The organism is Sunxiuqinia sp. sy24 (assembly GCF_052677165.1).
On sequence record NZ_JBQYLH010000003.1, the window covers coordinates 288,358 to 332,541 of the forward strand.

The 44,184-nt window shown below is 44.1% G+C and carries 43 protein-coding genes, 1 tRNA gene and 1 other RNA gene (1 of these 45 only partly in view); 4 read left to right on the forward strand and 41 right to left on the reverse strand.

The genetic code is table 11. The features are described from left to right. On the reverse strand, positions 1–760 hold the 5' portion of the coding sequence (locus ACUNWA_RS04770) for a site-specific integrase (RefSeq protein ID WP_445590742.1). 461 nt of this gene lie to the left of the window's left edge; only the first 760 of its 1,221 coding nucleotides appear in the window; its start codon is at positions 758–760; its stop codon lies off the left edge, out of view. 238 nt (positions 761–998) lie between these two features. Further along, positions 999–1,396: a transfer-messenger RNA gene (gene ssrA / locus ACUNWA_RS04775) on the reverse strand. A 160-nt stretch (positions 1,397–1,556) separates the two neighbouring features. On the opposite strand from ssrA, the gene ACUNWA_RS04780 reads away from it, so the two are divergent. The 3 genes from ACUNWA_RS04780 to ACUNWA_RS04790 all read left to right on the forward strand — a co-directional run bounded on the left by ACUNWA_RS04780 (position 1,557) and on the right by ACUNWA_RS04790 (position 4,333). Beyond that, positions 1,557–2,774, forward strand: a complete 1,218-nt coding sequence (locus ACUNWA_RS04780) for an NAD(P)-dependent oxidoreductase (RefSeq protein WP_445590743.1) — start codon at positions 1,557–1,559, stop codon at positions 2,772–2,774. A 150-nt stretch (positions 2,775–2,924) separates the two neighbouring features. Beyond that, positions 2,925–3,001 (forward strand) — tRNA-Pro (locus tag ACUNWA_RS04785). A 114-nt stretch (positions 3,002–3,115) separates the two neighbouring features. Further along, entirely contained in the window at positions 3,116–4,333 is a 1,218-nt protein-coding gene (locus ACUNWA_RS04790; protein WP_445590744.1) for a tyrosine-type recombinase/integrase, read from the forward strand. 19 nt (positions 4,334–4,352) lie between these two features. On the opposite strand, the gene ACUNWA_RS04795 is transcribed toward ACUNWA_RS04790, so the two are convergent. The 39 genes from ACUNWA_RS04795 to ACUNWA_RS04985 form a co-directional block, all read right to left on the reverse strand. Continuing rightward, a complete protein-coding gene (locus tag ACUNWA_RS04795) occupies positions 4,353–5,198 on the reverse strand; it encodes a DUF3800 domain-containing protein (protein WP_445590745.1) in 846 nt (281 codons plus the stop codon). A 190-nt stretch (positions 5,199–5,388) separates the two neighbouring features. Further along, complete coding sequence (locus ACUNWA_RS04800) at positions 5,389–5,943, reverse strand: hypothetical protein (RefSeq protein WP_445590746.1); 555 nt, start codon at positions 5,941–5,943, stop codon at positions 5,389–5,391. Continuing rightward, complete coding sequence (locus tag ACUNWA_RS04805) at positions 5,940–6,311, reverse strand: D-Ala-D-Ala carboxypeptidase family metallohydrolase (RefSeq protein WP_445590747.1); 372 nt, start codon at positions 6,309–6,311, stop codon at positions 5,940–5,942. Before ACUNWA_RS04805 ends, ACUNWA_RS04800 begins: the two co-directional genes overlap by 4 nt. Continuing rightward, positions 6,298–6,774 carry a phage holin family protein gene (locus ACUNWA_RS04810; RefSeq protein WP_445590748.1) on the reverse strand — a complete coding sequence of 159 codons (477 nt, stop codon included), beginning with the start codon at positions 6,772–6,774 and terminating at the stop codon, positions 6,298–6,300. Before ACUNWA_RS04810 ends, ACUNWA_RS04805 begins: the two co-directional genes overlap by 14 nt. 69 nt (positions 6,775–6,843) lie before the next feature. Further along, positions 6,844–9,648 (reverse strand): hypothetical protein, encoded by a 2,805-nt coding sequence (locus ACUNWA_RS04815; RefSeq protein WP_445590749.1) that lies wholly within the window; start codon positions 9,646–9,648, stop codon positions 6,844–6,846. Between the two features lie 61 nt (positions 9,649–9,709). Further along, complete coding sequence (locus tag ACUNWA_RS04820; protein ID WP_445590750.1) at positions 9,710–11,827, reverse strand: leucine-rich repeat protein; 2,118 nt, start codon at positions 11,825–11,827, stop codon at positions 9,710–9,712. A gap of 15 nt (positions 11,828–11,842) precedes the next feature. Continuing rightward, entirely contained in the window at positions 11,843–13,423 is a 1,581-nt protein-coding gene (locus ACUNWA_RS04825; protein ID WP_445590751.1) for a hypothetical protein, read from the reverse strand. Between the two features lies 1 nt (position 13,424). Beyond that, positions 13,425–14,576, reverse strand: a complete 1,152-nt coding sequence (locus ACUNWA_RS04830; RefSeq protein ID WP_445590752.1) for a hypothetical protein — start codon at positions 14,574–14,576, stop codon at positions 13,425–13,427. A gap of 58 nt (positions 14,577–14,634) precedes the next feature. Next, positions 14,635–17,913: a phage tail tape measure protein gene (locus ACUNWA_RS04835; RefSeq protein ID WP_445590753.1), complete on the reverse strand. Its 3,279-nt coding sequence runs from the start codon at positions 17,911–17,913 to the stop codon at positions 14,635–14,637. A 181-nt stretch (positions 17,914–18,094) separates the two neighbouring features. Further along, entirely contained in the window at positions 18,095–18,424 is a 330-nt protein-coding gene (locus ACUNWA_RS04840) for a hypothetical protein (RefSeq protein WP_445590754.1), read from the reverse strand. A gap of 733 nt (positions 18,425–19,157) precedes the next feature. After that, positions 19,158–19,700, reverse strand: coding sequence for a hypothetical protein (locus ACUNWA_RS04845; RefSeq protein ID WP_445590755.1), 543 nt, complete (start codon positions 19,698–19,700; stop codon positions 19,158–19,160). After that, entirely contained in the window at positions 19,700–20,215 is a 516-nt protein-coding gene (locus tag ACUNWA_RS04850) for a hypothetical protein (protein ID WP_445590756.1), read from the reverse strand. The genes ACUNWA_RS04845 and ACUNWA_RS04850 overlap by 1 nt, the downstream gene beginning before the upstream one ends. 68 nt (positions 20,216–20,283) lie before the next feature. Further along, a complete protein-coding gene (locus ACUNWA_RS04855; protein ID WP_445590757.1) occupies positions 20,284–21,087 on the reverse strand; it encodes a hypothetical protein in 804 nt (267 codons plus the stop codon). Further along, the gene (locus ACUNWA_RS04860; RefSeq protein WP_445590758.1) at positions 21,084–22,076 is read right to left on the reverse strand and encodes a DUF6712 family protein; all 993 of its coding nucleotides are present in this window, start codon (positions 22,074–22,076) and stop codon (positions 21,084–21,086) included. Before ACUNWA_RS04860 ends, ACUNWA_RS04855 begins: the two co-directional genes overlap by 4 nt. Next, positions 22,076–23,440, reverse strand: a complete 1,365-nt coding sequence (locus ACUNWA_RS04865) for a hypothetical protein (protein ID WP_445590759.1) — start codon at positions 23,438–23,440, stop codon at positions 22,076–22,078. The genes ACUNWA_RS04860 and ACUNWA_RS04865 overlap by 1 nt, the downstream gene beginning before the upstream one ends. Then, a complete protein-coding gene (locus ACUNWA_RS04870; RefSeq protein WP_445590760.1) occupies positions 23,440–23,739 on the reverse strand; it encodes a hypothetical protein in 300 nt (99 codons plus the stop codon). Before ACUNWA_RS04870 ends, ACUNWA_RS04865 begins: the two co-directional genes overlap by 1 nt. Before the next feature lie 172 nt (positions 23,740–23,911). Beyond that, entirely contained in the window at positions 23,912–24,703 is a 792-nt protein-coding gene (locus ACUNWA_RS04875; protein WP_445590761.1) for an SOS response-associated peptidase, read from the reverse strand. Positions 24,704–24,705: 2 nt separating this feature from the next. Then, positions 24,706–24,912, reverse strand: a complete 207-nt coding sequence (locus ACUNWA_RS04880) for a hypothetical protein (RefSeq protein ID WP_445590762.1) — start codon at positions 24,910–24,912, stop codon at positions 24,706–24,708. A 96-nt stretch (positions 24,913–25,008) separates the two neighbouring features. Then, the gene (locus ACUNWA_RS04885) at positions 25,009–25,467 is read right to left on the reverse strand and encodes a hypothetical protein (protein WP_445590763.1); all 459 of its coding nucleotides are present in this window, start codon (positions 25,465–25,467) and stop codon (positions 25,009–25,011) included. Continuing rightward, entirely contained in the window at positions 25,464–26,855 is a 1,392-nt protein-coding gene (locus ACUNWA_RS04890; RefSeq protein WP_445590764.1) for an exonuclease domain-containing protein, read from the reverse strand. Before ACUNWA_RS04890 ends, ACUNWA_RS04885 begins: the two co-directional genes overlap by 4 nt. 153 nt (positions 26,856–27,008) lie before the next feature. Beyond that, a complete protein-coding gene (locus ACUNWA_RS04895; RefSeq protein WP_445590765.1) occupies positions 27,009–27,719 on the reverse strand; it encodes an N-6 DNA methylase in 711 nt (236 codons plus the stop codon). A 55-nt stretch (positions 27,720–27,774) separates the two neighbouring features. Next, complete coding sequence (locus tag ACUNWA_RS04900) at positions 27,775–28,689, reverse strand: ArdC family protein (RefSeq protein ID WP_445590766.1); 915 nt, start codon at positions 28,687–28,689, stop codon at positions 27,775–27,777. A 366-nt stretch (positions 28,690–29,055) separates the two neighbouring features. Beyond that, positions 29,056–29,337, reverse strand: a complete 282-nt coding sequence (locus ACUNWA_RS04905) for a hypothetical protein (protein ID WP_445590767.1) — start codon at positions 29,335–29,337, stop codon at positions 29,056–29,058. Between the two features lie 951 nt (positions 29,338–30,288). Then, the gene (locus ACUNWA_RS04910) at positions 30,289–32,010 is read right to left on the reverse strand and encodes a hypothetical protein (protein WP_445590768.1); all 1,722 of its coding nucleotides are present in this window, start codon (positions 32,008–32,010) and stop codon (positions 30,289–30,291) included. Next, on the reverse strand, positions 32,007–32,603 hold the full coding sequence (locus ACUNWA_RS04915; protein ID WP_445590769.1) for a hypothetical protein: 597 nt from the start codon (positions 32,601–32,603) through the stop codon (positions 32,007–32,009). Before ACUNWA_RS04915 ends, ACUNWA_RS04910 begins: the two co-directional genes overlap by 4 nt. Beyond that, on the reverse strand, positions 32,600–32,884 hold the full coding sequence (locus ACUNWA_RS04920; RefSeq protein ID WP_445590770.1) for a hypothetical protein: 285 nt from the start codon (positions 32,882–32,884) through the stop codon (positions 32,600–32,602). The genes ACUNWA_RS04915 and ACUNWA_RS04920 overlap by 4 nt, the downstream gene beginning before the upstream one ends. Then, entirely contained in the window at positions 32,859–33,461 is a 603-nt protein-coding gene (locus tag ACUNWA_RS04925; RefSeq protein ID WP_445590771.1) for a hypothetical protein, read from the reverse strand. The genes ACUNWA_RS04920 and ACUNWA_RS04925 overlap by 26 nt, the downstream gene beginning before the upstream one ends. A 252-nt stretch (positions 33,462–33,713) precedes the next feature. Beyond that, positions 33,714–34,496, reverse strand: a complete 783-nt coding sequence (locus ACUNWA_RS04930) for a hypothetical protein (protein ID WP_445590772.1) — start codon at positions 34,494–34,496, stop codon at positions 33,714–33,716. Next, positions 34,489–35,424: a hypothetical protein gene (locus ACUNWA_RS04935; protein WP_445590773.1), complete on the reverse strand. Its 936-nt coding sequence runs from the start codon at positions 35,422–35,424 to the stop codon at positions 34,489–34,491. Before ACUNWA_RS04935 ends, ACUNWA_RS04930 begins: the two co-directional genes overlap by 8 nt. Next, positions 35,403–36,302 (reverse strand): glycosyltransferase, encoded by a 900-nt coding sequence (locus ACUNWA_RS04940; protein WP_445590774.1) that lies wholly within the window; start codon positions 36,300–36,302, stop codon positions 35,403–35,405. Before ACUNWA_RS04940 ends, ACUNWA_RS04935 begins: the two co-directional genes overlap by 22 nt. Then, on the reverse strand, positions 36,299–36,511 hold the full coding sequence (locus ACUNWA_RS04945; protein WP_445590775.1) for a hypothetical protein: 213 nt from the start codon (positions 36,509–36,511) through the stop codon (positions 36,299–36,301). The genes ACUNWA_RS04940 and ACUNWA_RS04945 overlap by 4 nt, the downstream gene beginning before the upstream one ends. Continuing rightward, positions 36,508–37,059 (reverse strand): hypothetical protein, encoded by a 552-nt coding sequence (locus ACUNWA_RS04950; protein ID WP_445590776.1) that lies wholly within the window; start codon positions 37,057–37,059, stop codon positions 36,508–36,510. The genes ACUNWA_RS04945 and ACUNWA_RS04950 overlap by 4 nt, the downstream gene beginning before the upstream one ends. Before the next feature lie 2 nt (positions 37,060–37,061). After that, positions 37,062–37,274, reverse strand: coding sequence for a hypothetical protein (locus ACUNWA_RS04955; protein ID WP_445590777.1), 213 nt, complete (start codon positions 37,272–37,274; stop codon positions 37,062–37,064). 82 nt (positions 37,275–37,356) lie between these two features. Next, positions 37,357–37,656, reverse strand: coding sequence for a hypothetical protein (locus tag ACUNWA_RS04960; RefSeq protein WP_445590778.1), 300 nt, complete (start codon positions 37,654–37,656; stop codon positions 37,357–37,359). Positions 37,657–37,658: 2 nt separating this feature from the next. Then, the gene (locus tag ACUNWA_RS04965) at positions 37,659–38,207 is read right to left on the reverse strand and encodes a hypothetical protein (protein WP_445590779.1); all 549 of its coding nucleotides are present in this window, start codon (positions 38,205–38,207) and stop codon (positions 37,659–37,661) included. Between the two features lie 72 nt (positions 38,208–38,279). Next, complete coding sequence (locus ACUNWA_RS04970) at positions 38,280–39,248, reverse strand: hypothetical protein (RefSeq protein WP_445590780.1); 969 nt, start codon at positions 39,246–39,248, stop codon at positions 38,280–38,282. A 10-nt stretch (positions 39,249–39,258) separates the two neighbouring features. Beyond that, positions 39,259–40,386: a Clp protease ClpP gene (locus ACUNWA_RS04975; RefSeq protein ID WP_445590781.1), complete on the reverse strand. Its 1,128-nt coding sequence runs from the start codon at positions 40,384–40,386 to the stop codon at positions 39,259–39,261. A gap of 88 nt (positions 40,387–40,474) precedes the next feature. Then, a complete protein-coding gene (locus tag ACUNWA_RS04980) occupies positions 40,475–40,930 on the reverse strand; it encodes a hypothetical protein (RefSeq protein ID WP_445590782.1) in 456 nt (151 codons plus the stop codon). Next, positions 40,917–41,504: a hypothetical protein gene (locus tag ACUNWA_RS04985; RefSeq protein WP_445590783.1), complete on the reverse strand. Its 588-nt coding sequence runs from the start codon at positions 41,502–41,504 to the stop codon at positions 40,917–40,919. The genes ACUNWA_RS04980 and ACUNWA_RS04985 overlap by 14 nt, the downstream gene beginning before the upstream one ends. A 349-nt stretch (positions 41,505–41,853) precedes the next feature. Between ACUNWA_RS04985 and ACUNWA_RS04990 the strand changes: the two genes are divergently transcribed. Beyond that, positions 41,854–44,097, forward strand: a complete 2,244-nt coding sequence (locus ACUNWA_RS04990) for a hypothetical protein (RefSeq protein ID WP_445590784.1) — start codon at positions 41,854–41,856, stop codon at positions 44,095–44,097. Positions 44,098–44,184 lie beyond the last annotated feature (87 nt).

Here is a 44,184-nt window from a genome sequence, read left to right on the forward strand (position 1 = left end):
CCCTTACCTTATCTAATCGATTCAATTTGATATCAAGGGCAATCATTTGATCAACCTCTTTTTGTGTTAAAATTTCACGATCAACTGTTTCGTAGCTCAGTTTGAATTTTTCGAATGGGTTTCGAATTAGGTAACCTTCTCCTAATGCCGTTCGAATGACTTTGCCAAAGTTTTTAATGTATTTCATGGTGGAGTTGTGGTTGCATTTTCGAACCGCCTTAAAATAATGCTCAAAATCGCTGAGGAAGCTAAAGTCAACTTTTTCCCAAGTCAAATCATTCTTGCCGTATTGATGTTGAATAAATGCTGCGACATGCCCTCTTGAAGTTAGGTGCCGTTGATAGGTGGAAGGGGAATGGTTTTTAGTTCCAATCAACTCTTTAAACTTACGGTTGTGTTCATCGTATAGTTCTAAAACCGTCGGGTCTGGGATATCATCTGGATCGGGTAAGCCCTTGTAACGAGCTTTGATTAATTCAGCCGTGATTTCTTTCCCTTCAAGCATGAGTTTTTTTCGAATCTCGTTTAGGTCACTGTTGACTATCGATAGGAAATCATTGATCTGCCTACTCTCTGAGTTGGTTCCTAAACACCTCTGAGCTTTCGTATTAAATAAGCCAGTCGATAAGTCTCTTGCTAGACTCATTTCTACTCTTAGACCGTCAACTGTAATACGCGCATACAGTTTTTCTCTCTTTTGTTCTGTGTTTTTCTTTGCCCTTGGCACGAAAATAACACTAAATGTTGCATGTTTTGCCATCTTTTAAACGTTTTAAATTAGACTTTAAAATTATCGCAAACGTCAAAAATCATGAAATGCAAAACAGTGTAATTCAGTGCATTAAATCCTAATTCGGGAGTCTTTTCTTGTTCGCCATGAACTCCCGAATTTACACCTTTGAATATGCGTTTTTATGCACTTTGTTGCAGGAGCCAAAAATAAAAAACTCCTGTAAATGTGACACTTACAGGAGTTTGCTTTTGAATGCTTTTTGAAAAAGTGGAGCTGCCGGGAATCGAACCCGGGTCCAAACGAGGAAGCAATACGCTTTCTACATGTGTAGCCTCGACTTAATTTTCGAGTAGCAGCTGGATCAAGGCCACCGACCACTACCTTAGCTTCTTAAGTTTTGCAAAATGCACGAAGCAAACATTCCACTAGCCTCGATTTTTTGCACCGTCATATCGAATAGCCTCAAGGCAATAGCATCCGGACGATGTCTTGTCCCAGCACCTAGTACCGGGATTAAGCCTAACCTACTAAAATTCGGTTACGCAGCAAGAGCGTAGTTGTTTTCGCCAATTAAAAGTTTGATCATTAGGATTTACGAGCCAACAACCCAAGCTCGACATGCTTACATACCTCTTCTACCCGCTGTCAAAACCAGTCAGCCCCGGTATTTGAGGAAGGGCAAAATTACAATAATTTTTGGCATATTCATAGTAACATAAAGGTTTCTCTGTCTTAAAAAGCGTTTTCAAACGAATGCGGACGAAAACGAGCAATTATGCCTGACCGCGTATGATTAAGGAGATAATTCTTATCTTTAAAATTCATGAAAAGCAAGATAAACATGAAGATTGGTATTTTAAGAGAAACACGCCGATGGAAAGACCGCAGAGTGGCGATAACTCCAGAAACAGCCGCACGAATACTACAAAACTATCCGGAAGTCGAACTTTTTGTACAAAGCAGTGAGCTGCGGGTTCATAAAGATGAAGAATATAAGCGACTAGGTCTCCCGGTGGTCGAGGATGTTTCGCATTGCGATGTATTAATTGGTGTTAAGGAAGTGGCAAATGAAGCCTTATTAGATGGCAAAACCTATATCATGTTTAGTCATGTGGCCAAAGAGCAGGCCTATAATCAGGACTTCCTGAAGTTGATGGCGCAAAAGAAAATCACACTGATCGATTATGAATATTTCGTGGATAAACACCGGAGCAGGCTGGTTGCCTTTGGTTTTTGGGCTGGCGTTGTTGGCGCCTACTATGCTTTTGTAGGTATTGGCCGGCGCTTTTGCAAGTACCAGCTTCCGGGACCTGAAACGTGTACGGATTTGCAAGACTTACACCACCAATTAAAGGCCTTGACGATTCCGTCTTTAAAAATAGTGGTAACCGGCGGCGGACGCGTTGCTTCTGGCGCGTTGGATATCATTAATCATCTAAGGATCCCCGAAGTTCTTCCTAAAGATTTTTTAGAGCGAAGCTATGACCACCCGGTTTATACGCGGCTCGATCCAGTGGACTATATAAAGCGCAAGGAAGGAGCGCCGGAGGATAAACATTTCTATGACCATCCCGCGGCTTTTGAGTCAGCCTTCCTCCCCTACACCAAAGTAGCCGATGCCTTTGTCGCCTGTCACTTCTGGAATCATGAATCGCCCCATTTCTTTAGTGCTGAAGACCTGAAGGCACCGGACTTTTCGATTTCCTTGATTTCGGATATCAGCTGCGATGTTCCCGGGCCTATTCCAACAACACTGCGAACGACCGAGATTGGATCACCGTTTTATGATGTTGATCCGGCAACAGGTGCAGAAGTCGCACCGTTCAGCTCTTCCTCTCATGTTACGGTTGTTGCGGTTGACAATCTGCCGGCGGCCTTGCCCATAGATGCCTCCAGAACCTTTGCCCGTGATTTATACTACGAAGTTTTTCCGTCTTTATTTGGCACAGATGAGGACGAAATAATTGAGCGAGCCACCATTTTGAAAGATGGCAAACTGACGCCAAAATTCAGCTATCTAAAAGATTTTCTGGAAAAATAGTTACTGCCACCCAACTCGAATGGTAAGAGTAAAGGGGTCAACTACCTGCAATTTATCAGCCTAGGGGAATTTTATTCCACAAACGAATAAAATTCAAAAAATAAGTCCATCATTTATTCGAAAATTGTACATTTGTTCCGCTTCTAAAAACGGGATGTAGCGCAGTCTGGTAGCGTACCACGTTCGGGACGTGGGGGTCGCTGGTTCGAATCCAGTCATCCCGACCAGAAACACAAACCCACTCATTATCAGCTACTTTTGTGGCGAAAGTAGACAAAAACTGAAAGTGGTAGACAAATGGTAGACAGTTTGATTTTGGTTAATCGTCAAAGTCAAACGAAATGAGAAGAAATAAAATAGCGATCCTGCCGGAAGTGAATAATTGCGGCGGCGATCTTTCAAAGAAGTGGTTCGTTTACTACTCTTACCGGGATCCTCGAAACGGGAAAATGAAGCGTTTCAAGGCGTATCAGGGATTGCACAAAATCAAAGACTTTGAGGGAAGAACAGAAGCAGCTATTCAATTAAAAAATGAATATGCCGCCAAGTTGAAAAATGGCTGGAATCCATTTATGGATGATGAATCTGCCATTTACGAAGATCAACTGCAATACAAGAACATCTCGCGAATCTACGGCAAAATGAAAATGGCTAACAAGACGGTTAGCTATTACTCCAGTAAGTTTATCGCGCAGAAAAAGACAGAATCAGAACTGGAGCCTGAAACCATCAGCACCTACACCAGTAAACTTCGAATTTTTAGTTTGTGGTTGGATAAAAATAGCATGGGCAATTACGACATTACGGTAGTTGACAATCTCATCGTGCTTCAGTTTTTCGATTACCTGATTAACGACCGTCAGCTGGCGGGCAACTCAATAAAAAAATACCGGCAGTTACTTCAGGATATGTTTGAGTTTGCGCGTAAATCCGGAAGCATAATTACTAATCCTGTATATGACATCCCCAATTGCAAGCGAATAAACGACCAATCCCCCCGCCCTATCGCTGAGTTTGACATTCAGGATCTGAAAAATGCAATCAAGAAAGAAGATCCTCAGCTGTGGCTGGCCATTTCATTTGAGTACTACTGTTTCCTGAGGCCGGGCAAAGAGTTGCGATTGCTCCGGATCGGTGAAATTGACTTCACACGTGGTGTGATCGATGTGGAGCAACTCAGGGCAAAAACAAACCTGGAGCGCTTCCCCACTATTCCTTTGGTTTTTTTGAAGGAACTGAGAGAGGTTTATCAGTTGCAAGATTATCCCCGCGACTACTATGTGTTTGGCAAGAATGGAAAGCCGGGACCGCAGGAACTGGGAAAAAACAACATGCGAACAAGGTTCCGAAATATCCGAAAGAAATTGAGGATGCCGGATGGCTATAAATATTACTCCTGGAAACATACCGGAAACGGCCGTGCTGCTGATGCCGGTATTTCGATGAAAGCATTGCAAGATCAGAACGGACATACTTCGATACAAACAACTGAAATTTACATGCGCCACAAAATTGGAAGAGTGAGTACTGAGATCCGTGACAAGTTCCCAGAATTGTAGTTACAACCTACAACTGAAACTAAATATCAAGGATTAAGTCATCAGGACCTTCAAGAATTGGATAAACTGCATTTCTTAGAGAATGCGATTTTTGGGGGATGTAGGGGCCCTGCTCTCCTGTCTCTTCATTGATTACGAACTTTCCTTTTACTAAGTCATAGAGTTTATTCGCGAAGTCTGCCTGTTTATTTGGTTTTATCTTGGATAAAACAACGTCTTTGGTCATCCCCACTAATATATCTGCGAATTGAAGGAGCGTCGAATGTAACGAGTTTGCAAAAAAAGGAGAATCCATAAAACACTGCTCACTTAGAGGCCCGTATGGATATTTGTACAATTCCGAAATAGATGTTCCTCTTGTATAAGCGTATGCATATTCACTAGTGAATGGTTTATTTTCATTCCCCCCTGGCCAATCCAAAACAACCTGTTTTCGACCAATCTTACCTTTTACATGTCGCGCAAGTTGTCCTAAGCAATAAGAAAAGGCAAATCTTTCCAATTCCTCAATTCTTTTCTTTTCCAATTCCTGAAATTCACTAGTATCCTGAACCAACGAGACTATGATTTTATAGTCGATATCAGATGTAAAATCTATTATTCTTCTTCTTATTAAATGTGAATTTTCGAGCAATTTGTCATATTGTTTTTCATAGCCAGCGTCTTTTAAACTTTTTTTTAGGGCACGAACATTCCACTTGATAGGTATTCGAGGATCCACATAGTGTTTCTTCACCGCCTCAATTTTTGATTGAAGCCGAGCTATATCTTTATCTTCAATAATAAAACCGCCAAACATAAAGACATTGCTAGTGCTTGATCCATTTATATTGAACTGGGAGTCATCCCCAAAGAAGTAAATCATAATAGTTTTTCCTTACAATTTAGTCAATTTATAGAAACTAAAAAATCCCGGCACCTCTGTACCGGGATTTGTTGTGAATTAAGTGCTCGTATGATTGTGAATTGGGACTAGAGCCATTTTTGAAAACCCCCGCCAACTCGTGGCGGGGGATAACTAATCTAAACCAATAAAACTAAACCTAAGAAACACTTCAAACATCCCCTTTTTTAGAGAAAAGGGAAAGGACAGGTTGAAGTATGCTTTTAATGCCGATGCGACGCAACGAACTTATAAGAAAGAACAGAGCAGCAAGTGCCTGGGCAACGAATAACCAAAAAGTGAATTTGTAAAATCCTGGGATGTGTTTTACCGGGACTACGGTGCTTTTTTCTTCTTCCCGGATACCATCTTTTATCAACACCGGCTTTGGCTTCGCCAGGATTGTCGAATCATTCAGGTAAGCATGCACCACCAGCTCATTGTCAACAATCGAAACATCGGTGGTTATCAAACCGTGAATGGTACTCTGCATAGGAAGATTAACCTTCCCGTCAATTACCCGGAGCGACAGCGAAACATGAATATCGCTCACAGGTAGTCGCACCGGAATTGGATCCAGATAAACCAATGTATCCCGGAACCTGATTTCAGTCTTTGTCTCTGTCCCGCACACCTGCACAAATTTGTCACAGTTGCGCTGGATCCGTCCAGCAGTCATGCAACTCGACAGAGCTGCTAATAGCAAAAGATAAATTAACGTTTTCATGAGTACAACCAGATTACAGATTGAGTATGATTGGGAGAATCATCCGCGTGGATGTATGTTTTAGCAATGCCAATTCGCGTGAAACCGGCTTCCAGCAACGCGCTCATAATTTTAAACCGGTTCCTTTCAGAGTTGCATTTAATATCAACCGCATGACATTTTTCAAGCGTGTGCGCTCCGGTACCGCTTCGCCCTTTGGCCTTATCCCAGGAGCTCGGGCGGTAAGCACAAGTTAAAACAAGCGGAATATTAGCTATATCGCGTGTCCTATCAAGCCGGTTCATGGTGCCTTGGTTCATGTCCTGCAACGAGCATGACGGCGTCAAGCGGGTGAATTCCTTCTCTTCGAAATGCTTACTCGTGATCATCGTCCGCCTCCTTTTGAATGTTGATTCCTGTCTTATCATCCAACTTTTGAGAAATAAACCTGCCAATCAACGGTAGCATTTCCCAGTTGGTAACCTTGTAAGCATTCTGTATAATTGAAAAAAACAGAACTCCTGAAATGAACCAGCCAATAATCTTGTAGGTGGAAACAAACTCTTGCTGGTACACTTCATCCCAGACGTAAGATCCTAATATCAAGACTAGGGCAATGAGCATGCGCGGAATGGTCGTATTCCAAATAATCCGGGCCGAAAAACGCTCTCCACGCAGTTTTTTTGCGGCCAGGTAGCCAAATACAACATCCAGTACAAAAAAGAGAATGAGCTGATGGACAATATCCTGAATCGGAAGGAAGTAACCGAAAATGGCCGACACTATTCCGGCTACGAAGCTCCAGATATTATGAGCCAAGTCGCGGAAACTCTCAGAGATTAATTCAATCATAGCATTTTTATTTCAAAGATGCACCCTGCGGCGCATCTCTGAAAGGACAAAAACGAAGCAATGGATCCCCTAGTACATAAACAGCTTCGTATAAAACTGAGGAACATTGTGATAGACCCATTTATTTTGCAACTGCGACCATCCTGCAATCTTGGTCGCTCCCGACCCTTCCTTGATCGCTATAAATGGCATAGCTCCGGTTGCACAGGCTCCCCCGCAATGCTTGGCCAGTGGTGGAGTAAACTCCGTAGTGGCGTTGTTGCTGCTCAACAGTTTGGCCGATCCCAGGTATTCCTTATTCGTGATCATAATAGCCTGATCGGTCCCCATCGGAACAGCATCCTCTACATAGTACCCCTTTGTCAATCCGCCCACCGAAAATTCATCCCAGTTTGTCGGGTTGCTCTTGGGTGCCCAAAACTGACGCCGGTACGAATCCCCATCTTCCTTACCAAACACAAGCAGCCTGTTGGTTGTCGCCAGCATCGTCCACCAGTGAGCCCGCCGGTCGGTAATCTCACTCCAGCTCGACAGGTTGTTGCTTCGCCAAATCTCTCCTTCGTAGGTACACGCATAATAGTAGCCCCCATAATACGTGAACCCCAAGGTGCGGGGCCACTGTAAGTTGCCGGCACTGGTCGCTTCAAAATCCCGGTAGTCAGCAAGGCTCGCATGGTGAGGCTGCTGGTGAACCTCCCGGCTATCATCACGCCCAATCAAAATCTTTCCGTTCACATAGCGCACCGATGAAATATGGCCACCACTATACGTCCGGATCCCCTTCATGCTCATATTGTCGACATCCGACAAGTCCGTAACGTATAACATACCGTTCCAACCTCCAACATACAGCTGTCGGCTCACCGGATCCCAGTCAATGCAGTTCCGCGAAGCATAGGCCGCCGGTGATAAGGTACCCCAGCTTGGCGGAATCTTCACCTCTCCAGCTACATTCACCAGGTAAGGCCTGCCCGTATCGGTCACCCCTACCCACAACGGTTCAAAGACGGGCGGTGTCGGTGGTTCTGGCTCTCCCGGAACTACACCTTCTTCGTACTCCATCACACTCTCGCGCTTAAACACGCTCAGCTTACACTCAATCATATCCTCCCGGTTGGCAACCGCATCAATTTCATCAATAATGAAGGATCCGTGCCTGGTTTTAAGCGGCAGCAATGCTTTATTGTTCTTGATGTAGTAAAATACCGATGCCGGAAACTTAAAGTAGCCGGTAGCTGGCAGGCGGTTTGCCCAAAATGGAAGCCAGAAATTCCAGCGCTGGTTGGCCAACCCGTCGTCCCCATCCCAATCCAGTGCCAGGTTATTCGTCCGGTAGCTGGCCGCTTCGTCACCGCCGTAAAAAAGCAGACGAGGCGTAAACGACTCATGTTGCGTCCTGAACATTTCCGCATTCCCCTTCTGCATAGTCAGCGGATACCCATTTCTACTCTGCCGTAAGGTCGAAAACTTAGTCTTAATCTCTTCCACCTCCTTATCCTCGTCATTGTAAAAGTAAGGCTGGAAACCAATCGTAATCATTTCCCAACCCAAAATATCCTCCTGAGCCTGCGACTCCAGCGAATCTCCGGTGGTCAACACATGCCAGTGCCACTGGTAATAATTGTTTTCGCTGGTCACCTTCCTGATTTCATCCATCTCCGGACTTAGCAAATCCAAGTCTGCCCGTTGCTGTACCGACTCCTTAATGTTATGCCGCATATCCGATAAATCCTGCCAGTTATCGGAAAAAGCATAATCGTTCTCTTCATGCTCCATTTCCAGCTTCACCGTCACACTCTTACGCTCATGCAACTCCCATTCGCCAAACATATACTCGTCAACATCATAAGCCGGACCAGTCAATAAACGTTGCCGGTCAACAATCCGGCATTCGTCCAAATCATTAAACGAAAACACAACATTCAGCAAGTTTTGAGTGGACAATATCAGCTCCCCCAGGCTGAGCTTCGGAATCAAATCGGCCAGCTGAAATTTGTCGGCAATATAGGTCACCTTCGTAACCGTCTTTTCCTCCGCAGTCAAGCGCATGTATTCCTCGTAACGCATGTAGTAGAAGATCTTGGGCTCTGTTACCAATACCTGTTTCAGAATATTAAAGTTGTTGTACAAAATCAATTTCTGAAGAGACACATTTTCCTTTAGGAAATTCTCCTTCACAAAAATCTTATTGTCGGATAAAATCAACTCCACCAGCTTCCAGAGAAATAACATTGGCGATACTACCGGAGCCGTATTCACCCCATCGGCTTTCACGCCCGTAGCGGTCGGATAGTTGACCAGGAATTGCTCATTCTCTAAAAATTGCCAGCTCAACTCATTATCATCTTCCTTGTCCTGGCTCTCATTCCCCTCCAAATCAGTCGTTGTTACCTGGCGGTCCGAACGCTTTCCCCGGTCGCGCCAAAAGTGCCGGTTAAACAACTTCGGACACGCATAATCATCCGTCAGTGGGTTATAGTTTGTCTTGTTCGCAAACGTCCGCTCACCCCCCAGCGTACTTTGGTTAATCAGCTTTCCGGTTACCCGCTCAGCCAAATTACCCACCACATCACGCAACCATCCGCTGTAACCATTCTTGGTATCGTCAATAACCAGCGTCCCTTTTTGAATAACCTGTCCATGATGGCGCAAGGCTGCCCCCGTAAATCGCCGGTCGTCAGTCGTTCCCATCTTCTCATACCGGTCCGGATTCCTTAAAATCGTCCGGTTCGCCGCATTAATCGGTAGCTGAATCCCTACCCCCTTACTCCCCGGAATCTCTTCAAAATCAGTCGCCGGGTTCCGATCCTCAATCGTCACCGAAAAATCTTCCGAGGTCGAAAGCTGCTTGTCTTTTACTTCTAACGTAAGCATACCCTGTGTTTTATAATTGAATTGAACCTAAATAAACCTTCTGAATTAATTTTTAAATCAGCTATTGAATCATCCAGCCCTTTTTGTTTGCTTCGAAAAAATCTATGGAAGGCGAAAACAGCCACGTTGAATGCGATCCACTTTGAAGGTTACAATCAAAATAGGCAGTAGTGCCAACCATTGAAACCACAGTTAATTCCATAGCTATAGACCCTACTGCGCTTGCTGAGAAAGAAACAGCAGACCCTCCTGGCGTTTCCGATAGCTGAAAGGTGTTGTCGGTTGGGTTAATGACATAGTAATCTACACCATATGACACTCCTATGTCGGCAGTGGCATAAGTTATGGCTATTTTTTTTCCAGCCGAAAACCCATGGTTTGCCACTAAAACAACGGTGTTTGTAACTGCGTCAAACGTTGCATCAACTCCATAAGTAATCCCGATACGCTGAGCGCTGTAACCTGTTATATTGCCAAAATCAGCGGGTACAGTAAGATAGTTCCCCCCTAGACTACCACTAGCAGAGTGAAACTTAACGTTCAGATCTTCTGCACCTGGATTTTTGCAGATAGCTAATAATTTATGATTCTGATTGTTGCCAAAATTGGGGAGTACCGATGCAATGCGGAGTATTTCAGCGGACGGCAGGCTGTTGTATTGCAAGTCAATTTTGTTGTCAACGTATGACCAGTCAATGTCAAAATACGCTAACTTGCCTCGAATGTCGTTGTCGTCGCCAGCTCCGGCAGGTGTCAGCGTTACATATCCACTAGCACTTCGAAATTGCGGTTGATCAAACCGAACAAGGGAAAGAAGCGAAGTATAATTTATCGTTCCCATTATCGAATTATTGGTATGCTCCACCGTGGTTATTTCAGCCAGCTTGGTGCAATTCTTCAGAGCATTAAAAATAATATAGGTCCCTCCATTAAATGGGCTTCCAACATTCCAGCTTACCGGCAACTTCAAATATACGAGCTCACGGCAATTATCAAATGCGCTGGCTGTAGATGATGTGCTTATCAGCTTCTCCAGGCTGGTTGGCAAATAGATGTGAGTAACCTTGCGACAGGCAAAGGCCAACCTTCGAATATCGGTGCAATTATCCATTGCCCCCGTAAATTCAATTCGAGTAACCTCGTAACATTCATTAAAACAATAAGCAATATTGGTACATGCGACCAATTCAGGAAACACAAATTCTCCGCGCAGTTTATAGCAATTAGAAAACGAGTAGCTCAAACTATTGATCAAAACGGCGTCCGCAGGTAATTCTACAGATTGAAGGTTATTGCAATCGCGACAAAATGAAGCTAAAGAGGCAAGTTTCGGAGCTGAAGTAGGCAGAATGATGTTTTTAACATTAACCGCGCTATAAAAGGCTGAACTAAGATTGTTCAGCTCAGCTAGAGAGCCTGGAAATCTTATGGTACCTCCAACATTTGATTTATAAAAACAGTATGAAGCATTATTGAGTAGTGGCATGTGCACAGGCAAGGATGCCTCACGTAGAGAAAAAGTGTTATAACACAGATTGGAAATATTTGTAACATTCGCCGCGGACGATGGCATAACTAGCTTTTCTAAACGCTCGGCTCCGTAAAATGCTCTGTAAAAAGTAGTGACTGAATCACAATCGCACAAGAATTCGCAATAACGAAGCTTTCCCATATTGTAGAACATCTGATCACAGGTAGTCAGTGTAGGCACATTGATTAAACATGCAATAATACTCGCCCCTTCCGCGTCCATGCTGGATTTAGTGTAAGCTCTGAAAAATTCAATATTTCCACTAACCGCAGATATAACATAGGTAAAACGGCTGTCTGTTGTAGGTATGAAGTCAGAATAATAATACCCACTACTAAAATCTTTTGAGCCAATAAAAGTTCCGGTTGAGTCGTAAATTGAAACTCTATAATCCCCGGAGCTAGTCAAAACGCGAAAGTATAAGTGCCTGTCGCCATCGCTAAGTACGGCAAGCTTAATCGTTCCTGGAATTGGCGGATTAGAAATAGCATCGGCGACTTCTTCATCCGGAATGAAAACATCGGGGTCTTTAATATAACCATTGGCCGGGCAAAGCAATTCAGGGGTGTATCCAGCCGCCGGACAAATCTTGTCCATCAAATCCTGATCGATCTTCAGACTTCCTACTTTAAAGTAATGTGATCCCATTTTAAAATATTTAGTTTATAGATATTCTCCGTACAAACTCACCAAGCCCCCTGACGTAGCAGTAATCGTAAGCTTGGTATATCGCGCTAATTCGCTATTCAAAGCAATAGACAGGGCTGCGTCTGTCCCTTCACTCTCTTGCAGGGTGAATTTCATCGCATACGGCACATTGAAAACGAATTCATCACCAGCTTCCTCGAAATCAAGGTGCAATTCAGGCGCTTCATTGCCTCCTGTTCCACTATCTGTAATTTCTACCCATGTTTTATTTTTGCGCCCGTATGTTTTTCCGTCAGCTGGGGCCTCTGGTATCCCGCCGCCACTATCCGGCACTTGGAAAAGCTGCGTCCAGTCTACCTCGTCCGTGTACTTCCACTCCATCCATCCGGCATTTTCACGGAACATTGGCGTTCTGCCATCCGTCCCTTCAGCCTTTATGCCGGTGTCTGTTTCTACAAGGTACCAATTACCGTTCGCGCCAATGGTTGGCGTCACCCCATCGCTTCCTCTCAGGCTGAGTAGCCACTCCGCTTCAGTCCCCGGAAATCCGCCCAACACAGCAAGCTCATAGGCCGACTTCCCATCGGGCCCCACTAAGTCAGCCAACGCAACCAGGTTAACCCAGTTCGTTTCGCCCACATAGCGCCATACCAGGTGTGTGCCGGTCTTTTCCAGCTCTACTTCCCGTCCATCAACCACCGGAACAGGCTGAGGAACCACATGCCCTTGTAGCTTCAGATTATCCAGGAAAAAGCCCGTGAACGGTAAATCTTTCCCTTTTTTACGCCAACGAACACGTACCGCGTCAAACGTGATGTTGGTAAAGGTAAAAGCACTCATTTCCAAGGAAACGTTTGTCCAGTAATCCGGAAGCATCCGCCCCAGGTTAATGATTTTTTTATCCGATACTTCAATGCCATTCAACAAAAATTCGAATTCAAGCGCATAAAGCGTCGATGCTTCTTTTCTCAAATACACAAACCCCGACAACAGCTTGTAGTCTGCCACATTCCTGGCAGCCGGTGCCGTAAAGGTCATGTAATCATCGTTCATCGGCATATCCACCTTAGCTGATTTTAATCCGCTAAAGGCATTTGTGGTCGAGTAGAAATCCACATTCATCGTTCCTTCGTTCGCAGTCCATTCCGTGCCTTCATCGTAAACAACATCGTCAATGAGCTCTTCCCCCGGAGGCTCCGGCTCTGTGCCTCCTGCCGGAATTAAAACTTGGGTTAACTCAATCTGACTGGTCGGATCCGGCGTGGGCTTCTGTGGGTTCTCCGCCGGAATCCCTTTAAGAACCACAACTTCCCAATCCGAAGTTACAGCAAGCAAGTCGATACGCGGAAGTAATGGATCAGCTGCATCCAAAACAACAATGGTCGATTTTGTCTCACACAACCGATTGATCAGGTAATAGTAAGCCTGGCTAACCGAAAAAGTAAGCCCGTTAAGCCACACCACCTTTCCGCCATCAACCAATCCGTTAGGCATGAGTATCGAAATCTTGTTCTGCACAATAAAATCAATCACCTCTTGCATCGGATGATTGCCTCTGAACTTGCGCTTCAGGTATGATGATGTTAATTGCGCCATATCAATGTGCCTCAGTAAATTTTAACTCCATTTCATTCGCGTCACTCAAACTGTCCAGGTAAGCATTATCCCCATCTTCCATCATCACCGGAATAATATCATTCCCATCCAGCAACCATACGTTGCGGCTCTCAAACAGCCCCGTTAAGGCTGTCATTTCATCGGCCATCTTATACCCGGAGTTAATCTCCCAGCTACGCTTTCCTACCTTCCAATCCACTTCCAGCGTAGGTCGCTGCTGGGTGTCGGTAATCCGGGCGTCGCGCTGGCTACGTTCACTTTCCGTCGGAAAACTTCGCTTAACATGACCATGAAGCCACACGCAGTCAATCCCACCAATCCGGTTGGCATAAAGCAAAAAAGTGTTGTGTTCATAATTCCCATGATCAATCGTATAGCTCTTCGTCGCACTAATGGTCACCCCTAGCTTCTCGAAATACACCGAATAGCTGGCCACTTCCGACGCATCAAGCCCAAGCGAACCAGGATCAACACATAGCTCATACATCTTATCCGGATCAATCGTCACCGCATGACTGAGCGTTCCTTCACTGCCACTCAACAAGCTGTAATCAACCTTTAGCGTAAGCGCCTGGTTAGTGACCTCCTTCGTGATAAACCACAACTTCACCGGCTGCCCCGGACTAATCCGCATATTATTGGGCAATTCCGTTAAGAACTGACCAGCAGCTATAAATTCATCATAGAAATTGGTGTTCTGCTCGTTGTACTTCGCTTGCTGGTGCTTCGATAAACCTCCCCGGAGAATCAGAATCTCGTTGTCCGCAGTAAGCTCAGCCCAGTTCACCGTGTCCTCGTTCTTGTTGCTGACAACCTGGACAAAACGTTCACCAACATCCAAGGCCACTTTCTTCGCCATTTGAGGCTGGGCTATCGAAACAGCACCAGTCAACGGCCAGGTAAACGAATACACAATCGGTAAAGTCACCCGGTTACGAAGATCAAACAAGGCCTTCAGCTCTGCATTGGGCTCAATCGCGTCAATACCCTCCGGAAATGAAGCATCCAACGAAGTCGTCTTAATCAGCAAATTGTATAATTCACCGGTCGTCGCCGTAGTCTCAACTTCTGCCTGAACCCGGTTCCCGCTCAACTGAACAGGACCACCGGGAATACTAAGAGATAATGCCATTTGTCTAAAATTTTATTAGTCCGAAGTTCATCAGTCCACAAGGAGTTTCAAAGGACAACTAAAGCTTGCTCTGACGATCACGAAGCTCGCGCTTAGACAACTTATCAGCCACATCCTTCACCGATAGAACCAGCTCAATCTTCTCAAGTCGCTCGATCGCACGGTCAAAACGATTGATGGCGTCGGAAGAGACAGATGAACCCGAGTAAGCCTGTGGTGGGCTGATGGAAGATCCCGCCCCACCTCGAAATGCCGATGAGTATGGCTGAGTTGTGGTGGCTGAGTTTGTTGCGGCAATGGCTTGCTGGCTGACCGTGTTGGGTCTGTTTCTGAACGTTTCCAACCACTGAATAACCGGACCGGTCATTGGGTTGTTTAACATCCAATTAGGACTAATCCACTCTCTTTTCCCTTTTTCGCCTGCCCGGTACATGCCTTCACCTTGCGTAAAGCCACCGGATTCGTAGCCAGACGACTTCGAGGAAAATGCACCACTCACCAGACCTTCAAGCCCGGCAAACGCAGCTTCGATTAATCCAATGATAATGGCGGCACGTGCTAATCCGGCTCCACCTAGAGTAACCACAGAGTCGGGCATTGCCAGCGATTGAATAGTTACCCCAACGGCTGCCATCTGAGCTTGAAGCTTCAACTGTTCCAGGGCCATGATCAGCATGTTTTTGGCGAATGTTTTAAAGGCATCCTCACCTCCCTGAGCTAATTGGAAAATATTATCGGAGACTGTGTTTATTACGTTCTGATAATTTTGTGCCTGTGCAACTAACTTCGCAGTAAGTTCATCCATCTCAGCCTTTGCTTCGGCTTGCTTCAATGAGATAAGACCTAAAAGCTTAGCTTCTTCAAATAACTTGACATTCAGATTATCTGTCGCTTCATTTGTTTTGATTATTTCCGGAACAGCTTGTTTCAACGCTTCAGTGTATTCGCGCTGCTTCTGCAGGATTTTTGTTTGCAGGCTGAGCCGTTTCTCTTCACTTTCCTCCAGAGCAAGTTGCGCCTGGTAGTATGCCAAATCAGCAGCCAGCAAGCGGGCTTTCGATTCCTTGTCCAGATTTTCCTTGTCGGCATAAAATTGGGTAATGGAAAGGATCTGCTGCTTGTGGGCCAACTCAAGGGCATCGGCGGCATCGACCTGTGTTTTCGATTTTGCTTTGTTGAGTTCCGCTTCGGTGGCGGCTATTTTCTTTTGTATCCGCAAGAAATCTTCACTACCTACTTTAACATTCTTCAACGCCAGATTGTAAAGGTTTAGCTTTTCCTCCATGCCTGAGATCGTTTCATTCAGGATTTTGTCGGCATTGCTTTCAGCCACAAAAATTTCATCCAGGTCAAACCCCTGCCGTTTGAAACTAGCAATACGCTCCATCAACTTCAACAGGCCATCATCCATCACCTCGCCGGCCTTACTACCATTTATTGCTGCATCAGTCATTTGTCGGCCAGCAAACATCGAAGCATTTCCGGCAGACAACACACCGTTTATGAATGTTTGCCATAAATTTGATTGTGTGTTCGATTCGACAATTTGCCGTTTTTTGGCTTCCTGAAGAATAAGTTCGGCTTCAGCTTGCCGGATCGTTAAATCAATTTTGTCGCGCAAGTCTTTTTTCTCAGCCACCGAATACCGGGACAGGGTACTCATCTGCCCTTCCAAATCGTTGTAGGTCTTTTTTAATTTGTCGTTGGTTTCTGCCAGTTTCTTTGTTGCTTCCCGTTTTTCCTTTTCGCGTGCCACAGCTCCGGCATTGTATTTATCGTAGGCTTTCATGGCTGCAATCAAAGCAGTAAGCCCTATAACGATTGCCGTAATTGGATTGACAGCCATTGCTCCACCGAAAGCGATTTGTGAATCGATAAACCGCCGCTGGGCGACCGTTGCTTTTCCAGTAACAGCGATATAGGCCTGCATGGCCAGCACCCTGGCCGTAGCGATAGCAGCAATACCAAAGCTCACCGCTTTTTCGCGTATGTCGAGAGCTATTTTGGTTGTTTGGGTGGCAATGGCTCTCAGCATGGCTGTATTGTAGGCCAGCACGGCACCCCCAAGCATAATCAACAACACCTGGTTGTCTTTAATCCATTTAGGAGCAGCCATCAGGGCTTTGATAAAGTAGGTGACCAGGTTGGTACTTTTAATTAAAGCCGGATTGAGCTTTTCCCCAAATTCAATCAACTGCAGGTTCAGACGGTTCATGGCCTGTGCCTTTGTGGCAGCAGCATTGTTGGTGTTTTTTATTGCTTGCTCAATGGCCACTTCGGTTCCGGTTACAGCATCAGAATAGCGCATAAACTCGCTACGATTCTGCACCAGCAATTCACCCATTTTGGCATGCTCCACACCAAACAGATCGGCGGCACTCTCTCCGCTATTGTAACGCCGTTCCAGCTCATCCAAAGCCGCATTTACATTAAATACACCATCAACATAACCAATATTGTTGGCTTTCATCTTCAGAAAAACCTTATCCAGGCTGTTACCGGCCATTCGGGCTTCGGCATAATTGGGAGCAATGGCTTCGATTAATCCAATGTGGTCTTCCAGTTTCACATTCATCATGGCCATGGTGGTTCCTGATTTTTCCATAGCTTCAGTGAGGTAAGGAATATCGGCAGCACCTTCTTTCGATCCGGCAGCCATGGCATTGATTACCCTGCCCGACTCACTGGCTGCTAACCGGTGTTGGTTCAAGGTGGTTGTTAATCCTTTTACCGCCGGTTCCAAATCCATTTTGGCGGCTTCGGAAAGGATGATCGCATCTTCGGTAACGGCAGCCAGCGCTTCTTTGTTCTTCAGCAGTTCAGGCCGCTGTGAGCCAACCTTGGTATAAGCATCGAGAATATCGGCTGCCGACTGTTTTATTTTAATGCCACTCTCGGTCGTCTTTATCGATGTCTCCTTGGCTTGATTACCCAGCCATTCCAGTTCTTTACCACTGAGCCCGGTCAGAGCCGACAGGTTATCGAGGCGTTCTTCAAATAAGCTGGCGGCATCGGCCGCTTTTCGAAAACCAAGTGCAATACCGGTTAACGAAGCAATACCTGCTGTTATAAGCCCGAAATAGCGATTAAAGCCATCGGACAGTTTCTTGAGACTCCAGCTTTTCTGAATCCCATTAATATCTTGCTGGTGTTGTTTCATGATACCGCGCAAACTCCTGATTTTAGCAGCGTGGGCATGGTACTCCTTACTGCCAATGGTCATGCGCTTTTGCTCATTAATGAGCTTGCGCATTTCGGCCTGAATGGAGCCAATATTGTTTTTGACTTCTTTGCCGTTGATGTAAAGGTTAATCCGGCGTGTGTATGAATTAGCCATTTTATTTGAGTTGCGGGTTAAGCTTGGGCTAAACCCTGATTTTCACTCAAATATCAGGCAGGATGGCAGCGGATGAAAGGACAGCAAAAAAGGCGCTGGAAACCCAACGCCTTTCGAGGAAGTCATCCCGGACTTGATCCGGGATCTATAGCTAACAGTTCCTGAATTAATGCCAGGATAACTATGATTTTTCTTTGAGTAGCCAAACAAACGATTCGCCGGTATAGTGCAGTTGAAAGCCGGCATCGGTCATGGCAACATAGAGCTTGTTCTTTTCGGGTTCGATCACCGATTCCATTTCATCAATCAATTCGGTACTCGATTTCTGCTCGGTAGCTTCTGCAACGGTGCCTGCCGGATCGTACTGTTTTAATACGATGCCAACCAATTGTTCTTCAAATGAAAAAGTTTCTGGCGACTCATCCGGTGTTTGCGGAGTCGATTCAGTCTGATCGTTTGCTTGAAAGTTGGCCCCAAAGCCGATTACCCTTGGTGTGGTCTTTTTGCTCATCGTGGTCTGGCTTAAAAATGGAAAACCCGGCAGCGGGTCGCCAAACCACTTCATATGATACCACTAAGATATAAGCTGAAGGTGCTGCCGGGAAATATTTTCCCAATCAGCAATCTTTAATAGTAATAATGAAATGGTTTGGCACTTCAAAGGTAGATAATAAAATTATGAAAACAGAAAAAGCCCGACGTTTTAGTCAGGCTTCAAAGTGAAACAAGTATTTTCCGGCTTCGGTATTGCTTATTTCAAATCAGATAGATATTGAATTCATAATAAGGTATAAAGCGACCAGCACAGAACAAGCAAAATAGATGAGCAAGATGGACTTTATTGTCGATATAGACTTATCGATACGATCAAGTTTTCTTCTAACAAAGGCCTGATGTAAGATCTTGAATTCGGGATAATCATTAATAATGCTTCCTGCCAATTGAGTCGAGTCCTCAAACTTATGGTCTTTATCGTACTGAATCAATTCGGCTCTAAGCTGATTGGATTCTTCGCTATCTGGCCGAGCATAGTAACCCCATGTCAGATTGCTAAGGATCATAGATTTCTTCATTGGTTTTTTCCTTTTTGGGTTTAACAGTACGCTAATTTAAGAAAAACAAGCAGAAACGGAAAACAGCCACGGTAACGAACGCGGCTGCTTCATTAAAGGCCTGGCTTTAACAGGCTGCGGTTTCGCCATACACCATCAACCAACTAAGGCAAGGCGATCAGGCTTCCGGCATTAATTTATTTTCATGCGGGTGGCATTTACGGCGGCATCGGTATTTACCCGGGCAATATTGTCGGCCAGCGCAGGCACATTTTTATCCAGAATGGGGTTAAACCACTCAACAGCCACCCGTGGTCGGGTTACCGGCCCTTTGGCTGTTCTTACTACAAAGCCATTTCCTTTGGCATTGTAGCCCCGCCCCACTCCTTTATGCACAAACACGCCGTGCCGCTCCATGCTAAAGGCAACCAGGTTAATGGCTCCCTGGTCTTTTTTGGTATAGCTTCCGATACTTTTGGCCAGCTTTTTCTCCGGGCGGTTGCCGCGCATCACAAAACCTTCTTTGCCATCGGAAAACCATCGGGCACTGCTGCGTAGAGCCCGGCGCACTTTAGGCACCCATTTATTAATCACTTCGTTGGTTTCAACCATAACCAGCAATTCTGTTTCGCTGTTTCCGGTTGCCGATGAAGAAACAAAGATCTCCGGCTTGGAATTGCCCGGACTGCTATTCCGGCTATAACCTAGTTCTATAATTTTTTTCCAGACACCCATTATTCGCTACTTACAGTTAGCCATTTACTTTCGTCAACATCGGTTGGCTGAGCAGCAGACAAGGTATAGGTAAAGCGGATGCCCACGTTGTTTCCGAATTCGGTCATCAACAGGTTGGCATCGACGCTGGCAAAATCAAAATTCCGCACAGCCGGAGTCTGTGGGTTACGTTTGTCTGCTTTGATCTTCGCTAAAATGTCATCCCCTATCTGCTCCATTTCTTCCCAAATTTGGTGCATGCGGTTGTAGTCTGAAGTATCGCTAAGATGATCGATCAGCATAAACGCCCCCCGACGGTTTTTCAGCAGGTTGTCGCTCTTATTATCGGTATAGTCGAAGCTGTACCCTTCCAAAATCAGCATCGGAAAACTAACATCTGATCGGTTCATGCCTCCCAGCACTTCGTCAAGCTCCAGCCTGAAAAAGTGTTTCTCCTTATCGGTATGCCTGATGGCAACATGCCGTCGGGCAAGGTTTTCAAAATAGCTTATGAGATCCAAAAATTTTGCAGCCATGGTGTTTAAGTTTAAAGTTCCAAAATCCAGGTCTTAGGTTTGTAAACGGCAATCTGCATATAGGGCTATTATTTTCGTTTCGCATTTTCCTTATACTTGCGGGTCATAAATTCAAAAATGGTATTAACCGGAGTTTCAGCCCATTGATCACGCGAGAGAATATCATCACCAACCAGGTTATTGAATACCTTTATCCATCGGTTCTGATCAGGACCGGTCGGTTTCGTTGCTTCCTTTTCATCTTCGGTTGTTTCTTCCTCTTCTGCTTTCTGAAAAATCAGCGGGTACGAAAGGCTTAACCATTCATGAATCAACTGCCAGTTAATCGCAATGGCCTCCAGTGTTTCCGGTTTTGCTTGTTTCAGGATGTCAGCATGCCCCTGGATAGCATCATCATTAAAACTTTTCGTTCGGGGCCAGTAAAGCGATGCCACAAACCGTGCTAAATCTTCCGGATCCTGACTTTGCTGGAAGATGGAGAAATACGTGTCGGTAAAAATAAACTGCCCAAAGCTGAAGCCTTTTAGTTTCGCTTTTGGTGCATGAAATACAATTTGTTCGTTGGTGGTTCGGTCTTTCACCGCAATTTTCCGCAAAATCAGTTCGTGTCGCGGCCTTAAGTTTTGAACAAACTCAAGCAGCTCACTCAATTTATAACGTTGGTATTCATCCAGCTTTTTCAGCACCTTCTGATTTATGCTACTCATGGCTTCCAGAAATCGAAGCTCCGAAATGGTTCCTTTATACAGGCAAGCCAACGCAATTAAATGCTTGGGTTGCACATCGCCCCAATTCTGGGGGAAATGGCCAGTTACTTTTCGCTTGATTAACAGCCACCGGTAGGGATAATATTCGAGGTCAATTTGTTTCACGCCCAAAAGGTTTTTTTATCGGTATTGTCACGGTTAAGTATAAAGCCATCCTGCGCTTCAAATCCGGGCCATTCTTCAACATGATTAAGCAGGTAGTTTTTCAGCAAACCCATATAACGCTCTCCAATCATCCGGTTACGGGCAATCATGCTGGCTATACGTTGTTCCGATGCCGGACCACGGTTCAGGTTCGATTTTTCCTGAACAGAAAAACTATCGAAATACAAACCCTTTTCAGTCAGGTCAGCCCCGCTTTCCTCCATCAGGTATGCGGTAGCAAACCAAACAATGGGCTTCCGAATGTGTGGCAAAATAGCCCGTACTTTAGCACTTGGACTATCTTTTATCATTTCCGCTTTTAGTTCATCGAAAACAGCGGAGCCCAGCAGCGGTTTCAGCTGTAAATCTTCCACTGTTTGCATGTGGGTTACCAGCCGCAAAAAGGTCAGCCGGCTGTTGTTTAATGAATAAGGTACTTTCTCAAAAGCCTTGGTGTCCGGAATAAAGGCTTCTTTCCGGATCGTCCAGTTTTCAGTTGCTTTGAATTCGGCAAAATGGGCGATGTTGTTTTCCAGGTATTCCAGAATATCGTCCATCGCATTGAAGCCTGATGTTTTAAAGTAATCCTTCAATTCATCTTCCTGGTATTTGTACAGGCTTTTGCTGGCATCGCTTTCCTGCCGACGAAACCCCTGATCGCTGATCGTGCTGTTTAGCGCTTGAAACCCCATCCAATAAGCCAGGTGAATGACCGAGTTCTGCACTTTAGCCAGCAGCTCGTTCATGGCCAGCTGAGCATCCGAAGGCGTTTCGGGCAACGGCAAACCTTCATCGTAAAACTCCTGCAGCTCATCGTACATATTACTGTGTAACAGCGGACGCATGTATGCGTTTTCAGCATTTTGAATGTGCGCCTTCAAGCGGTTGAAGTCGTTACCAACACCAACGGCCAAATACGTTTTCACTTCCTGAATGTCTTTAAATAGCATTACGATAGGGTTTTTGAGGTTCCAGCTCCGGAATCTAAGGTGGTCAGAATGGTGTTCCGGAAACGCCATTCCACATTTTCATCGCCACCATTGTAGCGGTGCAGAATTTCAACGGGGTCGAGCAGATCCTGACGATCGAGCCACGAGTTGGCAATGTTGACCAGAAAGGCTTCGCGGATATTACTTCCGCCTTGGTTGCCGGCGTAGGTACCACCAGGCATACCGGCGCCCATTACGTTGGGGTTAACCATGATGGCAAACATGATTTCGGAATTGGCAGCCGCACTGGTGACCAGGTTCTCGTTGTCGCTCAACTTGTTTTCAAGCGGCTTAATGATCCATTGCTCTTCGGCCTTCCCGTTTTGCGGGTTTATTTCGAAGAAGGTAAAGATCGGTTTGTCGGCATTTTCCACACCGCACAAATTCTCTTCAATGGTATCCATATAATCTTCAATTGCTTTTTGCCGTTCGGCGGTGTTTTTAAAATCATTCTTCGGAAATTTCTTATCCCAAAATGCATAGGGTATTTGGATATGCCATTTCCAGGTGATTTGGTTGGCATAAGCTTTTTTCAGGAATGCCGGCACATTCAAGGCAATATCGACCCATCCGGCCAGGTAGGCCGAATACCAAAGTGGCGAGCTGTAGTATTCATTGTTGCTCCAGCTATCGCGAATAACCAGGATGAACGATTTGGCAGCTGTCTTTTTCGCCCATCGGCGGCGTTGCAAATCGGCATACGGATCATACTCATCCAACACATCGTAAATCTTATACTCTCCCGCTCCTGGCGTATCGGGCCATTTACCCGACACCACGCATTTTTCAATGACTCCGGCTGAGTTGGCAACCGACAATCGGCAGTACTTGGCATTGATTGGGTTTATCCCAACAATTTTGTCTCCCTCCTGATTCATAATCAGCTGGACAAAGCCGGGACCAAATTTCAGGAAGTCACGCAAAGCCTTACTCATGTACTTCCTCACCATGCGCGAGTTGGCAAATACCGATAAGGTTTTATCACCAATCTGTTTAAGCACCTCATTGCCATCCTTGTCATACTCTTCCACCTGACAGGGGAAAATACCCTGCCCGATGGTGAAATTACGGGTGAATTTAAGGCCGGTATTCAATACCCCAACCTTACCGATGATGTCATCTGCAAATGTCGGGAAGTTGTTTCCAGCTCCCCAGTCAGCAATCTCAATTTCACCAACCTTTGTTTTATCCAGCTCGCTCTCGGCCAGCTTGGGTGCCGACACGCTTTTTGGTCGCTGATCGGGTGTGCCGGTTGTTGCCGCCATGTAGCTACGTCCCGTAGCCAGTAGCGGTGTTCCTTGTTTATTAAAAAGAATATCAGCCATTACATTGCCACTTTAAAACCGTTCCATTCCACTAAACCATCAATATGTACCGGGGTGATATGTCCGGCGCTGTCGCCACGTTCATCAACCGGAAGCACCCCGCGCATGCGGTTGTTCTTCATGTTAAAAGGAAGCCCGGCAGCTACAGCACGAGGCATAAAAACCAGCTCACCATCTAACTTTACAAATTTGATGGAGAAAGTGGTTTGCTTACCATCGGGGGTTTCTTTAGCCTCGTACTCTTTCAGTACCAGGTTGCGACGAATTTTCGCTGCTTGTTGCGGATTTATTGGAGCCATACGGTTTGTTTTTAAGCAAATGTATGGGCGGTAGTGCGCGTGCGAAAGGACAGAAAGAAGTGGGCAATTTAAAGTCGAAGAAGAGTTAACAGTCGAAATTCATCAAAAAGGATAGCTTCACGTTTTGTAAGGCGAACTGAAGTTTTCTTGAAGAAGCACAATTACAGGAATTTTAGAACAATGATCGCTGATTATTGGACATCTCCAATTCCGGATAAGCCACTGGCTTGTTGGCTTCCGGTAAATTTCCTACCGCTTCCTTTCCCCTGAGTTTTCCAACGGTATACGAATCCAGCTTTTCTTCGGGATAGGCTGTAAGTAATGCCTGAAGTATTTGTTTATCTGAGTCGGACTGCACTTCGGGGCGTAGCCATTCATCGGCGAAATTTTCGTCGAAAATGACGGGCATTCGCGGTTCCGGAAGTTTCGGATTATTGTGGATCTTCGCCATCAGGGGGTTGGCCTTGGTGGTTACAATAGCAAAGGTATTGAGCAATTCACCTGTTTGCTGATCGCCCCACTCCGACCATAAGCCGGCAAAAATCAGCGGAAGTTCATCTTTTCGATGGATGTAGAACGGATAGGTTTTTCCTTTGTGGTGGTGGTGCTCAAAAAATCCCTCGACGTAGATCAAACAGCGCTTTGACTTGGCCGATTCTCTGAACGCTGGCTTTTCGAATACCGTTTCTCCCCGGGCATTGATGGTCTTATTCCAGATCTGCGCTTTCTGCGTCTCATCCTTCACCCAAAACGGAACCAAACCCCATTGCGACACGGCTGGAATGTGCGGTTCTTGATTGGTATAGATCAGCATTTTCGGATGCGCAAAACCACTGGCATGGAACAGGTCGTGAAGCTTGTTATGTTTCAGTTTCTCATCAATGATTTTCAGCGTGTCTTTGTCGTTCCAGTAGCGCGACCGTTCTGCCTGTAGCTTCATTTTGACACGAACATCGTAGCACATCACTAAAGGCTTTGAAGTTCTTCGACAGAAAGATTATCTGAAAAAACATCAGCCAGTTCTTCCAAATTCTCATAGTATTTTTCCTCGGGAACATAAGACCCTTGGACGGTCTCAATCGTCTTATATTGGCCAGCGCCATTCTTGTACAGTTCAAACATACGATTATCGACACGAAAGGTATTGATTAGTTTGAATGATTCGTTTTCCATAACTGTCAAGTATTGGTCTACAAAGTTAAACAAAGTAAATTCTACTTGGTTGACTTTAGATAAACGACCAAGAAAAAGGGCGCAAGCCCTTCATTCTCAGAACAACTGTGTTTGAACATCTTGTTTTCTACTTTCTTTATATCTGGACAACAAGGACTTAATCATTGTGTCATTTCGAGATACAATCAAATTTTCAAGATAAGCGATCAGCTGATTTTCTGTAAAGAGTTTTACTCTGCGGTAGGCAGAATTTGCTCTATTCAGTTGTTGCTCGTAGTTTATAAAAAAATCGACCTCATGGTTATCTCTTAAGGATGCCATCAAAGAGTTTGAAATAATCATGTATTGAATGTCATTGGACAATCCATTGCTATGAGGGTAAGCGCCAAGGTTTCCCAATGCCTGAAACAGACAATTAATTTCTGAAGTGAATCCTTCAGTAAAAAGGACCTCTTTTCCATAGAAACCATTCATTTCGGCCAAACTGCTATAGTTCAGAACGGTTACCAGGTGTACAGCGTCGTAAGTTAGTTTAACGGTTTCTTTTGCATTCATTGATTTATAAGTTTAATAAAGTCAGGTTCATTAACAATCAAAATATCGACTCCCTTTTTCTGCATTTCTATGGCTTTTTCAATTTTCCGCCCGTAGCTGCCGTAACTCCAGGACGGGTCTCCCAAACTGCCAACAACTAAGTAATTGGTCTTTTTAACCAGACTGGATTTGGTCAAGCCGCCGGCTTCAGTAATCAAACATTCGATTTCAGCTTTATTTCCGTTAACAAAAGTGCCGGAAAGACAGAACAATCTATCGTTAAATTCTATTGATTCAGGATTATCGAAAAAGCTATCGAGTTCTGCCTTCGCTACCATATTCCGTATATTGGAATCTATTGATTCGTCAATAATTTCGATGTAGCTATAAATAACCGCTTCAAGTTCTAACCTCTCTCTCTCATCGATTGAATCATCTTTGAGGATTTTATCGGTGAGATTCTTTATCTGATTGAACGGAGTACGTGATGATATTTCAGGATAGGCGTTAAGCAATTTATTTAATTCCCTTATTTCGTCATCATTGATGACGCCGTCTGCCATTATTCCGTGAAGAATACCATACATTAACTGAACAGGAAGCACTTTTGAATCATTAAAAAATGGCAATTCAAAGTCGTTGCAAAACTCAAACATGTCCTTTATTAACTCAATGGAGACACAACTCTCATCGGTCGCTTCAGTCATTAACCTGAAAAGTTCTTTGACTTGCTCTACCTCTGACTGATGGTATATAGATTCGGTCCATGTTCTCAACTCGGATATTTCTTTATCGTTTATTCTATTATCCAATATCAGCCCCACTAAAACTCCTCTCAATTCATGCACCCATTTTAATTCTGAAAGTAACTCGGGGAAAAAGCAATTTCCCACTGTCTGGCTGGGGGATTGAAACTTATGACCATGCAAGGAGCTTTCTGTATTAGAAGAGATGTAAAGCATGGCACATGCTTCGGCATCAGAAAGCGCATTGTGATGATTGAGTGGTATTTCAAATGCCTGGCAACAAGACTTTAATCCCTTTCCGCCATTTAACGCCATTGTACAGTCGTATTCAAAATCGATATCATCATCGATCCCATAATAACTCATACATTTTGACAAAACATCTACGTCGAATTTCGCATTGTGGCATACAACGAGATTGTCATTGACGTATTTCTTAATCGTTGGATAGACTTGGTCAAAAGTTGGAGAACTGGCAGTCATTTTTGCATTGATACCATGAATCTGAGTATTCTTATAAAAATACTCATTCCCTGGAGGCTGGATTAATTGGAAGTACTTATCAGTAATGACATTGTCTTTGACAACAACAATACCAACGGCGCAAGCTGAATATCTTTTCCCTTGCGCTGTTTCAAAATCAAGAGCAACAAAATTCTTCATACTAATTATTTAAGCAAAACAATTTTTCTTCCCCAAGAACCCATTCCGCATAAATAATAAAGTATGTACAATTTAGGTAAAAAAAAGCTTAAAGCGATTCTAAATAACAATATGAAAACACAAGATAAACGAACAAAAAAGGGGCTAAGCCCCTTAAAATTCGAACAATAATTGCTGCGTGGGTTGCTCTTCTACTTCTGGTTCAGGTACCGGCAATTGCTTTTTAGCTTCCGGCATTTTCAGCAGCATATAACTTTCCTCTTCACCAATCTGCCGGATGTAGGGCATCCCATGTTCGGGGTGCAGTTCTACCCGCCAGGCTGCGTAAAAGTCATTGCTCAGGGTATTCATCCAGGCCACTTCACCCAGCAGCCCATTCAGGCAGAGATTGATCAGGCACATCAGGCAGCAGGTTCGATCAATGTCGGATCCAAAGAACAAGGCATTTCGGTTCAGTTTGGCGGCTGCAAAAAGCAAGCGTCCGGAGCCACAACAGCAATCGGCCACCCGCTCACCAAACTTTGCTGGCTGGGCTATTTGAGCCATCAGGTCGCAAACCGGTTGTGGGGTAAAAAACTGGCCATTTCGTCCATGGCTAAGGTGCTCCATAAAGAAATCACCAAAGCAATCTTTCAAGCCTTCGCCTCCATTATCCATTTCCAGCACCAACGCACCGAAAGCCTCAGACAAGGCGTAAGCTTCCGGCTTTTCGTATTGCCTTACAATTTCGAGGTAGCGTTCTTCCATGGCTCCCATCGACAGGGCGCAGACAATCATTTCCAGAAAATCAGTAAATACTTTGTGTAAATCGTAACGGCGTCCCAGACGGACGAGGTAACTGGAGTAAGATTTATTTGTTTTCATTTTCTACTATTTTGAGTTTTAATTTTTAAAATCGATGACAAAAAGAAAGCGAAGGCTAACTGGCCTCCGCTTGATAATCAACCAAAGCAGCTTCCGCTGCCTGGCTGGGTTGAAATTGATTTTCGAGAATATAATCGACCGCCTTTTGTGCTTGCGAGGCAGCAATCAGCAGTATCTTTTTATCTTCTTTAAATTTGGTGATCCAGCTTTTAATGTAGGCTGCTGAGTTGTCGATGGTGGCGTTCTCAAGGCCGGTAATTCCGCACAGGTACGCGGCTCCCATCTCGGCTACCAGCTCTTCCTGGCTGTAATCCTTTGATCCAAACTGATGATCGGAAAGCTTTTCATGACGTCCCAACCGGCGCTTATGCCCGGTAGCGTGAGTCAGCTCGTGAAAAAGTGTGGAATAGTACTGCTCATCCTTGAAAAAAGTACGTGGGTTGGGCATGCCAACATAGTCGAGCCCGGGACTGTAGTAAGCATGCGATTCATTCGTTCGGATCTCCGGACAGTCGGACCAGAATTCCACTAACGATTCGGCATCAGCAATGGGGTCAAACTCGTGGTCGTGGGCGTCCGATTCGGGAATCTTGGTTTCGTCAACCCCCTCGGTTTGGTTCAGGTTGAAAACAGTATAGTAGCGAAGGAAAGGCACCTGCTCCAGACTGCCATCTTTCTGCTCGTGCTCCAGCATTTTCCAGAAAACCACTGGATAGCCCTTTTCACCTTTTCGTACATGCCCGCCCAGTTGCTTTACCTGGCGAAAGGTGAGGAAAAAAGGCGACTGGTATTTGTCAGCCACGGTTAGCAGAAACCAAAAGTTGAACCCACGGTAAGGCTTCTGGTAAACCAGGTTCTTTGGCATTCCGTTGGCCGATTTCCAAGGCATCTGCCAAGGGATTACACCCGCTTCAAGTTTTTCAACAATAAGGTTGGTAATCATTTCGTAGATATCGAATGATTTTTTCATAGGAGTTTGCCGCTGCCCTGCGGACTTTTATTGGCTACTGGCACGCCGGTTAAATAAAATTTTAGGCATACCATCTTGAGCTGTGACGGATGAGGTCAATGGGGTGCATGTCAGTTTTTGACAAGTTGGAAGGAGTGGAGTGAAACGTAGTGGGGAGTGTAAAGCGCAAAAAAACTGAACGCATCCGCAGGACGGTTGCCACGAAAAGCAGCCGCCCCTTTACCGTTCCGGCAAGCGATCAATAACTTTGCTTAAAATTTGAGTGTAACAGGTCTAATACCGCTCTGCCCGGAAGTATGGAGGGCGCTTAGAAATGGAGGCGATAAAAGTAATTACGACATAAAAAAAAGCCCTTGCGGGGCTTTCTTAAAAGGGTAGGTCGTCTTGTGCAGCCTTCGCTTTTGATTTCTTTCGGCTGGGTTTCTTGGGCTTGTCTTCCGTTTCCTCCTTGGATTGGAAGTAACAAGTGTGTGTGCGTCCATAAGTGTCGGGGTTTCTCATCCGGGCTACCTCAAAGGTTACGTAGTCTTCGCCTTCGTATTCGTGCGTGCAATTGTCCAGGTCGGCTTTTTTAATCGTTACTTTAACGATGTCCAGGTTTTCAACTTGTTTGCCTTTTCCGATGTAATTTTTCGTGTACGTTGTCATGATTGTTGAATTTAGAGTTAAAAAATTATATGCAGGTACAGCACCGTAAAAAGCATTTGCAAGGAGGAACTGGAATACCGTTAAAAAACCAACTCCGGTTTTAGGCTATGCCGGGAAAATCCTTGCAAAAGTGAAACAGTGCAGAATTTTGAAGGTGCACCTTAGCATACTGGTTTTTGCTACTCTCAACAAAACAGGTCAACGCCGAAAAACCGAAAAAGGCGACCGAAAACAGACCATCACCCGTAACAAAAAAGCCACTGCTAATCGCACTGGCGAAAGCGGCAATCAGTAACTGGTAGCCCACCACCCCACTTTAAAGCACACGCCACTACCAATCCAAAAGGAAGTAAGCCCCCAGCCACCAAATCAAGCAGGCCCAAGTTCCCTTCAGCAAAATCATGCAAGGAGTTAAACCCCGGGAGTAATAACTGGGAGCGTTGGCTATGCGGGTTTCTTTTTTGGTTCCTTTTTTCTTGAGCCGGAACAATTCAAGAAAAAAGGAACGGCGCGAAATTTTTAGGGCGAAGCTGGTACCTGAAAATTCAGACACATCTACATTATGTGGCTGGCGCCAGGTTCTTTTTGCCCGCTTTTTCTATGAAGAAAAAGCGTACATGCCAATGATTATGCCGTCCAGTTTAAAATCACATAATCATTTCAATATCAACACCGAACATCAATAAAAACGCTGAAACGTTTTTATTTGCCGTTAGGCTCACCGAACTCGCCCTATGCTTGGGGGAAGAAAAAGGGGCAGAAAATCAGGAAATATGATAAGTAGAGTTAGTCCTATGCGCAGAGGGAAACGAGCGCATGTAGTCCTACTTCAGCAACTCTTTGTGATGCGTGAGCAAATGAAATGACGGAGGAATCATTTGCGAAAGCAGAGCAATGTGTTGATACCTTACATGAAATGAAGTTCAGCCAACGGCATGTACTGAATGAGAGTTACAAACGGGGATCCACAAAAGTAGAGTTGGATCGATACAGAACTTTACCATACTTAGTCCACATGCGCTTATCTACAGCATCGCCATAGTGCGTGGCTTCTTCTGGTAGAATGGTTTTCTTTCGTTCTGAAGATTTATCCTTTTCAAATTTGCCATTCTTTTCAATCACCTGGGTGTTGTTCATCGATATGATAGTGAACTTACACTTGCGCCCATTGATGATAAACTTAGGATAGCGAGGGTCATTTCCCTTGAGGATATTTTGCCAAAGTAGATATTTGTCGTGCTGAGGTGGCTCCATGCCTTTGTGAACTTTGGGGAATACCCGCCACCCACGCTTTTCAAATCGTTCAATCGCTTGTTCGTTGTATGGCTTCGAGTTCTTAACATTAGGCTGCCGATGGTCGCCGTAACGGTCGCGATAGTAGAACAAGTCCTTCGTTGGATGGGCCTCATAGTAATCACAAAACTGGTCAACCAGATCATTAACCGGTACGTTCTGCGCATCTTCGGGTTTAATATGGAATTCGTTAATGGTACAGTCAACCGGCTCAACAATGCGGGTAGCAAAGTTAAAGTTTCGCTCCTGGGCAACTGACAGCACATTAATCTTAGCTCCCCAGTCAAATACAACTTCAATACCTTGAGCAGGATCACAATCCAGATCGAAGCGGCAATCTCCTTTCTCCAGGCTATCAGCATCCCAGTTGGTATTTTCGGCTACTCCCCGAATATAGTCATCATTATACGCATCGTAATAAATGTGCAGGTTGCTATCCAGCGGATAGTAGCAATCTTCCACCTTGTCAATGATCCAGTTCAGTATCTCGATCATGAAGGTTAACAGACTCTGTTTATCGTACTCCCTGACAATGTACGACATGCCCAGGTTTTCCACATTGTCAAAGGCATTGGCCAGGGTAAACAGCACCCCGTCTTTTGAAACAAAAGGGGCGATCTGCTTTTTCAACCGTACCGTTTCATTCCAGATATCCTTAAACAATCGCTTGTCCCCGGCTTTGTAGGCTTCAATAATTTGAAGTTGAAGTTTAACGATCCGGTTCCAGATATCAAAGATGTTTATACCAGCCTCTTGCATGTAGTATTCTCCATACTGGAGCAGCCACATCTGTTCACGTGTATAGGGCATCGACGACACATAGCGAAAACCATGGTGCAGCGATACCGGCTTAGGAGACTTAAATCCAAAATGCTCTTCATTACCCCGGTTGGCTGGCGACACCTCTTCATCGTATCGCTCTTTATTAATCGTCAGGGCTTCATCCACAATTTCGCGGTCAAGGTTAGGACCACGGCTCGATCCTAAGCGTTCCTGTGAAAGCATTAAATAGCCTGTTCCGTTCGAAAAGGAGATAAAATTATCATACTTCATCACTTTCTCGTAAGGACTCAAAAAGCCTTTGGGTGGTTTACGCCCAACAACAAAGTCCGGAGGGCTGCCATCCTGCGGATCCTTTTCATAGCCCAACTTCTCCAGCAACTTTAAAGTCGAAGGAAGTGTACGCGTATAAATCTGCCCAAACGTTCGTCCGGTAATCGATGTAATCGATCGGGGCATCTTCCGATTGATTTCATTGACTTCCCATCCAATCTTATACGATTTACCAGTACCGCGACCTTCAATATTCACTTCGCTTTTGGCTTTGCTAATCACCGAAATTTGCTGCGGTCCGTTTAAGCTTATTTCTTCTGATATCATGTGTTCATCAAGTTTTCAGCATCCGATTCCGTTATCTCACCACCACCATAAATGGCTTTCATCACTTCGCGCAAAGCGGTTTCAGGCAGTTTGTCCAGATCGTTCAGGTCAACCTTGATTTGCTGATTATTATTGTTTTGAATGACAATGTAGAAAGCGTTTTTCTCCATCCGTTTCGGATCGGGAAGCATCTCTGGTTTTTCACCAATGGCTTTCATCAGGTTAGCATGTTCCATGGCAATCACACGCCGATCGGCCGGAGTGCCGGAATTGCGACATTTCTCGATATTTTTCACTACATCGTTTAATAACCAGGTACGCCACAAATCCCAGTCAAAAGTGTGCAGCGTGTTAAATAAGCGGGTGGCAAGCCTTAAGTCCTCGTAGGCTTGCGACCGGCTTATCGTGGGGTATTTTTGCTGGTGGATGGCTACAGCTTGCTTTTGAATGGGGTTTTTATCCAGTATTTTCGAGGCAGACACTACCCGGTCAAGCAATTCCTGTTGCTCGGCTGGCAACGGCGAACTGTCCGGATCCAGAACATGCGCCTTGATCAATTCGTGCTTGGTATCTTCTAATGCTTTTCGGCTCATACCCGTCCCTCCCTTTGGTAATTCATCATCATGCCCTGGCTTGGGCTGCTTCCGTTCATGGCCGATTGCTTAATGGCTTTGCGAAGCTCCACCTCGGTGGTTAGCCAGCCTTTCTGAAACGCCCGAACAATCGGATTATTCATATTTTTGCACTCAATAGCAGCTACAAAGTACTCCCGGTCATCATCTTCCAATTCAAGGTTGATGGCAATATCCATCGGACTGAAAAACAGTCCGCCCATTTCTTCCACCTCTTTAAGTTGTTCCTCGCTTAAATTCATCTTCCAGTACTTTTAAGTCGAAATTAAAAACCTGTTCATCGGTAAAAATAGTTCCACGCTCCAGCTTTGGATTGTCAGTTGCATTCTGACTGGTCGTTATCGTCAGCTTCCAGTCGTCGTTCCACAGCAAAGCCACCTTGGCGTGAATTGAAGTGCAACGATAGTCAAACGATTCCATGAGCATCTGGAACGGTTTCGGGCTCATCGTTCGAACCCGGTTATCGATAATCACCCGGAACGAAAGCAGTTCCTGTTGCTCAAGCCGCTTTTTCAGCTGTTCAATGCTTTTCTGACTGAAGGAATACGAAGTCATAAAGGCATGGACAGGCCCCGTTTGTTTCATCAGGTGAGCAATTAGCCGCACCAGGTTAAAGTTTCCCCAGCTGTAAAAGTGGGTGGTTTTCCCGTGCTGAAGCTGGCCAATCACCTTGGTCAACACCCGATCTGGTTCAGCCAGAAAAACACCCGCTTGGTTATCTCCGGTCAGCGACTGCGGATCAGGCTTTGCTCCGGGCGGTAACGTGGTGCGATCCACCGTAGGCTGATGGGCTTGTATATTGGCTGTTCTAAGAAGCATCAATGATTGGTTAGATTGAATAATTAACTTCAAGTGGACTGAATACCCTGAGTTTTCTCCGCGTAAATTGATGGTCTATAAGCTCAATATCATAGACGACAGGCGTTATCTCTTGTATATCCGTTACCTTTTCTCCGGAGTTTTGAAACCATGCACCTACAAGAGCCTCAAAATATCTCATAGCCGATCCCGTTTTTTGACCTAAATGCATCGTTTCAACTACATGTGGGTTATATTTGATACTGGTTATTTTCATCCTTGCATTGAATTCAGTTTATATTCAATCTCCTCAATTTTTTTACTCCGGGCTTTAATCCGGTTTTCCAGCTTCATCCGCTTTGGTCCTGCCGGAAGTGGATTTTTCTTGTCGCCCTTTTTCTTCGCCTGGTAGTCCAGCATGGTTTGATCCTTGGTGTTGGCTGTCTGCTGGTTTTTCTTCATCTTTTTCAGCTCATCCACATCATCAGGCAGCTTCGGTGCGGCCTTGGGCTTGGGCCACAAACTTTCCTCGGTGGGTACTTCGCCATTTTTCTCATACTGCTCCCGGGCAGCATATAATGTTTCCAGGCGAATGGTCAAAGCCTTTACCGTATCAAACAGTTCTTTGCGCTTCACCTTTACCCCTTCTGCGTTCGATTCACCTATGCCAACCATCAGCGCGTGGGTTTTGCTACGCTCCTGAAACAGTTCGGCATACTCCATAATTACCCGGCGGATCACGCGTGGGTGCCCGGCAACCTTCGCGTCAAACTGATCTTCCTGATCATCAACCGGGGCCGATTCGCGATGTGGCATTTTGGTTTGACGGGGTGGCACTGCTGCTTTGGCGGGTGCTGCCTGCCCAAGATCAAGCCCGGCCGACTTGCAAAGTTCATACATCAACTTACTGGCGTAGCGATGGCTTTTACCTGGAAACAAACGCTTTAAACTCTCATTGCGTCCAATCTGCTCATAAAGCATCACGCCATGGTTGTAGTTGCAACCCGCGCGGATCCACTTCAATACCTTGGTTTGAGAATCGGTTAACTTACTCATCGAATAGTCGTTCAAATTTATACTCCAATTTTCGGCGAAGGCCGGGCGTTTCACCTTCTTCGAATAGACGAATCAGGTTTATCCCCTTCATGTGTTTCTTAAATAAGTCCACACCTTTGCAGTAGTCGCGATCACTGTCCATCCATCGGGCAATATCAATAATCCGATCGCTAATATCATTCTTCTCATAGGCCGATGGTTGCGGGAAATTGCGGAACAACCAACGCTTTAACGACCGGTTGAGCCCTTGGTCGTTATATGACATAAAATCACAACCAGCAAGGCGTTCATCTAACTGTTGAAGCGTGTAGTTGTGAAATACGGTACGCTTTTGCCCCTTTAGTTTCACCCGGACTCCTTTACCGGCATACATCAGATTGCCATAAAGACTTTTCATGGTTAATCCAATCCCATCTTTAAAATCAAAATTGGTCATCACCTCCGGAAATGCAGTCTTATTGAATAAAATTGGGGTGTGACAGTCGAAGTGATAACAGGGAAGCTTTAATTCGACAAGCGTTTCCATCGTTCGTCTCAACCGGCCACGCCAGTAATTTAAGCGCCAGTATTCTTCCGGAAACTTCTGCATATTGCCTTTATGGATCGGTGGCACCTCGTTGGCGTCCATCGACTTCAATACCAAATGATCATCATTGATGAACAGAAAGTCTTCCGATAGCTGTTCATGCTTGCAGGCAGTCAGCACTTTTAAAATAATGTTGCCATCGGCATTCACGTTGGGGTTAAACTCATCGTTGGCCGGTAGGTGAATCACATTTTGCAGAAATCCGGGGCATTCTCCCACCACAAAAACACGGCCCATGTTTTTCAGGTTTTTCTCCAGGCTTCGCAAACTAAATCGGATCTCATTGTTATCCCATCGCGACCCGGTGCCCAGCACATAAACTACATCGATAGCCTTTTCCATAGTTCTAAGTATTGTTGAATTTGATTTTTGATATTGAGGTTTTCCAGCGCATAAGTACGGCACCAGTTCCCAAGCGAACGGTTATAGCTGGCAATGGCCGAATCAATAACCAGTTTAAAATTGGTCATGCGGCAAGCTCTTCCGGACAAGTTGGTTTTTATCAGTTCGTCAACATTCAATGAATTCACCAGCCCGTCGGCCATCGCTCCCTGGTAAGGACGTTTATCCATCACCAACACGGGGCGACCGCAAGCCATGGATTCGTATGCGCCACGTCCAAGCGAAATAACCAGATCCGCTTCGTTAATCTGATCTTCCACATTCCAAACCGGGTTTTTAAATTTGTTCAGTGAAAAGAACTGAATTCCAAGCTTTTCAAAATGATAGAGCAAATCCAGATTAAACATGTCGTCATGTGCCAGCGAAAGAACCCGTTTCACTGATTTGTTGATTGGCTTCACTGGCTTGAACCGGTTGCAGTCAATCCCATTAAGAATAACCGATGCCTGGTATTCCTTATCAATCTTACTCAAGTGCAGCTTGACCTCTTCGGATATGGCAACATACGCATCAGCAAAAGCCGACGGCTGTTCCAGCTTGGGAACAGTTCCATGACAGGTTTGAATAATTGGACCGTGATTAAAAGCAGCGCGGACACAAGTATGGTGGTTGGCCAAAATCAACTCATAGGTTGATTTCACCTCACTCAGAATCGGCACGCCAAAATCGTCCTGGATCCGATCGGATACCAATCCAGGTTGAAAGGTCAGCACATCAACCTCATGCCCCAGGCGTTTCAGTTCCGCCACCATGGCGTAGGTGAACGTTTCGCTGCCGCCAAGCTTCTTCAGCCAATGATTGGTAACTAGGATTTTCATTTCTTTAAGATTTTGGAAATGTCGGTTTCTTCTTGATTTACCCTTGCTACAATTGCATAAATCCAAACCACAAGAAATAACAGTCCTAATGCTCCATAGAGCCACTGTGGAGCATTCCAGTAATCAAGAGCAATCCATGTTACTAATGTTTGAAACAGAGGTAATTTTACAGGCAAATTGTTCAAGCTAATAACTTTCCTTTTTTTCATTCCAAATGTTTTTTGTGGTCGAATCCTTCGGCCATTCGTAAATAATGCAAGAGATACAGTTCGCGTATGAGTCTGATTTTTAAGCCAGCTTTTAGGATAGCATTGCTGATCTTGGTGTCCACTCCAAGGATCTGCTTTTCGGCGGCAGTTTGAAATACTTCAGCGCGGATATGCAACCAGGTACGTTTGCGGATCACCATCAGGTGGCCGGCAATGCGACGATCAATTTCCTTCACTTTGCCGTAATTTTGCGTGGAACACTGGTCGGCTACCTGCTTATGAAAAAGAATAGAATCATTGCCCATATCGCCAAACCGGGGCACCTGACACTGGTAATGGCATCGGCTGGCATAGCAGGTAAACAGTCCGGTGTCGGCATGTTGCTTAGTATAGCGGTCAATCACCCGGCCAAAGTCAGCCCGTAAAAAAGCAGTATCGCCATCAAGCAACACCACCCAATCATCCGGATCAGGAACAATGGAAATGCAGCGGTCAATTTCGTGCAGAAATTTCTTGTCGAGTGCGTATGGAGTAAAGTACCAAATCATAATTAGTTCGTTTTTGATACGATTGTTCCAGACCGCGACTTGCTTTCAGGAGGCATCAGTGGTTTGGTTGAATAGTATTCCGTTTTGGCACCACAGCAGTGCTTTTGCTTTTTGCTGCTTCCACAGCCGCACGGTTGGTTTCTACTTTGTTTCACCGACACCATCGGTGCTCCATCGCCTGGTGTAATTTTCACAAGTCGTTTCTCTTTGCTCATAGTTGCTTGTTTTTCATCAAAACTAGTGAGCAGAAAAACGGGCAGAAAGGACATAAAAAAAGCCCGATCATTCGGGCTTCTTTTATTTATCACGATTGGTTCGCTTTCTTCGTGTCTTTTTTGTTGGTTGGGAAACTTTCTCCTTTTCGGGTTCCACCTTCGCATCGGGCAGCGGTTCAAAAACCGGATCCGATGCTTCCACTTCACTGCCGTATAATTCCTGCTTACCCTTCTCCGTAATTTCCAGGTAGGGGAAATCATCTTCATACAAAGCTTTGCAGGTTTCAACGGATATTTCTCCCGAAAAATCCAATGCTCCAAAACGCTGGGTGACCACGCGCCCCGGAACCAATCTTTTTAATTTAAAATACTTGCGCCACATGCTTAAACACTAGCTGCCGGTGTTAACGGCACATTGCCGGTATAAACATAGGCATTGGGTGTTTTGTAGGTAAACTCGGCACTCATACCCTTGCGAGCTGAGGTTTCTTTACCTGTACCGTTGCCATCAGGAGCCCCTTGGTAAACAGCAGGACGCATGGCATCACCCATCAGGTACATCTGACCTTCAGCATCAGTAACAACAAACACCAGGTTGTCATTTTTGGCGGCATTCATAAAACCAAGAATCTTCTTTTGAAGACCTGGGTGGAAAAACGTCAGGTGTTCAACAAATGATTTTCCATCCACATCACCTACCGACTCAATATTGAATTCGCCGGTGTCGTCGGTAATGTACAATTCAAATAGGCGCTTGCCTGCTTTCATCGTCAATTCGCCGGTTAACTCTCCATTTTCTTCAACAGTGGTAGGATTGACTGGCTTGGTTGGCCATCCGGCAACATCGGCATGAAAACCAAAGTAAACCTTCTGAACAATACCTCCCATGTTTTCGCCATTGGGAAGGTTTTTATTGATATCAGTAAATTCCATAACAGTTCCTTTCTTTAATTTTTAATGATTGGATCCTGACCAACATCACAGCCAGTCAGGATCACAAAATTTTTAAACAGAACCGCTACCGGCCGATTTCTGGATGTTAGTCCAAACAGCTTGGTTGATTCCAAAACCTAATCCTTCACTCCAGTCACCCATAACGGCAACAGCGCGCTTGGCTTCTTCAATTTTGAATTGGTTTTTGGTCATGGTAATTGGAGAGAGATGCAAGAAGTTTTCCTTTGGAGTACAGAAGATGTCATCTGTTCCGACCATCGAGGCAAGCCCTTTCACATCCTGTGGAGTAAAATCAATACCCGTATTGATCTCTTTGTCCGACTTGTTCTGATAAAATCCCTGAGAACGTTTGTCCTGAAGGTATTTCTTCGTCCAGTACTTGCTCATGCAAACATCCATTGGGATACCTTGGTAAACTTCGGCGATTTTATCGACGAATAATTCCACCTGATCAAAAATGGTATCAGCGTGCAATGAACCTACATCAACCGAATTCATGGTGTCAGCATCAACACCAGCCTGGAGTTGCTTTTTCAAACCATCCATACCTGTTCCATCAGCGCCGGCAACACCGGTAGCAGGTGCTTTGTACACCCCTTTGTAGTACTCGTTCAGTTCCATGTCCTGGTCAATCTGACGGGCATAATACACTTCAATCAACCATTTCACGAATGGCCAGTCTTTCCGGTTCAATCCACCTTTGGCAAGGAAACCCAACCAGGTACCGTACAATTCATCGGGCATAAACTCATCATCGATTTTGAAACGAAATACGCGGATCTCATTCGGAACGATTTCAACACCACCTTTTTGGGTGAATGTTTTCTGGAAGGGCTGCACCAAGGTGCGGAAGGAAGCGTTTGCTAAACGGTAGATCGTGTCGTCCGTTTTAATTGGGGTGGCAAGATTTGTAATCTCACGGCCCTGCGAGAGCATGGACAGAATACGTTTTTTATTCTGCCCGGCGTCTTGATAAAACGCGCCATACTCTTGCACAATTGCAGTAGTAGTAATAGACATAGCTTTTTATTTAAGAGTTTTTATCAACTGCTTTGTTGTGCGGAAGACTGTCAATCGTGTCCCAGTCTTCACCAGCGGTTTCTTTGTTATCTCCTCCTTGTGCTCCGGGAGGGGTGTCGCCTGGCTGGGCAGCCAGCAGCGTGCGTATGGCTGCTTCCTTGGCTTCGTAGCCTTCGGCTGCCGCAACCGTAGGGTCAATCGCGTCGAAAGCAGCAATAGCAGTTTCGCGCTCACTGTTGGCGGTGTCACGCTCCTCGTGGGCCGTGTTCCGCTCGTTGGTCAAGGTATCAACCTGGGCTAATTGGCCATCAATCGATTCCAGCTGCTCTTCATTCAGAAAAACGCCTTCATCTTCCGATTCCAGTTTGTCTACAGTCAACACCTTGTTTACATTCAGAAATTGTTTCTTCATTTCCTTCTTATTTTTAGGTGAATTTTCTTGTTGTTTATTCGTTATCCGATTCCAAAGGCGATTAAACAGACCTTCTTCATCAACTTGTGCGGTAGTAGGTAAATTCGTTTGTTTTTGCTCATTCTTGCGTGGAAGATCAGGAAAACCACTGGCGGCAATCATGGCAACCATCTGGCTGTTCTCTAAATAATTAACGGCTTGCTCAGGAACAAACACTTCATCAACAAATCCCCAATCAAGGGCTTCTTCAGCGGTCAACCAGGTTTCTTCCTTCATCAGATCGACAACCTCCTGAAGCTCTTTACCGGTTTTTTTGACATACATTTTGGCCAGCTGAAGGGTAATTTTTGCCAGGTCTATCTTTTCTTTCTCCAGCTTTTCAATCAGCTCTTCAATTTCATCTTCGTTTTTGTAGCCCCATTCGTCCACCCAGTTCATGGCCTTATGAATCAGGTAAAATGAATTTTCATTCATGCGAACATGTTTGGCCCCCAAAGCAATGAGGGTAGCGGAGCTGGCAACAAAGGCAGAAAGTTCAGCGGTCACGTTTCCGTGCTCAATAAACTGATCGTAAATATTCAAGGCATGGTCAACAGCACCGCCCAAACTTGAAATTTGAACCAACACATCGTTTTTCCCCTGCCCTTTTAGTTCATTGCGGACAAACTGCTTGGAGTAAGCATAGTTTCCAATATATCCGTCAATAACAATGATTTTCTTAGCCATAACTTGCTGTTTTATTGACAAGTTTAGGGCATAAAAAAGGCGGTCAAAAGGACATTGACCACCTGAAAAAGCAGAAAACAAGCGAGTTTTAGAATGGCTTGGCGATAAAAACCGATTTATTTCGTTGAGCCCCTGAAAGCAAAATCGAGTGCCCGTTTCGGTCGGGTGTGTCTGCTCCGGTATCTAAATCAAATTGTACACGCAACGGAATTGCTACAGTGCCACAAACTTTATACTGCTCGTTGCCGTCTAAAAACACGCCCAGGTACTTACGACCGGCCATCGCGTTAATGGCTTCTTCCACTTCAGGCGAATCTTTGGGAATGAAGCCTTTAATTTGAGGTTTATACAGAATACCGGCACGGGCGTGCTCCATGGGTTCGGTAAAAGAAATGGAGCCGGAACTACAGTAAATTTCATGCACCTCATCGGTTGAATGGAGTGTTAAGGTGCCGCCGGTCAGTGAGCTGACCGCGTCGGGGGGTACTAACCAAATTTTGATCAGTCCGCCCAGGTTGTCGGTGGGTTTATTAAGCTGCTTCATATTCCTTGATTCCTTTCTTTGAAATTGTCCCCGTGTTGTACAAATTCACCAAACAAATGTGCTCTATTTTCTTAAAAATTTCATCATCGAAGTCAACCGGGTATTTTGTGCCGTTTCGATAAAAATCCTTTTTGATGGTTTGGTAGTTCCAAACATCCTCATCGTATCCAAACCGATGCTGAAATTTATCAATGCTGATATTGATCGGCAGGCCAATGGCATGATACACTCCAACCATCGTTCGCATCAACGCTTTAGCCGCTGCTTCAAACTCCTGTCCGAAGGCAACAATATCCGTTTTGCTGAACTCCCAGCCGTAACGATAGAACTGGTCCTGCGATATTACAATTTCAAGCGTTTCTGTGTAAGTACAGATTCCTTTTTCATATTTCTTATCATATCGCGTATCGGGCTTCTTCAAACAGCGGTTGATTAACTTACTGACACCTGCGTTTCCAGAGAAATCAGCAGGGAATCCGTAATTGACCTCAATAAAACGCTTGACGTAAGGCTTGACAGGAATAGTAACAAAAAATTTCTTACAGTTCGTAAATCTGCTAGACTGCTGGTTCATTCTATCACGATTATTTTTATAAATATAATTTACAAACTGAGATTTGCCAAGTCTACTTGGTCCTTTTTGTCTACTTCCTTTCTTGACTAGATCAGATACCCAATTTATTGGATGAAATTGACTATTGGAACAATAATATTATATTTGTCTATAAGCTAACCAACTTAACCACAAATCTAAACCTAAAAAAACAAAATGAGAGAACGACCCTACTACAGTTACCACTCCGACACAACCAGTGTTTTAACCAACAAAAACACATCCAACTAAAGCGAATATATCCACAAGACTGTGGGTATACAAGTGTTAGGCAAAATACAAATCAAGGCACCATCGAAATAATAGAAATATGAAACAAAAAGTTTTGGAAATAGAGATTAAACTAATAGAAGAATTTTTCCCAAATCTATTATTCAATAAACTAAAACTCTTAGGTATTAAGACAATTTATGAATTTGTTAGTTTTCCTACTGAAGAGTTTAGAAAAACAAAAACTGTTGGTCAGAAAGCTATTGATTTGTTTATTCAATTTAAGGATAAAGTAACAGAAGAACCTGAGTATTTTTATGATGCTTACTTAAGAAAAACAACATATTTAAAACTGCCATCAAACATTGAAGACTTAGCTACAATAAGTTTCCTTGAATTATTTAAAAATGTCGTTATCGAATACCTGAATATTCTTGAAAAAACTCATTTGCGAGATATCATTTTACTTGGATATGGGATAAATTCCAAAAAATACACAAGGGAAGATATAGGATGTTTGCATGGTTACACTACGGAAAGAGTCCGACAACTTCAAGTAAAACTATTATCAGAATTAGGACATCTTATGAATGGGAATAAGATTGAAAATCCAAAGGTAATTGTTAAAGATGATGTTGTTAAGATTAATAGAAATATTATCACGCGCTTATTTCAAGACCCTGTTCATAGTCTCAATAGCTTGCAAGAATGTTTAAAAAATGAATTTCAGGAACCTTTCTCTGATGAAAAAAATAATCTTTTATTGTTGTTTCTTGATATCATTAAGATAATACCATGTGGTAATGTGGAAACAATATTTACAGATGCAGAATTATTTGTTTCAGATAAATCTATTAAAGCACAATTCCTTAAAATATCATTAATAATTAAAGACACTTTAAAAGAAGCAGTCTTGCCAATGACTGAGATTGATGTTATTATACAAGTAAGGAAAAAGTTTAAGAAAGCTGATGGACAGTTAATAAAATATGCATTGAACTTACTTCCTGAAATAGAATCTTTTGAGTCTTCGGGAGAATTTTATTTTCAACTTAAATTTGATAAGCTTGGTAATGCAAGGCATTATGCTTTTAGAGTTTTGAGCGAAACAGGTAAGGTTATGTATATCGACGAAATAGTAAGTGAAATAAACAACAGGCTTTCTAGCAGTAGTTCTCATAGAATATATGATAGACATAGTTTAGCCTTAGCTTCAGATAAAAGATTTATTGCACTTCAAAAGACTGGTTACTGGGGTTTAAAGGATTGGGATGAGAATACTGATAAATTGGAAGATTTAATACGAAAAACACTTTTCAAACTGAATAAACCTAGCAGTAGTGATGAGATAATTCAAAATATTCATGATATACGACCTCAAGCAAAATATAATTCACTTATGGCTTTAATCGGCAAAAACTGTTTAGCGGTAGAAGGTGAGTTGTTTATTCTTCCTGAGTGGAAAAGTCGTTATACATCCCTAATATTTCAACCAAAGCGGAATAGAATAAAAACAAAAGAACCTAGACATCATCAAGAAACTAGAGAAAAAATAGTTCAAATATTGAAGATAAAAGCAGAAAGAAAACTTCGTGCTAATGAAATAATAAGTAAACTGAAAGCGTCAACTCCAACAATAAAGCGTCAACTTGTTTATAAGCTATTTGAGGATGAGAAATTTTTTATTAAATCAACCGATGAATTTGGGAAACTAGTAATAGAGCTTAAGCAAAAAGTAAAGCCAACAAGAATTGCAATTGAAAAATACAATTGGGAAGAAGTAAAAGTTGCTTTTACAAGAGAAATTTCTAAAATATTTGATGAACCAAAGCAGCCAAATTATTCTCAGACATTTCAAGAAGGGTTAAATATTTTTTATGACTTAATTGTATACAAAACTGCAGAGTCCAATCTTGATGGATTAGAAGATAGACTATTACCAACATTGGAAAAATATTTTACAAAATCTAATGACCGTAATGATAAACTCAATTATTTAAAACAAATAACGACTAGTCTTGATGCTATATTAAAAAAGATATTGTTTTTAGTTAATCAATCAGATTACCGTTGGATAATAAATAACAACAAAGGCTTAAATGCTGTTATCGTGAAACTATCTAAGTTGGACAAAAATAAAAATAGATTTAGGGCTTCAATAAATGATGCTTTAGAAGCAGAGTTTGGTAAATTCTGCTATTTATCTTACACTAACAGAAATATAGATACGCATAATGCAAGGGATTGGTCAGAGAGAGAGATAGTAGAGATAATCAATTCTTGTTTAGTATTTTACTTATACGCAACCTTTGAATATGCATCTGAGATTAAAACAATTATATAAAGTACTTTGCCTAATCGAGTAGACGGCCGGTGAGCTAATAGCCCACCGGAGCGCCTCTCACACCACCGTACGTACGGGTCTCGTATA

Excerpts from the sequence above, each read along its gene's own strand:
- ACUNWA_RS04900 (WP_445590766.1), bottom strand. The coding sequence starts at position 28,689 with ATGAAAAAATCATTCGATATCTACGAAATGATTACCAACCTTATTGTT.
- ACUNWA_RS04925 (WP_445590771.1), bottom strand. The coding sequence starts at position 33,461 with ATGCTTCTTAGAACAGCCAATATACAAGCCCATCAGCCTACGGTGGAT.
- ACUNWA_RS04935 (WP_445590773.1), bottom strand. The coding sequence starts at position 35,424 with ATGGAAAAGGCTATCGATGTAGTTTATGTGCTGGGCACCGGGTCGCGA.
- ACUNWA_RS04975 (WP_445590781.1), bottom strand. The coding sequence starts at position 40,386 with ATGGCTAAGAAAATCATTGTTATTGACGGATATATTGGAAACTATGCT.
- ACUNWA_RS04910 (WP_445590768.1), bottom strand. The coding sequence starts at position 32,010 with ATGATATCAGAAGAAATAAGCTTAAACGGACCGCAGCAAATTTCGGTG.
- ACUNWA_RS04780 (WP_445590743.1), top strand. The coding sequence starts at position 1,557 with ATGAAAAGCAAGATAAACATGAAGATTGGTATTTTAAGAGAAACACGC.
- ACUNWA_RS04850 (WP_445590756.1), bottom strand. The coding sequence starts at position 20,215 with ATGGCTGCAAAATTTTTGGATCTCATAAGCTATTTTGAAAACCTTGCC.
- ACUNWA_RS04815 (WP_445590749.1), bottom strand. The coding sequence starts at position 9,648 with ATGCTTACGTTAGAAGTAAAAGACAAGCAGCTTTCGACCTCGGAAGAT.
- ACUNWA_RS04875 (WP_445590761.1), bottom strand. The coding sequence starts at position 24,703 with ATGTGCTACGATGTTCGTGTCAAAATGAAGCTACAGGCAGAACGGTCG.
- ACUNWA_RS04905 (WP_445590767.1), bottom strand. The coding sequence starts at position 29,337 with ATGACAACGTACACGAAAAATTACATCGGAAAAGGCAAACAAGTTGAA.
- ACUNWA_RS04970 (WP_445590780.1), bottom strand. The coding sequence starts at position 39,248 with ATGTCTATTACTACTACTGCAATTGTGCAAGAGTATGGCGCGTTTTAT.
- ACUNWA_RS04960 (WP_445590778.1), bottom strand. The coding sequence starts at position 37,656 with ATGTGGCGCAAGTATTTTAAATTAAAAAGATTGGTTCCGGGGCGCGTG.
- ACUNWA_RS04955 (WP_445590777.1), bottom strand. The coding sequence starts at position 37,274 with ATGAGCAAAGAGAAACGACTTGTGAAAATTACACCAGGCGATGGAGCA.
- ACUNWA_RS04920 (WP_445590770.1), bottom strand. The coding sequence starts at position 32,884 with ATGAATTTAAGCGAGGAACAACTTAAAGAGGTGGAAGAAATGGGCGGA.
- ACUNWA_RS04835 (WP_445590753.1), bottom strand. The coding sequence starts at position 17,913 with ATGGCTAATTCATACACACGCCGGATTAACCTTTACATCAACGGCAAA.
- ACUNWA_RS04825 (WP_445590751.1), bottom strand. The coding sequence starts at position 13,423 with ATGGCGCAATTAACATCATCATACCTGAAGCGCAAGTTCAGAGGCAAT.
- ACUNWA_RS04870 (WP_445590760.1), bottom strand. The coding sequence starts at position 23,739 with ATGGCTCCAATAAATCCGCAACAAGCAGCGAAAATTCGTCGCAACCTG.
- ACUNWA_RS04940 (WP_445590774.1), bottom strand. The coding sequence starts at position 36,302 with ATGAAAATCCTAGTTACCAATCATTGGCTGAAGAAGCTTGGCGGCAGC.
- ACUNWA_RS04790 (WP_445590744.1), top strand. The coding sequence starts at position 3,116 with ATGAGAAGAAATAAAATAGCGATCCTGCCGGAAGTGAATAATTGCGGC.
- ACUNWA_RS04890 (WP_445590764.1), bottom strand. The coding sequence starts at position 26,855 with ATGAAGAATTTTGTTGCTCTTGATTTTGAAACAGCGCAAGGGAAAAGA.
- ACUNWA_RS04845 (WP_445590755.1), bottom strand. The coding sequence starts at position 19,700 with ATGGGTGTCTGGAAAAAAATTATAGAACTAGGTTATAGCCGGAATAGC.
- ACUNWA_RS04950 (WP_445590776.1), bottom strand. The coding sequence starts at position 37,059 with ATGATTTGGTACTTTACTCCATACGCACTCGACAAGAAATTTCTGCAC.
- ACUNWA_RS04800 (WP_445590746.1), bottom strand. The coding sequence starts at position 5,943 with ATGAAAACGTTAATTTATCTTTTGCTATTAGCAGCTCTGTCGAGTTGC.
- ACUNWA_RS04820 (WP_445590750.1), bottom strand. The coding sequence starts at position 11,827 with ATGGGATCACATTACTTTAAAGTAGGAAGTCTGAAGATCGATCAGGAT.
- ACUNWA_RS04885 (WP_445590763.1), bottom strand. The coding sequence starts at position 25,467 with ATGAATGCAAAAGAAACCGTTAAACTAACTTACGACGCTGTACACCTG.
- ACUNWA_RS04990 (WP_445590784.1), top strand. The coding sequence starts at position 41,854 with ATGAAACAAAAAGTTTTGGAAATAGAGATTAAACTAATAGAAGAATTT.
- ACUNWA_RS04945 (WP_445590775.1), bottom strand. The coding sequence starts at position 36,511 with ATGAAAAAAAGGAAAGTTATTAGCTTGAACAATTTGCCTGTAAAATTA.
- ACUNWA_RS04830 (WP_445590752.1), bottom strand. The coding sequence starts at position 14,576 with ATGGCATTATCTCTTAGTATTCCCGGTGGTCCTGTTCAGTTGAGCGGG.
- ACUNWA_RS04985 (WP_445590783.1), bottom strand. The coding sequence starts at position 41,504 with ATGAACCAGCAGTCTAGCAGATTTACGAACTGTAAGAAATTTTTTGTT.
- ACUNWA_RS04895 (WP_445590765.1), bottom strand. The coding sequence starts at position 27,719 with ATGAAAACAAATAAATCTTACTCCAGTTACCTCGTCCGTCTGGGACGC.
- ACUNWA_RS04880 (WP_445590762.1), bottom strand. The coding sequence starts at position 24,912 with ATGGAAAACGAATCATTCAAACTAATCAATACCTTTCGTGTCGATAAT.
- ACUNWA_RS04810 (WP_445590748.1), bottom strand. The coding sequence starts at position 6,774 with ATGATTGAATTAATCTCTGAGAGTTTCCGCGACTTGGCTCATAATATC.
- ACUNWA_RS04805 (WP_445590747.1), bottom strand. The coding sequence starts at position 6,311 with ATGATCACGAGTAAGCATTTCGAAGAGAAGGAATTCACCCGCTTGACG.
- ACUNWA_RS04965 (WP_445590779.1), bottom strand. The coding sequence starts at position 38,207 with ATGGAATTTACTGATATCAATAAAAACCTTCCCAATGGCGAAAACATG.
- ACUNWA_RS04840 (WP_445590754.1), bottom strand. The coding sequence starts at position 18,424 with ATGAGCAAAAAGACCACACCAAGGGTAATCGGCTTTGGGGCCAACTTT.
- ACUNWA_RS04930 (WP_445590772.1), bottom strand. The coding sequence starts at position 34,496 with ATGAGTAAGTTAACCGATTCTCAAACCAAGGTATTGAAGTGGATCCGC.
- ACUNWA_RS04915 (WP_445590769.1), bottom strand. The coding sequence starts at position 32,603 with ATGAGCCGAAAAGCATTAGAAGATACCAAGCACGAATTGATCAAGGCG.
- ACUNWA_RS04980 (WP_445590782.1), bottom strand. The coding sequence starts at position 40,930 with ATGAAGCAGCTTAATAAACCCACCGACAACCTGGGCGGACTGATCAAA.
- ACUNWA_RS04860 (WP_445590758.1), bottom strand. The coding sequence starts at position 22,076 with ATGCTATTTAAAGACATTCAGGAAGTGAAAACGTATTTGGCCGTTGGT.
- ACUNWA_RS04865 (WP_445590759.1), bottom strand. The coding sequence starts at position 23,440 with ATGGCTGATATTCTTTTTAATAAACAAGGAACACCGCTACTGGCTACG.
- ACUNWA_RS04795 (WP_445590745.1), bottom strand. The coding sequence starts at position 5,198 with ATGATTTACTTCTTTGGGGATGACTCCCAGTTCAATATAAATGGATCA.